The sequence below is a fragment of the Yersinia rochesterensis genome (genome assembly GCF_003600645.1).
Classification (GTDB): Bacteria; Pseudomonadota; Gammaproteobacteria; order Enterobacterales; family Enterobacteriaceae; genus Yersinia; species Yersinia rochesterensis.
Genome location: NZ_CP032482.1, coordinates 3,571,573 through 3,629,243 on the forward strand (window position 1 = coordinate 3,571,573; position 57,671 = coordinate 3,629,243).

Below are 57,671 nucleotides of genomic sequence, written 5' to 3' on the forward strand. Positions count from 1 at the left end.
GGATAAGCTGGCGCGCAATAACGTCTGAGGTGCCCGGCCAAAGAAAAGGTTGAAGCCAATAATCAATAACATCGGGGAAACAGCCATTAGCCAAGCATACAACAGCCCCCGCGTTGCCACTTCCCCCATGGGAATATTGCTCAGCAACGTCATCACAAAAGCAATCACCAGCGCAATAATACTGCCGACCGGGCCGAGTTTGCTGGCCGAGCCGAGATAGAGAAACAAAAATGAGCTGACAATCAAAGCCGCCATGCGCAATGGTGCAGCTTCCAACGTGAAGTGGATAAGTAGGAATACCAAACCGACGACCAGCGATACCAATATGGTGATAGCAATAGCCATCACCATGCTCTCTACACCATCCGGTTTCATCACGAAAATAATGAGATAACAGCTGAGCGCGGATTCTGGAATGCCGTAGACCATAGCAACCAGAGTCATCAATGCACAAAGCGCAGCAACGCGCCAGGCCATCGCCACCCGCCCGGGGAAATAGGCTAAATCAGCTTTTGCCTGGCGGATGATGCCGCCAAGGGTACCGTCAGCAACCGTCGTCATTACGCACGATAACCACGGCAGTTGCCCCAACTCGCATCAGGTCCTCCGGCGGTTTTTCCAGACTGATTCTCACTGGGAAACGCTGGACAACACGCACCCAATTTAATGACTTCGGCACATAAGGCAGGCCACGCGGGATATTCAACATATCTTCAGAACTCACGCCCCAACCAATCCCCTCGACCCGCCCTTGAATCGCGCGCTGTCTGTCCGCCATCACATACACAGTGGCACAATCTCCCACTTTGATATGCTTCAATTCTGTCTCGCGGAAAAATGCTGAGGCATGCCAATGTTCGGTATTAATGAGAGTAAAAATGGCCTGATCCGGGACAACAAACTCCCCTGTTGAGACAGTCAACCCGACAACCCGGCCATCGTGGGGCGCACGAACTTGTGTATTCGCCAGTTCGCGTTCGGCAATCGCCAATGCTGCTCGTCGTGCCACCACCAGCGCTTCAGAGGCGGCGGTACTGCTCACCAAAGCCTCTGCGGCAAACGATTGTTTTAATGCTTGTTTTAGGCTGACTTCGGCATCATGCTTCGCCGTCGCTGCATCATCGACCTGCTGCGCGGTAACATAGCCTTTCGGGAGCAAAGGTTGCAGACGGGCCAATGTCTGAGTGGCTAATTTGAGATTGGCCTGCGCTCGGACAATTTGTTCATTAGTAATTGCCGCGTTGGATTGCTCAGCGACCACAGTCCGTTGCTGAGTATCGCGGGCGGCCTCCGCCATTTTCAACTCGGCCTGCGCCTGTTCGACTTGTAGCCGATAAAGATCCGGATCAATGGTAAACAACAGGTCGCCCCGCTGAACTTTGCTATTTTCCTCGACATTGATCGAGATAATACGGCCCGGAACCGCGCTGACAACATGCACCACACTGGCTCCCAGCTCTGCATCCTCAGACAACGGATTCAGTGTGGTCTGCCGCACTGACAGCCAGCCGAAAATCACGGCGGCAACAATGATAACGCCAGCAACAATGAGTGCCAGTTGCCGCTTGCGCCCACTCCCCTGTAGTTTATTCATATTTATTATTCATCGCGTAAACAGTAATAGGGAACAGATGAATGCCACAGCCAGCGCCAGGCAGACATACACCAATAGCCGCCAGGGCAGCACGTCATCAATACCAACGCGAATAAATACGACACGAGCAATCACCGCCGTGATTATTCCGATAAAAGCGCAAGCCATCCAGGAGGGGAAATAGGAACCCACCAAGGAAAATGAGGGCGCTGCGGCACCTGAGCAGCCACTCAGGGCGATAGCGGATAACAGAACCCATGGCCCACGCCATAGATTCGGTTTTATGGCACTTAAAAGCCCCTGCTGCTTCCTGAGGGAAGTCATATTATTCATTGAACAACCTCAATTAACTCGCGATATCCCATCAGAAATTTAAGTTTATGACTATAAACAGCGGCTACGAATGGCTTTCCAAAGTGTTTTTGAAAATTTGCCCATCTTTCATAATGACCCGAAATGCTTTCTCTGGTTGAGCGACGAGTTGGATATCATCCAGAGGATTGCCATCGACCAGAATCAGGTCAGCCAGCGCACCATTTTCTACAACGCCCAATTTTCCTGGGTAAGGATTTCTGGGGCCAGAAAAGGCGCAGAGTTCAGCATTAACACTGGTTGCCATTTTGAGGACTTCAATCGGTGAGTACCACCGGGTCAGTTTGGCTAATTGCGCACCTTGCCGGCTTGCCAGTCGGGCATCAAACAGAGTATCAGTGCCCCATGCCGTCTTAATGTTGTATTTTTTCGCCAACATATAAGCAGTATCCGTGCCCGCCACCATTTCAAGTTGTTTGGCCCGTGACGCCGGACTTGGTGTTGGCACCGCATCTTCATCATCAAGGAAAGGTTGCAAGCTCCACCAGATGCCTTTTTCGGCCATTAGCTGCACAGTTTCCTCATCCAACAACTGGCCATGTTCAATACATTTAACCCCACCTTTGATAGCCATAGTAACAGCGCGCGGGGTGTAGGCATGGACGGTCACATAGGTGCCCCAGTTTTCAGCTGCGGTGACTGCAGCTTGGATTTCTGCTACAGAACCCTCAGTCACATCGATGGAGTCATACATGGAGCTGACACCACCACCGGCCATATATTTGAGCTGCGAAGCACCTCGCATGAGTTGTTCTCTGGCGCGCAACAATACTTGATCAGCACCGTCAGCGATCGCCGTCATCCCTACACGTTCGGCGTAACTTAGTGGATCTGAGGGGGTGTGCGGCAATTCACCAAGTAAACGAAAATCGCCATGCCCACCGGTCTGAGTGATGAATGCGCCCGATGGGAAGATTCGCGGGCCAGTGGCGACATGCTCATCAATCGCGCGTTTCAAGCCAAAAACCGGCCCGCCCATATCACGCACAGTGGTAAAACCGCGCATCAAGGTGGCATCAGCTTCAGCAATGGCCAGCGCCTGAATATAATTAAAATCCGCCGTCATGGCGGTCATCATCGACGGGCGAGCCATAATCGCATGCCAGTGAGCATCAATCAGCCCCGGCATCAATACGCCGCCACCACCATCAATAAGCTCCACATCCGGCGAAAGCGGTGTATTCGCAGGTTCAACCGATTTGATTTTGTTGCCTTCGACTAATACTCGTAGCCCGTCTCGCAAGTGGTCTGAAATACCATCAAAAATGCGAACATTAATAAAAGCCACCACACGCACCGCATTGGCAGTTGCATCGCTTTTTTGTGGTTTTGCTCCCGGTACCGCTGCCGCAACAGTGGCCGCGGTGATAGGGGTTGATTGGGTCGCTTTCTGGGAAAATACTGTATTAATACGCACGAATGCCGGGCTATTACAGAGGCAACCTTCGCCATGTGTGTGGGGGAGCTGAATTAATGGCATGTGAGACATAAAGTTCTCCTTAATGAACAGTCCCTCAATAAAAAATCAGAGGGCGCGCTCTCGATCATAGAACAAATTTTCTCATAACAGCTTATTTTTATAAAAAAATTTGACCAGAAATAGTGTTGGAACTCTAATCCTGACCTGATAGCGCCGATAGCTGTATTTTTATTATTTACCGGAATGAGCCGATGGGATCGGCTGTATTTCTCATATTAGGTAAAAATGCAGATGGTATATACTTTTCACTATTATCATTTAGCCTATTAATTCTGATTTTTTTTAGCAAGTATATTATTTGCTCAACTTGCTACCCTAGATCATATCAATCTCTGGCAACCTAGAATTATTTATGGCAATATACGAAACATATATGTTTCGTATAGGTGTTTTATGGGAATTGTTAAAATATCTGATTTGATGCATGAGAATCTTCGCATCGCCAGTAACGCCATGAGCCGCTCAATCAATGCACAAGCCGAGCACTGGCTCAAAATGGGTATGCTTGCCGAGCTTTATCCTCAGTTGAGCTATCACGAACTTGCTCGCGCACTGGTTCAGGTGGAATTACAAGGTGGAGCGGACATTGCCAGAATCATCCAGAGTGAAACCCATAAGCTTAATAAAGAAGAGAATGCACAATGACAGAAGTAAAAATCCACTCACTAGCAGAAATTGAAATGGCGCGTGCCGCCGGCCAAGCTGCTGCAAAAGTGTTGGAAATGATTACACCCTATGTCCTTGCTGGGGTCACAACGGATGAGATTGACCGGTTGTGTCACGATTACATTGTTAACGAACTAAAAGTTATTCCTGCCAATATTGGCTATCACGGCTATACGCGCACAGTTTGCACCTCGGTGAATCATGTGGTCTGCCACGGAATTCCGTCCGATAAAAAACTCAAAAATGGCGATATTGTGAATATTGATGTCGCCATTATTAAAGATGGTTGGTATGGCGACACCAGCAGAATGTACTTTGTCGGTGAGCCTTCCGTGAGAGCTAAACGACTGGTGGATATCACTTATTTATCGATGGTGGCGGGGATTCAGGTAGTACGTCCTGGGGCAACACTCGGAGATATTGGGGCGGCGATTCAACAGGTGGCGGAGGGGGCTGGTTTTTCTGTCGTAAGGGAATATTGTGGTCACGGTGTGGGCCAGGAATATCATACTGCGCCACAAATCCTGCACTACGGGGCACCAGGAGTAGGCATGCCGCTTAAAGCGGGGATGATTTTCACCATCGAGCCGATGATTAATACCGGTAAAGCGGCCACCAGCGTACTGGCGGATGGTTGGACGGTCGTCACCAAAGACCGCTCCCTTTCAGCCCAGTGGGAACACACCATTGCTGTGACGGAAACCGGCTATGACCTGCTGACACCATGGCCAGAGGGCACCGGAGAATACGCCGCAATCTAGTCATCACCTGATTCGTGGCAATCACCTTATTCGTGGTAAACAACTGGCCACGAATAAGGGAAAAATCGCCGCTCAGTACCTTAGCGGTAATAAACCGCAATATGCTGATCTTGCACTTTTTCTATCCTGATTTTTATATCAAAAATTTCTTCCAGGATATCCGGCTGCATTATTTCTTCGGGTGCACCGCGATAGATAACTTCGCCGTCTTTCATCGCAATAATATGGTCAGAATACGCAGAGGCGAAGTTGATATCATGAATGACCAATATGATGGTTTTATTCAATTCATCGGCCGCACGCCGCAATTGCTTCATCATCGCGACACAATGCTTCATATCCAGATTATTTAATGGCTCATCCAACAGGATATATTTCGTATCCTGGCACAGCACCATGGCAACATAGGCGCGTTGCCGTTGCCCACCTGACAGTTCATCAAGATAGCGGTCTTTCAGCGGCATCAAATTGAGGAACTCCATTGCCGCATCAATATGTTGGCGATCATTTTCATTGAGCCGCCCTTTCGAATAGGGGTAACGGCCAAAGCCAACTAAATCCGCAACTGTCAGCCGGCTGGTAAAATGATTTTCCTGCCGTAAGACGGAGAGGATAGTCGCCAACTTATCGCCAGAAGTTGTGGCAACATCCAGCCCATTATATTGGACACGCCCGAGATCTGGCGTCAGTAAACGGCTCATAATCGACAATAACGTCGATTTACCCGCACCATTTGGCCCGATGATTGATGTGACTCCACCAGACGGAATGCTCTCATTTATATTATTGAGTACCGTTGTACTCTGGTATTTTTTATTAATATCAGTTATTTCAATCACACCGGAGCCTTTTTTATTAAAAGATAAATAAACAGCGCGCCACCCACAAACTCAATGACCACGGAAAGCGTTCCCGACATGTTCAATAAACGTTCGAGGATTAATTGCCCACCGACCAACGTAATCACCCCCAGCAGAAAGACCCCCGGCAGCAAATATTGATGCCGGAATGACCCCACCAGTGGATAAGCCAGATTAGCAATGAGCAAACCTAAAAAGGTTAATGGCCCAACCAGTGCCGTCGATATAGCCACCAGCAAGGAAACCAGCAGCAAAATAGCGGTAATTCTTTTCTGGTAGGCAACCCCCAGATTAATCGCGGTATTTCTACCCAACGCAATAATATCGAGGGAATGACGCATACGCCAAATGACAATCGCCACGATAATAATTATCCCAGTAGACAGGGCAATAATTTCCGGCGCAGCTCGCGTAAAGGTGGCAAATACCCTACCCTGCAAAATAGCAAACTCCCCAGGGGAGAGCAGGCGCTGCATCAAGCTGGATAAACTGCGGAACAAAGTGCCACAAACCAACCCGACCAATAATACCTTGTGAAGATTGATCCCGACACCGGTCAGCAACCAGCGATACAGAAATACCGAGAACAGCAGCAACAAGGCCGACTCACAAAGGAATTTCCCTGTTATTCCTAGCACCCTGAACCCATTGGCATCGACAAAAAAGATCAACATCGTTTGAATTAGGATAAACAGCGCTTCAAGCCCCATCACTGACGGCGTCAAAATACGGTTATTAGTCACTGTTTGGAATAATACGGTGGCAATACCGGCAGCAAACGCGACCAATACCATAGTGGCTAAAATAAGGCCGCGATGCACCAGAACATACTGGATATTGCCCCGAAGATTAATTGTCATGAAAATGATAATCGCGGCAAGGGCGATAATACTCAATAACAATAACCGCTTTGCTGGCGAGCTGAATGTTTTACTGTTCTCTTGAGGAAGAGAGCGTGAGGAAGAATACTCATTAGCCTGCATGACGTTTTGTCCTAACGATTAATAATAGGAAAACGAGTGCGCCAATTGCGCCCAGAATAACGCTGGCAGGTATTTCAAATGGGTAACTGACTAACCGACCAATAATGTCACATAACACCACCAGCCCACCGCCACACAACGCCACCCAAGGAATGGTTCGACGCAGATTATCCCCCATCGCCATACTGACAATATTGGGTACAATTAATCCGAGGAAAGGTAGCACGCCAATTACCACCACCACCACGCCACTGACAATGGCAATAATGGACATCCCCATTAGCATAACCCGCTGATAATTCAGGCCAACATTGACGGAAAAATCCCGCCCCATTCCGGCGACAGTAAAACGGTCAGCGATTAAGCAGGCAATCAGCGTTAATGCGCCCACGATCCACAGCAGTTCATAACGGCCCTGCAACACGCCGGAGAAATCACCCGATTCCCAACTGCCCAATGATTGCAACAGATCAAACTCCATTGCCAGGAAGGTTGTCACCGCGCTAAATACCGCCCCCAGCATAATGCCGGTCAGCGGCACCATCAGCGCCGATTTCATTCTCATTCGTGCCAGCAACAGCATAAACAGTGCCGTCCCGCCCATGGCGAATACAGTGGCAACCAACATCTTAACCATTACCGGAGCCGCTGGGCTAAACACCATGACTAATAATAATCCGAGACTAGCCGACTGGGTGGTGCCTGCAATCGAGGGTTCGACAAATCGGTTCTGAGTGAGCATCTGCATAATAAGACCAGCAACACTCATAGCACTGCCGGCTAAAACTAATGCTAGCGTTCGCGGCACGCGACTTATCAAAAAAATATCGCGCATGTCGGGATCTGACCAGACTTCGGCCAATGTGACATTACCAACACCAATAAACAGGCTGCATGTCATTAGGCCCAGTAAAATAACCAGGCCCGCAATAAAACTAAGATTTTTCATTAGTGAGAATTACTGCGCGGAGGCTTGTTTATCCAACACTGAACTGATTTTATCCATCAGTTGCATATAACTCTGCACGCCACCGGCAATATAGAGCGAGGCAGAATCAAGATAAATTACGTGATTATTTTGCCATGCTTTGGTTTTATGAATCAGTGGGTTATCCAGAACCTGTTGTGCTGACTGGTTTTCAGTACGGCCAATAGCATTATCGCGGTCAAGGACAAACAGCCATTCTGGATTGGCATCAAGAATAAATTCGGAGGTTACCACATTGCCATGATTACCGGCTTCAGTGAAACTGGCCGCTGGCGTAAATCCTAACTCATCAAAAATAAAACCAAAACGCGAGCCTGGTGTATAAGCAGACATTTTTCCACCACTGACCATCACTAACATGGCAGACCCAGCGTTAGCTGATTTCTGTTTGATAGCATTAATCTGAGCGGTAAATTTACCCAGCAGGGTTTTCGCTTCTTCTTCTTTACCAAAGATAGAGGCTAATTGCTCCGTACGTTGAGTCAGACTTTGGGTAAAATTCTTAGGATCGATATCCAGTGAGATGGTCGGGGCAAGAGCGCTAAGTTTGTCATAGGTATCTTGAGCACGACCGCCCGCAATAATTAGGTCAGGTTTAGCCTGGCTAAGAGCTTCATAATCCGGTTCAAATAATGTGCCCGCATTCAGATATTCTGCACCCGTGTATTTGGATAAAAAGGCCGGAAGATGGGTGCTGGTCTGGGGTACACCGGCTACTTTGATATTCAGAGCGTCGGCAATATCCAATGTCGAGGGGTTCAATATGATGACTTTTTGCGGATTAAGCGGAACCTGAGTAGTACCTTGTGCGTGCTCGATAGTGATTTTTGATGTTTCTTCAGGGGTCACAGAGGAATTATCACACCCGGTAAGCACAGCAGTCAGTGCCAGTAATGATGAAAATAAAGCTAAACGTAATCGCATTTTCTCTCCTGAAAAGTGGAATGTGGATATCCTTGATTGGGAACGCCAATGATTTGCATTACTAATCTCAGGATAATACCGACATATGCCGATAATTAACAGAAGATAAAAGCCCGCGAATGCGGGCTTGAAAGGAAAATGAGACTTAACGACTAAAACCAATATTGTCATCAATGACGGCATTGGGGCCAATAGGCACTCGGCCTGGTTTGCCCAGTTGCAGTTTATTGAACACAATTTTGTCCCGCCATACTTTACGCAGAAAATCTTCAAACACCTGAATAGTCAATTGCTCACCAGGGCAGCGGCGATAACTGAACCCAAAAGGTGCAAATCCTGCATAGTCACATACAGGTTTTGCTTTGCCGTCTACTACACCAAATACTGTACCAAAACCGCTGTTCGTCACCGCAACATTGCGGCCATCTTTTACCTCCAGTGAGGTGATATCAAACGGGCAACGAGCAAGGCCAATTTGCTGACATTTTTCTTCGGTTATTTCAGCGCTAGTGGGAACTTTAAGATAGCGATCGGGGGAGAAATCGTCAGGATCTTTCCAGTGAACAGGGCTAAAACTGGTGCTGGTATGTGGTGTGCTGATATAACTGTGGCGCTCAAAAGGTAGACCAAATCGTTTGTGAGGCGACTCCCCATAAGCGGAGGTTCGCGCATCTTCAACCGCAGAAATACTGCCGCCATTCGGTGAGATAGTGCGGAATAACTCCATGACAAATAATTCTAATGGTGTGTAAGGTGCACCATTGGCATTATCGAAATCACCACTCATGGTTTTTTTAAATGCTTCTCGTACTGTCGGATCGCCTTCATTTTCACTCAACCGCGACATAATACCGAATAAGGTATTGCCCCACTGGCTGAAAGCCACAAAGTTATGGAAGCATTCAAACACGATATCTTTCTTACTGAAGTTTTCACCATTACCGGCATTTTTCAACCAATACCACGCCATGGTTTTTTCTGGATTAGCCGTCCGCCCGTTGTTGATGTCATCAACACGTTCATCAATCCATTGTTTGAGGAAATCGAGTTGTTTGCGTACTGTCATGTAGTTTTCATAAACAATCGGCTGTAATGGATCACGGTAGGCTAATACCGTATTGAATGACTCACCAATCTCTCGGACTTGTTTCGGGATGGCATCACCTTTAACCCCTAAATGTAGATCCCAATAAATATCAAAATAGTAATCCAAATAGTGGCGCATAAAGGGTTTGTTGGCGAACTGTGGCTCCATTAATTGATCGAAAAATGCCACCACTTTATCCCCATACATCGGGCGGTACAGATCCGGTGTCACTGCTGTGAAATAGATACGTTTACGAAGATTATGTTCTCCACGTTCCTCTAAACCTTGCAGAAAAACCGTCACCCCTTCAGAGGGCGTGGGTTTCCAATCTTTATAAATCAAGCCCCAAAGGTCATAAGGTAAGGCGTTCTCTTTAGTAAAATTCAGATCGATCATTGGTAGCATCGGCCTTTCACCCTCATAAAAACTAGTCAGGAAGAAAGGGACGACGGCATTTTCTACATAAGCTCTATCAAAATTAGCGGGAATAGTTTCACGAAAACGTGCCAGCGCAGCTGCTATTTTATCTGGCAATGCATGCTCTCCTGTTGCTGCATTACCTGCTGCCACGGCTCCGGCGGTGGATGTCCCAGCAGCTAAGCCTAACGCTGCAGCTCCTTTCAAGAATGTACGTCTTTCCATATCTGCACTCCTCACATTGAAAATAACACATGCCAGTTATTGGTTTTTTAAAGAATATATAAACGACGTTAATATATTTATATTCCACCACTGAATATAGCGACCTAAATCACAGTTGCATTATTTCTGAGTCACAGTTTTGGCTGAGATCTTTATTATTATTTATCATTCCAAACCAATAAAAAGGCAAGATTATTCTTGTATTAAAAATAATAAAAAATGCTAACCACATGAAACATTAATTAAAAATAATTTCTTAGAAGACATTGACTCTAAGATAAGTATCAAAAAATTTAAATTTCAATTCCTTGGGTTCAAACTCGGTGTTTAATTAATTTATCGACATTTTTTGTTGCCATTATTTAAATAAAATTATATTCCACTAAAACTGCATGGCTATTCGGTGTTAAACTCGTTTTTTACCAAAACTGGCGTAGAGTCATCCTGATAGTTTGGGATTCAGGCTGCTGTGAGGGTTTAGCAACAACACGTTCGTAATTCACAATAATATCACCGCCGCCCCAAGCTCTTATGCCGATTCCCGTGCCTAATCTCAAGGTATTGGCCGCATTATCCTGAGCGAGATTATCAATATGAGTTTCACCACCGACATTGTAATAACTATCCAAAGATAGCCATATTTCAGGTGTAATATTACGGCTGGCATGACCTTCAATGATAACTAATGGATCTTGCCCGAGCTTAGAGGCACCCGCGACCTGATAATTATCATTAGTGGTAAATACCGTCGTGGTGATATAGGTCTAAAGCCACGTCCAGCCTTGGTCTGGCGTATAACTATAATTCACTGTCGGCGAGAAAACCCAGCGGTTTGAACTCGGGTTAAGAGCAGAGTGAGCATCATATTCACCCAATGGGGTTCCAAGATAAAAATGAAAACTGGAGAATGTCTCAGGAATAAAAGATCGAAATTGTTCGCGACTCAATGCCGGGCCGCCAAATAAATTTATCTGCCACAACATGCCAATATCAGAGATTCCTCGAGTAGAAGCGCGAAAGTCACCGGAATGGGTTTCAACATAGCGATAAGGGAGCACCAAAGAAAGACCGCCCGTCCTCCCCCAGTAATCCATCGTCCGAGTAAGCATAAAAGATTGAGATAATACATTTGCCCTAACATCAGAGGTAATATCCATACCATCTTCGGGTGTCACCGATGATGAATAACCTGCATTGTAAAATCCAAGCCACGCATCAATAGGTGCATTCAAATAATCTCGAGCAGACCCACAAAGAGCAGTGATGGGGAGAAAAGCCGCGGTAAGATAAACTAATGGGTATAATCTGAGATAAATATACATGATTGCTATTCTCACTTAATCAAGGAGACATTCATACACTCAGCTATTTATACTCTCGGTTAAAGACTAATTTCCAGATAATTCTAATCACAGCAAACACAATAAAAGTGTTTAAACGTTATTTTTATTTTATCCAGACAATAAATCTATCCATTTTAAACGATAAAAACGCGGGCTACCTCTTTGGTATTATTATATTTAACGAGAAAAAATCGATTATCTAGATATAATTACCGGACTGAAGCTCGGCAATTTCTACGTCAATATCTATCCTGGCCAGCGTGATGACATCCGGCCAAAATAAAAGCGGTAAGGGGCACCCAATTTAAGATACTTACCGCTAGTTTTGTTGCGCCCACCCGCAAAAATCGTGTAAATACCGAACAGATATATGACAATTTTGTGAACAATCACTAAAGTAAGGATAATTAATTTGACCTATCTACGCGGGTAGATATACTAAAAGGACGGGTTAATATTAATTTTATCTAATATTTCCTTATCAAGCTCAGTCTCACTTGTTTGACCCCGACGACTGAGTAAAGGCCAATAAACACGCATTGACGCGTGAACATGATGCTTCAACACCAGGGGAACCTTTTTAATGACTTCACTAAATAGCTCGGCGGCAGACAATGCTCCATCAGAGAGCATGGCTGCAGAAGAGCGCTTGGCTACGCCCGAGGGTCGCAAAGACTTTTGGCGCGCAACCTTTTCGTGCTGGCTCGGTACGGCCATGGAGTATGCAGACTTTGCACTTTATGGTTTAGCTGCTGGCATAATATTTGGTGATGTCTTCTTCCCTGAAGCAACACCTGCAATCGCGTTATTGTCCAGCTTTGCCACCTACTCCGTCGGCTTTATTGCCCGTCCTATTGGCGCGCTGCTGTTCGGAAGATTAGGGGATCGCAAAGGCCGGAAAGTGGTCATGATTACCACCATCACCTTGATGGGCGCCTCCACCACCCTGATTGGTCTAATCCCAAGCTACGCCTCTATCGGCTTGTGGGCTCCGGCCTGTCTGGCTTTCTTGCGCTTTATGCAAGGGTTGGGAGCCGGTGCTGAGCTGTCTGGTGGTGCGGTGATGTTGGGGGAATATGCTCCTGCTAAAAGGCGCGGTTTGGTCTCGTCTATTATTGCATTAGGTTCTAACAGCGGCACACTACTGGCGGCACTCGTGTGGTTGCTGGTCTTGCAAATGGATAAGCAAACTCTGCTCGATTGGGGCTGGCGCATTCCATTCCTGTCCAGCATTTTAATCGCCGGTGCTGCACTGTTTATTCGTCGCCACATGCGCGAAACCCCGGTATTTGAACGCCAAAAACTGGTGCTGGAACAACAGCGTCAACAAGCATTGGCACTGGGGCGCGAGCATACGGTTGAAGTGGATAACCGCACTTTCTGGCAGCGCAGTAAATCATTCTGGATTATGGTGGGCTTGCGTATCGGCGAGAACGGCCCGTCTTATCTGGCTCAGGGCTTTATGATTGGTTATGTCGCCAAAGTGCTGATGGTGGATAAATCAGTGCCAACCATGGCGGTGTTCATCGCGTCCTGTCTGGGCTTCCTGATTATTCCACTGGCGGGTTATCTGTCAGACCGCTTTGGCCGCCGCATTACCTATCGCTGGTTCTGTCTGTTATTGATTATCTATGCTTTCCCGGCATTTATGCTGCTGGAAACCCGCGAGCCTATTCTCGTGATAGGGACTATCATTGTTGGTATGGGTTTAGCATCACTGGGTATCTTCGGTGTGCAAGCCGCGTGGGGTGTGGAGCTGTTTGGTGTGACTAACCGCTATACCAAGATGGCAGTCGCAAAAGAATTAGGCTCCATTTTGTCCGGTGGGACTGCGCCATTGATAGCAGCGGCCATGTTGACATTCACCGGCCACTGGTGGCCAATTGCGCTGTACTTCGCCGTAATGGCCGGGATAGGGTTTGTCACCACGTTCTTTGCCCCAGAAACACGTGGGCGTGACCTCAACTTGCCAGAAGATGCGATTTAACCGCGTAAAATAGGTTTCGAAGTTACTGACAAACTTATTAATCATAAGGTGAGTGAAGGGTTACCGCACCCTGGGGCATTCTGGCGACTGGCATCGCTACGGCCCCAACGGCACGTTTCCCCTTCATTTGACTTTGCCAGCAGCCTAATTCCCGATATTGTATTAAGTAAATGAAAGGGTTGTATGGCATCTGTATTCAGATTAAGTAGGTAACTTTGGTTAACCCGCAGTCTCGTCGTATTACACGTTCTGATGTCGCGCGCGAAGCAGGCACTTCTGTCGCGGTAGTCAGTTACGTCATCAATAATGGACCACGGCCAGTCGCCTCGGCCACCAAACAGCGCGTGCTTGATGCGATTCAAAAAACCGGTTACCGCCCCAATGAAATAGCCCGATCACTAGCTCGCGGTACCACTCAAACATATGGTCTGATTGTTCCCAATATTTCTAACCCTTTTATTTCTTCCATGGCCCACGCCCTGCAACGTGAAGCCTTTGCTAACGGGCAAGTGTTGTTATTGGGAGATGCGGGCGATGACCGGCAGCGCGAACGCGAACTGATCAATAATCTGCTACATCGTCAGGTTGATGGCTTGTTGTATACCAGTGTTGACCGCCATCCTTATATTGAATTAATTCAAACCACTGGCACCCCCTTTGTCATGCTCGACCGCGTCGATGCTGCACAACAAATCTGTGCTATTCGTGTGGATGAACGCGCCGCCGCGTTTCAAGCAACACAGCATCTAATTGAACATGGCCATCGCGATATCGCCATTATTTGCGGCCCGCTGGATATGCTCAATACTCAAGATAGGTTGAATGGCTGGCGCGATGCATTGCAACAAGCGGGGTTAAGGGTGCGCAATGAGTGGATTTTCCCGACCACATACACCCGCCCAGGGGGTTATCAGGCCGCACAGCAAATGCTGAAAGGGCCATTGCCGCAGGCGCTATTCACAACTAACGAATTACAGGCTTTTGGTTGTTTGCGGGCCATGTCCGAGCATAATCTGACCGTCCCGAAAGATCTGGCGCTGGTCTGTTTTAACGGCACCATTGAGTCTGAATATAACGTGCCGTCCTTGACAACAGTGCGTCAGCCGTTGGATATCATGGCGAAAACCGCCATCGAGATGCTCAAAAACTGGAGCGGTGAACCCATAGTTCGCGAGTTCGATTTTTCGCTACAGATCGGTGAATCCTGCGGCTGCTCCCATACCCAAAGAAATTGATTTCCCATAATAAAAAGATAAAAAAAATATGCGTTTAATTATTGATTGTGACCCAGGAAATGGCGTGCCCGGCGCCAATGTCGATGATGGTTTAGCATTAGCGCTGGCCATCGCCGCCCCAGAAATAGCGTTGGAATTAGTGACTATCGTGGCGGGGAATACCCCAAGCGAAGTCGGATTTTCTGTTGCCCATGATTTAGTGACCCGTCTGGGGGTGAATATCCCCATCATGCGGGGCGCGTCACAAGCGCTGGTGGAGCCGGCGGCGCTTTGGCGCGACAAGCTGGATAATGGCGCGGCCAGAAATGGATTAACTGCACTTTGGCAACAAACGCCCCTGCCGCCCATGGTGGCCTCCAATGCGCCCTTAGCGGCCCATGCTATCGGCGAATTAATTTGCAATAACCCCGGCGAAATAACCTTGGTGGCCATCGGCCCACTGACAAATATTGCCCATGCCATGCAGCTTTACCCGCAAATGGCGTCATCGGTGGCGGAAATTGCTATCATGGGCGGTGTGTTTAATGTCGAGGGCTATTTTAAAGACACCAATTTTGGTATCGATCCCGAAGCCGCGCATGTGGTACTGACCAGCGGTGCTAACATTACATTGGCACCTTTGGATGTCACTACGCAGACCCAACTGCTGCATCAGGATTTAGATAAGATTGCACAAATTGACTCTGTACTCAGCCGTTATCTGGTAGAAACTTTGCGCCCGTGGATAAGTTACTCAATGCAAACACGGCAACTGCCGGGTTGCTGGGTTCATGATGCCTTGGTCGTCGCCTGGTTGCTGGATAAAAGCATCGTGACCACCACCAGCGACTATGTCGATGTCGCGCTGGAAGGGGCGCTAACCCGCGGGATGACCTTGCGCTTTAGCCCGCAAAATCTGCGTTTGGATGTTGGCATTCCGGCACCACAGGGCAAGCCAGTAAAAATTTTGCAATCCGTTGATAATAAAAAGCTCTTGGATATCATTTACCAATCCTTGAGCAATTTCACCTAATCTGGAGCCACTCACCCCAACTGAGACTGACTATGCTGACATTGCTTCATCTGCTTTCTTCTGTCGCCCTGCTGGTGTGGGGCACACACATCGTCCGCACCGGTATCATGCGAGTTTATGGTGCCGATTTGCGCCGGGTACTGAGCGCCAGCATCCAGAAAAAACCGACGGCGTTTATGGCCGGGATTGGCGTCACCGCACTGGTACAAAGCAGTAATGCGACCGCGTTGCTGGTCATTTCGTTTGTGTCGCAGGGGCTGATTTCATTGTCTCCAGCCCTGGTGATTATGCTAGGGGCTGATGTCGGGACCGCGCTGATGGCGCGGGTGCTCACCTTTGATCTCTCTTGGCTGTCGCCATTGCTGATTTTGGGTGGGGTCATTGTCTTCCTCGGCCAACGTAAAGCGCGCGTGGGCCAGATGGGCCGCGTATGTATTGGCCTCGGGCTGATTATTCTGGCGCTGCAACTGATTGTGACGGCTGCCGGGCCGATTACACAGGCGACCGCAGTTCAGGCCATTTTCTCTTCTCTGACCGGCGATACCATTCTAGCGCTGTTGATTGGCGCGCTGTTCGCCATGATCAGTTATTCCAGTTTGGCTGCCGTGCTACTGACCGCGACACTCGCCGCTACCGGCTTAGTGCCACTGAACATCGCGCTCTGCATTGTAATTGGTTCAAATCTCGGCAGCGGGTTGCTGGCCCTGATCAGCAGCCGTGGGCAGAATGCCGTCTCTCGCCAAGTGGTGCTGGGGAGCCTGCTATTTAAAGTTATCGGCTGTATCTTAATTGTCCCTTGGGTCAATATGTTAGGGAAATGGCTGTTCGGGCGCAGTTTACCCGCCGCCGAAGTGGTCATTTACTTCCACGTTTTCTATAACCTGCTGCGCTGTTTGTTGATGCTGCCATTTGTTGGCGTGATGGCACGAATTTGCAGCCGGTTGATCAGTGATGACCCCAATATTCCCCAGCCTTCAGCGCCACGCTATCTCGATATTACCGCTATCGACACCCCGTCACTGGCCTTAGCCAACGCCGTGCGAGAAACCCTGCGCATGGGTGACGTGCTGGAGCAAATGCTATTTCGCTTTAAAGAAGTGTTGGAGGGGAATAAACAGCAAAAACATGAAGTCAGCTTGTTGGAAGATGAAGTCGACATGCTGTATAGCGCGATAAAACTGTATTTAGCCCAAATTCAACAAGATGAATTAGGCGAGATTGACTCACGCCGCTGGGCGGAAATCATTGATACCGCAGTTAATCTCCAGCAGGCGGGCGATATTATTGGCCGCATGACTTCAGATGTCGCCGCTAAGTCGCTCAATGCACGTAAGCCGTTTTCAGCCGAAGGGTTTGAGGAATTAAATACCTTACATGCCCGATTGGTCACCAACCTCGATTTGGGCATGTCGGTATTTTTATCCCGAGATATCAATAATGCCAAGCGCCTGCGCCGTGCCAAGCATCGTTTCCGTTTGCTGAACCGCCGATACTCCCACGCCCACGTCGAGCGTTTGCATCAACAAAACGTTCTGAGCATTGAAACCAGCAGTCTGCATATGGGGCTATTGGGGGATATGAAGCGCTTGAACTCATTATTCTGCTCAACCGCTTATCATGTGCTGGAAGTGCCGGAAGAGGCGCTGGACTAAGCCGTAAAATGGAGGGCGCGATCATATCGCCCCTCCCCTATGGGCTGTTTAGCCGCAGCTTATTTTTTCGCCGCAGATAAGCAGATAGTCCGGGTCAACTCATACGATTTTACAAAGGAGCTGATTGGCAGAAATTCAAACGGCGAATGGAAATTATGCGCGCCTGTGAAATAGTTAGGTGTTAACAGCCCTTTGCTGGATAACGCCGCACCATCCGTTCCGCCCCGCATCGGGATCACATTAGGCTCAATTCCCAACTGCGCCATGGAAGAGAAAATAAGCTCGATAGCTTGCTTATCTTCACCAATGGAATTGCTGATATTGCTGTAAACATCGGTCACTGAATAGCTTAACTTGGCGCGTGGATAACGGGCAGAGATCTTTGCCACCGCCTCGCCAATTGCGGCTTTACGGGCCGCAAATGAAGTATTATCAAAATCACGGATCGCCATTTTCAGTTTGGCATGGTTGGGGTTAGCCACCATATCGGTAAACCAGACATAGCCCTCGCGCCCTTCGGTGTGTTCTGGCGTCTGTTGTGGATCAAATTCGCTGATAATGTCATAAGCGACACGGATAGGATTGATCAGCACATTCTTGGCTGACATGGGATGCGCCGTCACACCAATAATATCAATCTCCGCCGAGGCCGCATTGAAGTTCTCATACACCACTTCGCCCAGTTCGCAGCAATCGATGGTGTAAGCAAAATCAACATCAAACCGCGCCAGATCCAGCGCCTTGGCACCGCGCAAACCAATCTCTTCATCTGGCACAAATGCCACGATAATATCGCCGTGCTTATCATCCGCGCTCAAGTTTTCCAGCAGTGTCATCACCACCGTTACCGCCGCTTTATTATCCGCCCCCAACACACTGGTGCCATCACTGAAAATAATCTCTTCATCTTGATAACGTAGAATTTCCGGGTGTTCCGCCGTGCGCAGATAGATGCCCTGTTCTGGGTTCAAGCACAAATCACTACCGGTAAAGCGCAAGCGCTGCGGATGAATATCGGCTGACAAACCAACATCAACGGTATCAATGTGAGTGATAAAACCAATGCGTGGCGCTGTAGGCTGGTTGCCCGGTTTACGGGCGGTTACCGTCGCATGTTCATCAATAATGATATCTTCCAGCCCCAACTGCCGTAATTCATCGGCCAACATTTGCGCCATCTTATGCTGCCCCGCCGTGCTCGGCAGCGTGTCAGAGGCGGAGTCACTTTGGCTACTGACGGACAGATAGCGGAAAAATCGTTGAGTGAGTTGTTCTGAGAGTGCGATTGTCATTTCTTATTCCTTATTCATTTTATTTTTAGACAGTTAGTGGGTCGCTGGGTAGGTATAGCCGCTCTGGAACCCCAACGGAATCCCCAATCCCCAGAACAAATACAGCATCAGGGTTAACACAATTGTCAGCCCAAGAGTATAAGGCAGCATCATGGCGCAGAGTGTTCCGACTCCGGTTTTAGAGCAATACTGGCGGCAATACATGATGATTAACGGATAGAAAGCAAACATCGGTGTCGAGATATTGACAGTGGAACTGACGCGGAAACTGGCCTGCGTCAGTTCCGGCGAAATCCCCACAGCCATTAACATCGGCACTAATACCGGTGCCAGAATTGACCATTTAGACGATGCAGAGGTAATGATAATATCCAGCGCGCAAGACAGTAGAATCACCCCCAGAATAGTGAATCCAGCGGGCATTGCCAGGGTACGCAAGAAATCAGCCCCCGAGATTGCAAGCAATGTGCCGATATTGGAATGGCTGAATGAGTATAGGAACTGGGCGCAGAAGAAACTGAAGACTAAAAATGAGACCAACGAGCGAGTGATGTTTTCCATGCTGTTGGTGACATCTTTAGTGCTTTTAAAGGTACCCGCGCTGAAGCCGTAAATCAGGCCAGGAATGGCGAACATGAAGAACAGTAATGGGACAATGGCTTGCATGATAGGCGCATCAGGGCGGGTTAAACTTCCCTCTGGTGAGCGCAATAAAGAGTTCTCCGGGTACAATGCCGCCGCCAGCCCCACCAGCATCAATAACATAGTCAACCCCGCTTTCTTAAATGCTTTGCTCTCGCGCGGAGTCACTTTTTGCAGTTTATCATTGTTATGTAGCACACTGAGATCGTCATTCAGGGGCATCGATTTAATTAAACGCGGCTCAACAATTTTCTCAGTAATAAACCAGCACACCAGAATCACCGCAAAGGTGCTGCCAAAGCTGAGGAAATAGTTACATAACACATTGACGTTATAACTCGGGTCAATAATATTTGCCGCGCCCTGAGTAAAACCCTGCATGATAGGGTCAATAATCGATGGGGTGTAACTGGCCGAGAATCCACCCGCCAACCCGGCAAAAGCCGCGGCAATTCCAGCCAGCGGATGTCGACCACTGGCATAAAACATCATGGCCGATACCGGCATTAAAATCACATAAGCCGAATCAGATGCAACATGGCTGACTACACCAATAAAAATGACCGCCGGTGTCAAAATGCGCTGTGGCGTCACATTAAGCATCTTTTTCAACATGACCTGAATAAAGCCACTGCCCTCGGCAATACCAATACCCAGTGTTGCGACAATAGTAATGGCCAATGGTGGGAAGTTAATAAAGTTTTTGACCATGGTGGTAATAAAGGTCACCAGCTCAACTGGTGCCAGCATATTGGTCACTTTGATCTGAGAGCCGGTCAGAGGATGATAATAATCGAAATTAATAAATGACAATCCAAAAGAAAGCGCCCAGCACACACCTAATGCATAAATAAATAGCATGGTGATATCCGGCATAGCATTACCGATGCGCTCAATGGTATTAAGTATTCCGGTTTGCCGGTTTTCCTGCGGTTCTACTGATGACATATCCTGTCCTTTCCCTTTAAAGAGGCCATAGCCAAAACGGACAGAAAACACACGTGACTTCCTGTCGCGATAGAGTGATTGCGTGGTGTGGGAGAAGATAAAACCAAGTATTAACGGGGTGAAAGACGAATAAACCCTGAAAATGAAAAACAAAAACTAACATCATGAAAAGTATAATATTTTTATATTTGGTTTTTTATAACAAAAATCATAACGCGTCAATTTAATTTCATTTTTTATTTAATTAAATATCATATTAAATGCTATAGAAATGATAATCAGCTAAATTTAGTATCGATAAATAACGAAAAGAAAGACCAATAATCCAATGAAATAACAAATTAAAAAATATAAAACAAAAAATAATTCGCCACCGATTCCTTCATTATTAATATTTACCGACACACTTTTAACCACAAAAAACGGCACATACCCATTGATATGTGCCGTTAGTTATTGATAACTATTAATTACCGTTAGAAATTATATTTAACCCCTAACGTGATGCTGCTATCACTGTAACCATTATTACCCAGTTGCTGGCCAACATTCCCCCACAGGTTCAGCTTTTTATTTATCTGGCCTTCAACACCCAATTTCAATTCGGCAATATTAGCGGCTCCCGCTTGTTTTACAGTGATGCCATCCAATGTAGTACCGAAATCTTTAGTATTGTGGATCCAATTGGCTTCAACGTAAGGTTTAAACGCGGGTTCTTTCGCCTTGTTGGCGGACTGAATCGGGCTAATGAAAGCTTTCGCGCCTAAACGGGTTTGAATATTATTATTCCCCTCGCCAGTGACCAAGGTGCCATTGGTTTCGGTATGAGAATCTGCTTTTACGCCCATCCACACCACCTGAGCTTTCGGCTGGATAAAGAAGTTGCTATAAGCACTTTCCCCCACTTTGAAGATATAACCACTCTCAACCGCAGCGGTAAAACCTTTAGAATCATATTTCTCAGTGGTGAGATCCTGCCCATCAACCTGATTAGTAAACCAGCTGTATTGCAGCCATGAATCAACGTATGCACCGGTATTTTCCTGGCTATTAGCAAACCAAGTGCCATACATCCCGACACTGTAACCATCAACCGAGCCATTGGAGCGATAGCCCGTCATCTGCGCCACGCTAGAACTGCTGCTATTGGCATAACCCGCCATCACACCGACACGCCACAAATCTTGCGCGTTACGGCTCCATTGCGCCACATCTCCACCGAGCTGCATGACATAGCGGTTATCTTGAGTTTTCAACTCACCACTGTCATCACGGGAGCGATTATGAGTGCCTTCATTGCGTAACCACAGGCTGGTGGTTTTCTCTTCACCAGTGAAGACATCGGTGTACAGTGTTTCGCCCGCACGGTCGGCCAAAGTGGTGACAAACATCGTGTTCGCCGCCGCCAGGTTTGCGGTGTAGCTGGCTGGCTCTGGACGGCGCTCATCGACTTCAGTACGCAAATACCAGTCGCCATCTGTTGGCGAGCTAATGCTGCCCTGATACAAGAAATACTCATATGCGCCAGCAACCGCACGGCCATTAAGGGTAAATTGCCCCGCCGAATCACCGCCGACATTGATAATTTTGATGCCGTCAGACGTCCGCCCACCATTACCGCCAATGTTATTCACCGTGACATAACTCTGCCCTGCGGTATTACCGGTAATCAATAACCGGTCACTGCTTGACGAATCCCCCGCCAGAACGGTATTGAAGACCACTGTGCCATTATTACCGGTATAATTACCGTCAATGGTAAATGTTCCAAAATCACCGCCGGTTAAAGCATTCGGCATAATCAGACTGCCGTTGCTTTCAACATTCCCGGTCACCTTGCCGTAGCCACCTAATGAACCGGTGGTGGTAATCAGCACATTGCTGGTCAGATTGGCGATAGTCGAGGCCAACGAGACTGATAATGAACGCGCTAACGGTGATTCTTCCACATAAAGCGCCGATATCACCGGTAAACTGCCCAATTGCAGCAATCCATTCTCAATGGTGGTCAGGCCAGCACTGACCGTGCTTCCCTCAATTTTAACCGTTCCGCTACCACGTTTAATCAGCGCACCACTCCCACTGATGGCGTTAGTCAGCTCCCAGACTGACGCCGTATCCAGAATCAATTCACCACTGTTGGCAATTCGGCTATTCCCGAGATTTTGGGCGCTATTCGCCGTCAAAATAGCCCCGGAATCCGTGGTAAATAGACCCGAATAGCCGCTGTTATCTCCCGCCAGTCGGATATTGGCATTGTTCGTCAGTTGGGTGTTACCGCTGGCTCCGGTCAGATTGTTCGACAATACGCCGGTGGTATTATCCAGGTTAAGAACCCCGTTATTATTAATCGCCCCGCTTCCCAGACCTTGGGCCTGATACAGATGCGCCGTGGCACCGCTGGCAATATCCGTGCTAGCGGTAAAGCCGCTATTCCCTTGAGTGACACTGAGTGTACCGCCGCTCAGAGCCAGCTCTCCTGCACCGCTAAGCGCACCATCCACTTGGCCGCCGTTTGTTACGGCTAATTTGCCATTATTGAAATTCAGGGTGCTGCCGGTTTCCGTGGTTAATTGGCCCACTGTTTGCTGAGTCCCATTGAGATCCACGGCGGTGGCATTGCTCATCGCCAACTGCGAGGTTTGCCCCAGCGCAGAGTTTGCATCCAGACGTAAACTCCCTGAACGCACCCACGTGGCCCCAGTGTAATTATTGGTCGCATTCGATAACGAGGCGATGCTGCCTTCATTTGCGGAAACAAACGCCAAATCACCACTGCCGCTAATCTGGGTAGACAAATCGTTAGATTGTTTACCATTGTTAGCCAGCGTTGCCGTCAAGATCAAAGCATCATTGCCAGTGCTCTGTAGCTCCAATGCTGTCAGCCCATAATTAACATACAAGCCGTCATAACTATTACCGGTTGTCAGACCGTAATTAAATGAGCCAACCGCCGCGGCACTGCCCACACCAGGGTTATAAAGATTCTGATAGAAAACAGCACTTATGGGGCCACCATTCTGATCAGTGAGTGTTAATTCATGCCCGGAACCGGTAGCAGCCCCGGTGCCCAACTTAACAATTATCTCACCTTCGTCCAGCGCCATCACTGGCAAACCATCAAGGCTAGGCGCAAGGCCAGCAGGTAAATTGACCCGAACATTTCCCCCACCGGTGGTATTGATACTATTCGCCGCGAAAGTTCCTTCCGAGGAGATGACACCGGCGTTATCCACCACGTTATTGAACAGTATCGTACCGCCGTTCAGCGCCAGTCCGCCGATATTTTGGACACCATCGGCCACAGAAGTCATATTGCCGCTGGACAGTTTTAGCGTGGCATTCGTCAGGGCCGATGTGTTCATGCCATTAAGATCAAAAGTGGAGTTCGTCAGGTTCACTGTGCCGCTGAATGCCCCGCCCACCGAGGTGCCGAAGTCAAATGCCGTGCTGGCCAGATTCTTCGCCACATTCAGGGTGCCGTTGCCGGTCAGGCCGTGGTCAAACAACGCGATGTCAGTCAGGTTCAACGTGGCATTGGCGATATCCACCGCCACCGCATTATCGACCGCATTACTGCTGGTCAGCGTGGCATTTGAGCCGCCGGTCACCTGCAATATCCCGCTGCCCGTCACCGTATTGGCAAAGGTGCCGTTAAAGCCACTCAGCGCCAGAATATCCTGCGCCCCCGCCAGAGCGATGTTGGCCGCCGCGCCCAGATTATTCGTTGAGCCGACAGTTAGTTTACTGTTCCCCGCCACAGCATACTGGCCGAGGAAGTTGCTGTTATTGCCGGTCAGACTGGTGTTCGCGCCGGTGGTGACGTCCACCACAGAACCGGCAACCCCGCTGAGCGCATTGGCGATGGTGCCGCTAACGCCATTTAGCACCAGATGCGAGGTGGCGGTGTCCAGCCCAACTGTGGCCGTTGACGCCCCGAGATTACTGGCCTGTGTCACTGTCAGTTCACCCGCAGCACCGATATGATGTGCGCCACTGAAGCTGTTCGTGCCGGTCAAAGTCACTGCGGCGTTGGTATTGATATCACCATTGCCGCTCAGCACATTCGCCAGCGCCGCATTGGCCCCGTTCAGGTTCAAATCGCCCAGCACGTTAACCGCGCTGCTGCCCAGTGTGCCCGCGCCGCTCAGGGTGGCGGAAGCACCGCTGGCAATATTGGTTTGCCCCGCCAGACCGCTGTTGGCGGCACTGAGGGCTAAATCGCCGCCATTGATATTCAGGGTGCCGGAGCCGGTCAAACCGCCGGTTGCGGTGGAAGCCCCGCCGGCACTCAGGTTCAATGTACCGCCCGCGATATTCAGAATATTGCTGTTGGTCAACAGGCCGCTGCTGAGCGCCCCGCCAGTGCCTAATGTGACCGTCCCGGCGTTGGTCAGTGCGCCCACCGTCTGGCTGTGGCCGTTAATATTGGTGCTGGCCCCGCTGAGCACATCCAGCAATGAGGTGCGCCCAAAAGCATTGTTAGCCCCCAGAATCAGCGAACCCGCATTGACTGTGGTCGCCCCGCTGTAGGTATTGGTGCTATTCGCCAGTGTCAGCGCGCCATTGCTGGCATCTACCTGCAAACCGCCGTTGCCCGACAGCGCCGCATTCAATACCCGATTCGCCGTCGCTCCGCTCTCCGTGACCAGTAATAAGGCATCATTGCCGCCGGTTAACAATTCCAGCGCTTTGAGGGAGTAATTGACGTACAAACCCGTGCCGCTGCTACCGTCACTGCTGGTCAGGCCATAGTTATGAGTGGCATTGGCGACCGTCACCCCGCCCTGCTCGATGGTGGACAGCACCGCCTGACCACCGGATGTCACCGACGTGCCGTTGATCACCAAATCCAGATCGTTGACATTACCGGTGACGTTATTGCCGTTGATCAGCTCCAGCATGATGTCGCCCCGATCTTGCGCGAGGATCGACAAGTTGGGTGCGATGACCGGGTTGGTGTTCTCCCAGTTGCTCGTGCCGGTGACACTGACCGTGCCGCTGTTCAGCGCCAGTTCGGTCACGTTGACCACTCCATTGGCCTGTGACTGCGGGGCGGCACCGTCAAAAATCAGGGTGCCGCCATTCAGATTCAGCCCATGCACTGTGCGGTCGGTGGAACCCACGGTGGTGACGTTGTTAGCCGACAGTTTCAGCGTGGCATTCGCCAGCGCTGCTGTGTTGTCCGCTGTTAAGGCAAAAGTGGAGTTCGTCAGGTTCACTGTGCCGCTGAATGCCCCGCCCACCGAGGTGCCGAAGTCAAATGCCGTGCTGGCCAGATTCTTCGCCACATTCAGGGTGCCGTTGCCGGTCAGGCCGTGGTCAAACAGCGCGATATCAGTCAGGTTCAACGTGGCATTGGCGATATCCACCGCCACCGCATTATCGACCGCATTACTGCTGGTCAGCGTGGCATTTGAGCCGCCGGTCACCTGCAATATCCCGCTGCCCGTCACCGTATTGGCAAAGGTGCCGTTAAAGCCACTCAGCGCCAGAATATCCTGCGCCCCCGCCAGAGCGATGTTGGCCGCCGCGCCCAGATTATTCGTTGAGCCGACAGTTAGTTTACTGTTCCCCGCCACAGCATACTGGCCGAGGAAGTTGCTGTTATTGCCGGTCAGACTGGTGTTCGCGCCGGTGGTGACGTCCACCACAGAACCGGCAACCCCGCTGAGCGCATTGGCGATGGTGCCGCTAACGCCATTTAGCACCAGATGCGAGGTGGCGGTGTCCAGCCCAACTGTGGCCGTTGACGCCCCGAGATTACTGGCCTGTGTCACTGTCAGTTCACCCGCAGCACCGATATGATGTGCGCCACTGAAGCTGTTCGTGCCGGTCAAAGTCACTGCGGCGTTGGTATTGATATCACCATTGCCGCTCAGCACATTCGCCAGCGCCGCATTGGCCCCGTTCAGGTTCAAATCGCCCAGCACGTTAACCGCGCTGCTGCCCAGTGTGCCCGCGCCGCTCAGGGTGGCGGAAGCACCGCTGGCAATATTGGTTTGCCCCGCCAGACCGCTGTTGGCGGCACTGAGGGCTAAATCGCCGCCATTGATATTCAGGGTGCCGGAGCCGGTCAAACCGCCGGTTGCGGTGGAAGCCCCGCCGGCACTCAGGTTCAATGTACCGCCCGCGATATTCAGAATATTGCTGTTGGTCAACAGGCCGCTGCTGAGCGCCCCGCCAGTGCCTAATGTGACCGTCCCGGCGTTGGTCAGTGCGCCCACCGTCTGGCTGTGGCCGTTAATATTGGCAGAGGTACCCGCCACCGTGTTCAGCGCCGAAGTCTGGCCCAGCGCATCATTACTGCCCAGAGTCAAAATACCGCCATTGACTGAGGTGCTGCCGGTATAATTATTGGTCGCGTTAGTCAGCGTCGTTGCGCTGTTATCAGCACCAATAATCAAATTACCCGCGCCAGTCAATTGTGCCACCAAGGTGTTATCAGCATTGACCGCACCTTGCGATGTCAGGGTTAAACTTTCACCGGCAAGTAAATTCAGTTGAGTTAGTGCGGAGGTCACACTTAAACCACCGCTGCCCGACAGCGCATAATTATACAGTGCCTCAGCAACCGTATTGCCTCCCTGAATAATATTTTCAGTGGTGCCATTACCCAGAGTGCCGCCGACAATATTCTGTAATGTCAGTCGCGCCAATTCAGTCGTTGACAACACATTGGTACTGTTAATTAATTGGGCTGAATTGCCGGTATCCTGATCGAGTAAATTCCCACCGGTGGTGAGAGCCGGATCAACTCGGATGATACTGTCATCCGTCACCGCCAGCGTATCCGTGGTGATTAAACTGCCGCTGCCAAATGCAGCGGTTGCACCGTTAAGAGTAAAATTACCGATCGTCTGATTACTGTTATCCACGGCAACCGTGGTGCCAACAGAGGCAATAAATGAAGCATTGTTCAATGCCGCAGTATTATTGCCACTCAGGGCAAAAATACTGTTTTGCATATCTACCGTACCGGCAAATGCGCTGCCGGTATTCACACCAAAATTGAACGTGTTATTGGCAGTATCGATATTCAGGGTGCCGTTGCCGGTCAGGCCGTGGTCAAACAGCGCGATGTCAGTCAGGTTCAACGTGGCATTGGTGATATCCACCGCCACCGCATTATCGACCGCATTACTGCTGGTCAGCGTGGCATTTGAGCCGCCGGTCACCTGCAATATCCCGCTGCCCGTCACTGCATTGGCAAAGGTGCCGCTAAAACCACTCAGTGCCAGAGTGTCCTGCGCGCCCGCCAAGGTGACGTTGGAAATCGCCCCCAGATTATTCGTTGAGCTGACAGTCAGTTTGCTGTTCCCCGCCAGAGCATACTGGCCAAGGAACCCGCTGTTATTGCCGGTCAGACTGGTGTTCGCGCCGGTGGTGACGTCCACCACAGAACCGGCAACGCCGCTGAGGACATTGGCGACCGTGCCATTGACCCCGTTCAGCACCAGATGCGAGGTGGCGGTATCCAGCCCGATGGTGGCAGTCGAGGCCCCCAGATTACTGGCCTGCGTCACTGTCAGCGCGCCGGTGGCACCGATATGATGCCCGCCACTGAAAGTATTGGTGCCGGTCAGGGTCACTGCGGCGTTAGTGTTGATATTGCCATTGCCGCTCAGCACATTCGCCAGCGCCGCATTGGCCCCGTTCAGGTTCAAATCGCCCAGCACGTTAACCGCGCTGCTGCCCAGTGTGCCCGCGCCGCTCAAGGTGGCGGAAGCACCGCTGGCAATATTGGTTTGCCCCGCCAGACCGCTGTTGGCGGCACTGAGGGCTAAATCGCCGCCATTGATATTCAGGGTGCCGGAGCCGGTCAAACCGCCGGTTGCGGTGGAAGCCCCGCCGGCACTCAGGTTCAATGTACCGCCCGCGATATTCAGAATATTGCTGTTGGTCAACAGGCCGCTGCTGAGCGCCCCGCCAGTGCCTAATGTGACCGTCCCGGCGTTGGTCAGTGCGCCCACCGTCTGGCTGTGGCCGTTAATATTGGCAGAGGTACCCGCCACCGTGTTCAGCGCCGAAGTCTGGCCCAGCGCATCATTACTGCCCAGAGTCAAAATACCGCCATTGACTGAGGTGCTGCCGGTATAATTATTGGTCGCGTTAGTCAGCGTCGTTGCGCTGTTATCAGCACCAATAATCAAATTACCCGCGCCAGTCAATTGTGCCACCAAGGTGTTATCAGCATTGACCGCACCTTGCGATGTCAGGGTTAAACTTTCACCGGCAAGCAAATTCAGTTGAGTTAGTGCGGAGGTCACACTTAAACCACCGCTGCCCGACAGCGCATAATTATACAGTGCCTCAGCAACCGTATTGCCTCCCTGAATAATATTTTCAGTGGTGCCATTACCCAGAGTGCCGCCGACAATATTTTGTAATGTCAGTCGCGCCAATTCAGTCGTTGACAACACATTGGTACTGTTAATTAATTGGGCTGAATTGCCGGTATCCTGATCGAGTAAATTCCCACCGGTGGTGAGAGCCGGATCAACTCGGATGATACTGTCATCCGTCACCGCCAGCGTATCCGTGGTGATTAAACTGCCGCTGCCAAATGCAGCGGTTGCACCGTTAAGAGTAAAATTACCGATCGTCTGATTACTGTTATCCACGGCAACCGTGGTGCCAACAGAGGCAATAAATGAAGCATTGTTCAATGCCGCAGTATTATTGCCACTCAGGGCAAAAATACTGTTTTGCATATCTACCGTACCGGCAAATGCGCTGCCGGTATTCACACCAAAATTGAACGTGTTATTGGCAGTATCGATATTCAGGGTGCCGTTGCCGGTCAGGCCGTGGTCAAACAGCGCGATGTCAGTCAGGTTCAACGTGGCATTGGTGATATCCACCGCCACCGCATTATCGACCGCATTACTGCTGGTCAGCGTGGCATTTGAGCCGCCGGTCACCTGCAATATCCCGCTGCCCGTCACTGCATTGGCAAAGGTGCCGCTAAAACCACTCAGTGCCAGAGTGTCCTGCGCGCCCGCCAAGGTGACGTTGGAAATCGCCCCCAGATTATTCGTTGAGCTGACAGTCAGTTTGCTGTTCCCCGCCAGAGCATACTGGCCAAGGAACCCGCTGTTATTGCCGGTCAGACTGGTGTTCGCGCCGGTGGTGACGTCCACCACAGAACCGGCAACGCCGCTGAGGACATTGGCGACCGTGCCATTGACCCCGTTCAGCACCAGATGCGAGGTGGCGGTATCCAGCCCGATGGTGGCAGTCGAGGCCCCCAGATTACTGGCCTGCGTCACTGTCAGCGCGCCGGTGGCACCGATATGATGCCCGCCACTGAAAGTATTGGTACCGGTCAAAGTCACTGCGGCGTTGGTGTTGATATCTCCTGTGCCACTCAGCACATTAGCCAGCGCCGCATTAGCCCCGTTCAGATTTAAATCGCCCAGCACGTTAATGGCGCTGCTGCCCAGTGTGCCCGCACCACTCAGGGTGGCGGAAGCACCGCTGGCAATATTGGTTTGCCCCGCCAGACCGCTGTTGGCGGCACTGAGGGCTAAATCGCCGCCATTGATATTCAGGGTGCCGGAGCCGGTCAAACCGCCGGTTGCGGTGGAAGCCCCGCCGGCACTCAGGTTCAATGTACCGCCCGCGATATTCAGAATATTGCTGTTGGTCAACAGGCCGCTGCTGAGCGCCCCGCCAGTGCCTAATGTGACCGTCCCGGCGTTGGTCAGTGCGCCCACCGTCTGGCTGTGGCCGTTAATATTGGCAGAGGTACCCGCCACCGTGTTCAGCGCCGAAGTCTGGCCCAGCGCATCATTACTGCCCAGAGTCAAAATACCGCCATTGACTGAGGTGCTGCCGGTATAATTATTGGTCGCGTTAGTCAGCGTCGTTGCGCTGTTATCAGCACCAATAATCAAATTACCCGCGCCAGTCAATTGTGCCACCAAGGTGTTATCAGCATTGACCGCACCTTGCGATGTCAGGGTTAAACTTTCACCGGCAAGCAAATTCAGTTGAGTTAGTGCGGAGGTCACACTTAAACCACCGCTGCCCGACAGCGCATAATTATACAGTGCCTCAGCAACCGTATTGCCTCCCTGAATAATATTTTCAGTGGTGCCATTACCCAGAGTGCCGCCGACAATATTTTGTAATGTCAGTCGCGCCAATTCAGTCGTTGACAACACATTGGTACTGTTAATTAATTGGGCTGAATTGCCGGTATCCTGATCGAGTAAATTCCCACCGGTGGTGAGAGCCGGATCAACTCGGATGATACTGTCATCCGTCACCGCCAGCGTATCCGTGGTGATTAAACTGCCGCTGCCAAATGCAGCGGTTGCACCGTTAAGAGTAAAATTACCGATCGTCTGATTACTGTTATCCACGGCAACCGTGGTGCCAACAGAGGCAATAAATGAAGCATTGTTCAATGCCGCAGTATTATTGCCACTCAGGGCAAAAATACTGTTTTGCATATCTACCGTACCGGCAAATGCGCTGCCGGTATTCACACCAAAATTGAACGTGTTATTGGCAGTATCGATATTCAGGGTGCCGTTGCCGGTCAGCGCATTATTAGAAACCGCCACCCCATTCAGATTCAGCCTGCCATTCAGCGCAATTTCCGTCGTGCCCAGCTGATTGCTATTGCTGGCGGCGAGAATCCCGCCCTGATCGACCTGCCAATTCCCGACAAAAGCACTTGCCTGGCTTAACGTGACATTAGCACCATTATTGACGATGGCTGAACCATCCCCCCCAGAGACATGGCCTAATGAGGCATTCAGAGTGCCATTGAATGTGCTGCCAAATAGCAGATCACTGGTACTGTCAATATTAATGGCACCGCTACCAATGTTAGTGTCAGATGTCAGAGTAATCAGGCTGTCTGTCAGATTGATATTGGCAAAACCTTGTAAAGAAGTGCCAGTGGCTAAGGTATCTGTTGATGTATTGATATTCAGCGTATTGGTCCCAGTACCAGCATTCAGAGAACCTAAATAGGTACTGCCTAACGTCATCCCATTGATAGTAAAAGTATCATCGCCCACCCCGGTATTAATGGATGAGACTTGAGTACCGTTCTGAATAGTGACGTTATTATTGCCATCCCCCAGATTAATCGCACCAGTGCTTTCTGAAGCACTTCCCAGCACCAAAGTATCGTTACCGGAACCAGTGGTTAATGTTCCGTTCAATATCGCATTATTATTAATTATGTTCGCGGCAGTTCCGCCAAATATCACCCCGCCATTAATGGTTCCGTTGTTATTTAATGTCTTGGCGGTAGTACCTGCAAAATTAATCGCCGTGGCACCCCCTGCATTGATTCTGGCATTCGCACCAATGGTCGTGGCTGTCACGGCACCATCAGTGACGCGTAAACCGGTACCGCCGCTGTTAGTGACATTGACACTCAAATTGGCACTGGAAAGATCAACGCCACCGCCACTGGCGTTGATCCCGGTTCCGGCACCAGAAACATTGATATCTAATGCCGCCGGGCTCCAGCCAGTTAACGCCGTGTTAACCGTCGCAATCCCGGTCCCAGTGCCAGTGACATTAATTTCATTACGACCATTGGCGCTGTCGGCAAACGTCAAACCAGCCAGGCTATCCAGGGCCGTGCCAGTCACGGTGTTGAGGATGACATGGTTTAACGTCAGATTAACTCCCGCCGCTTTTGAGAAGGCGGCACCGGCACCATTCACATTGAGGATCAAATCAGTTAAAACATGGCTATTGGTGGTTCCTGCGAAAGTAAACCCGGTCGCCGCGCCTGTCGTGGTAATTGTTCCCCCGACCATATTCAATAGCGCATTGGCTAGAATATTAACACCCGTCCCACCGCTGGCACTGATTGTCCCGCCAGTATTATCAACACTGACTGTTTTGGCTGTCGTAGCGGAAATAGAAAGCCCGGCGGTAGTGCTGTTGATGGTACCCGCGTTGGTGATATTTACCGACCCACTACCAGAATCAGTGACAGTGATCCCGGTCGCTTTTCTGATAGTACCCTCCGCCTCATTACGAATGACCACATTGCCCGATGAGGCAGCACTGACATTAATCCCCGTGCCGGCGGTGGTGTTTAGCGTGCCATCTGAGATGGTCGCCGCTGAACGGATATAAATCCCCCCCGTCCCTGCCAGAGTTTTGCTGGCAGTGATCCCATCATTGCCAGCGCCAGCGGCAACAACAAGATTTGAACCCGCGGCCAGATTATAGATAACATCTCTCGTTGAGGCTGGGCCATTATAAATATATGCAGTGGCAACAGTACTGGGGGCATTACTGATTACATCACCCGCCAGGTTATTCATGTTAATTACAGCACCAGCGCCAAATAAACCGGTAGCCGTGTTATAAGAGCCAATCTGTACACCATAGTTAGCGAGACCCAACGGATTTTGGCCATCGATAACCAGGCTTAATTTGGCACCATCTTCAATCATATAGTTATACGATGGCACCCCCACGCCAACAATAGCCAGGCCATTAGTCAGCCGCGTGCCAGTAATACTCACATCAGAACCACTGGCAAAAGTGAGCACGCTATTCGCTGCTGAACCATTGCTCCAAAAGACCGCCGGATAGTCAGGGCTGGCTATTGCGGTTAAGTCGAAATGTCCAGTAAATGCGATATTGTTAGCTAATACCAATTGTCGATAAGTGCCGAAATTCAAAGTGACGGGTTGGGTAATATCGCCAAATATCACTCTACCGAAATCATTGGGTGCGGCCGCAGCACCATCAAGCCCCATAGCAACCAATTTGCCATTGGGGACTGAGTTGATCTCATCCAAAGTCACGTCTAACCGAGTGGTAGCATCTTGCACATACACCAATCGGGAAATGGTGCCGCTGGTGGTCGCCAGCGTTGATGTAATATCATTAAAGTTGGTGAGTTTGAATGTTGCATTCTCCGCAGCCCAAGCCACATTATTTGTGCTGCCCGCATACATATTGAAAGCATAACCCGCAAATTTTAAGTCATAACCACCACCATCAATCACCAGATTCTGTCGTGCATTGGTGGTTTGGTTTACTGTCATACCCAAAGAATATGCCGTTGAAAGATCAATGTTCGCGGTTAATAAAATGGTTGTCGCTGCACTTCCCGCCCCGGTATTACTCAACGCAGTCGCTAAACTTGCTGCCGTTCCCACCGCCACGCAACTCGCGCCCATTGCAGTACATTGTGCGGCAGTAATAGCCAATGCAGGTTGAATGCCCAATGCGCCCATCACGGCAACAGCCAAAATAGCTATTTTAGGTTGAATATGGTGATTTAATGTATCGAGGATAAATTGAGAAGTAAAAGAGCGCTGAGTAGTTGTTGATTTTTGTTTTCCTTTAGCGAATTCTCCTACAGCAACCCATATATTCAATGACCTATTCCAAATAACTTTAAAAATTGCATTCATATCTATCCTTAAAAGATTTAAATCTTATTGAAAAGGTATTGACGACAGCGCTCTTTATCCATCAGGCGACAGATAACCAGGTAAATAACCCATTTAATAAGTAAGCGATTTTCGTGTTGAATTTAGGGTGTTTTAGACTCGCGGTAGGCGAATTCACCCGGAAAGCTTTGTTTTATATCATGCTATCTACAAGCCACTGTAAAATTCACATCTAATGGTTTTTTATTCGAATTTAATTATTTATACGGATATTTAAAAGGTAGAACAACATTTACTATATGTAAAAATATATCGCCGCAAACACAACGTCAGGCATAAAAATCTGAAATCTATTAGCATTTAAGTTTTTAAACTCAATTTAATTAAAACATTAGAAATAAAACACCAAAATATCCATGTTATTTAGGTGTATATATTCTATTGATACGAATAAAAAGAAGATTATTCATACGAATAATGGAAACTTCCTACAATATTGAAGGGAATTTTATTACTTAAATTAGCGTAAATTGTTTCATTTTTTTTATGTAAAATCCCACGTCATTTTTTTAAAAATTTAATTAACTTTCACTTTCCCAATGAGTTATATAACTTTAAGATTTTCCCTATCAATAATAAAAAACAATATAATCAGTTTTATTTATCAACCCATTCGGGGGGAATGTATCATTTGGCACTGCGACTGCTCATCATTTTAAAGGAAAATCGTATTGAATAAGAATGCGTAATTTGTGATCTTACACGTAAAAAATACTGACAGATCCAACCAGGGATAACTTTAGCAATGATATTATCGAGTGAAGTGCAATAAATTGTGTGCTGGTTGGATAATGAAAACCAGCCGCTAAGCTGATTTTCATTATTTTAGATAATCTAAGACTCACTCTGATAAGGTTTATTTTTTCAGTCGCAATGTCGTCATGCAAGTTTGGCTTTCAACTTGGGTCGCAAAAGGTGATATCGCCTTAATCCCTTGATAATTCACTTCTATCGTCCCTTCTATATTACGTGGCAACCACACACCAATAAAACCATTCTGATAGCTGGTCAGTTTATCCTGCAAGATAACGTTCCCGGTTTGATCGGTGATTTTCACATCGAAGGTGGTATTCGCCAATTCGCCACGGCAACCAGACAAACTGTGATTAAAACATGGATGGGTTTGGTTGATATAAGGCGCAAATGAGAGATAGAACTTATCACCCACAGGGAAAGAAAACTCCTGCTGCCCATCCGATAATTTCAACTCAGTCCCGGTGACTGAGGCTGAATACGCCAAAGGCCGTTCTTGTTTGGATTGATCAATTGTCTCAATCATTTGCTCAGTAGTTTTTCCTGATATTCCATGCTGAGCCAAAAATTCTGTTTGAGTTGTCGCGGAGGCAAATTGGCTGAAAGTGATGGCGGCAAAAGCAACAATCGCCAAGCGCGTTGCTGAAGCAAATGTTTTATTCATTATGGTGGGTCCTTTTTCGATAAGCGAAATGTATTTTAATAGGATGGGCCATAATCTAAACCCTCCCCTTGGGGGAGGGTCAAAGACAGATTTGAATAGAAAGGTAAACCATTGTATAGAAATGGATTTTTTTGATTTAAATCAAATTAGAACCGTGATATTCCTCTCAAAACGGTTTCATTAATGTCCGGATGCTGAGCAATATCTTCAATATTCTGTTCGATATGATCATGGTGTTGCTGCAACAGCTCTTTGACTTCTGCTTTATCTGAGCTTGAAGTATGACGGGTATATAATAATAGTTGTAAAGCTACGGGATATGTAGGGAAAACCAGAGGATAATCATAACCCTAATGTAATAACGCAAAAAGCGACCACTTAGCCCGATTCTACCACCCATTTCAGGGTGGCAGACTGAGCTAATGATTAATGCTGCGGATCAGTATCTGAAGGGTGTTTGCGCGATTTTGTCCATTCCCGTAACCGCTGAATATGCAGATACAGCGCCGGAATGAAGAAGATCCCTACGGCGGTGGCCATTAACATGCCACCAAACACGGTGATACCAATAATCTGACGGCTCATCGCGCCCGCGCCACTGGCGAAGACCAGCGGCATCACGCCGAGAATAAACGAAATTGCCGTCATCATCACCGCACGGAAACGCTGTTTGGCACCATCTTGTGCCGCCTGAGCAATACTCGCGCCCTCTTCCCGTCGGGCTTTTGAGAATTCGACAATCAATATCGCATTCTTGGCCGCCAACCCTATCAGCAATACCAATCCGATTTGCGCGTACACGTCATTGGCAAAGCCCATCGCTGACAACCCTGCCACCGCACCGCCCACCGCAAATATCACTGACAGAATGACCACCAGCGGGATACTCCAGCTTTCATACTGAGCAACCAAGAACAGGTAAGCGAACACTAACGCAGCCAGATAAATAAACACCACCTGACCGCCAGTTTGCTGCTCCTGCCATGACATCCCGCTCCAGCTATAGCTATAACCTTGCGGTAAATTCTGCGCCAATAGTGCTTCCATCGCCGCCATTGCCTGACCCGAACTGGCACCATCGGCCGCCGAACCACTGATAGCAACTGAAGGGAACTGATTGAAATTACTGATAAAAGGAGCACCAACTGAAGGCGTCAGAGTCACCAGATTGGCCAAACTGACCAATGCGCCGTTATCACTACGCACATTCAAACTATTGATTTGGGCGGTGCGCTGACGGAAATCCATATCATTTTGTAATTGCACTCGGAACATGCGGTTATTTAAGGTGAAATCGCCGGCATTCATTCCCCCAAGAGAGGTCTGCAAGGTCTGGAAAATACGGCTGACCGGCACCTGTAATAATGCCGCACGATCTCGGTCAATACTCAGATTGGTTTCTGGTACCGAAGCACTGAAGGTGGTAAATACACGGCTCAGTTTCGGGTCCTGATTAGCAGCAAAAATGATCCCCTGACTGACCTGTGCCAGTTCTTACGGTGTTTGCCCCAGGAGCGCCTGAATGCGCAAATCGAAGCCCGAAGCACTGCCCAAACCCGCAATCGCCGGTGGATTGACCGCCATGATCATCGCCGACGGAATCGCCGCCAAATTGGCCTGAATGTTCGCCAGAACCTGATTAATATGCGGGCGTTGCCCCCAAGGTTTAAGCATCACAATCGCAAAACCGGCATTGGGTGAGTTATTGCCACTGAGCAAACTAAAACCGGTGATTTTTATCACATCTTCGACAGCATCATTGGCGGCCACCTGCTGATACATCTGGTCCATGACTGTCTGAGTTCGGTTCAGAGAAGCCCCATCCGGCAATTGTAAGCTGACGAAGAAATAGCCCTGATCCTCCTCCGGCCAGAATGAGGTGGGCAGGCGGGTATAGCCCCACCAGGTGGCAAATCCCACCAACAACAGCGCGACAATACTGAATACTGCGCGGCTACTGATTTTCCCCGTCAATGTGACATAACCATCACGGGCGCTGTCCAGCCCATGGTTAATCCCGCCGAACACCCCGGTAGTCGACAATGTCCGGCGCTTAAGTAATACCGCGCACAGTGCCGGGCTTAAGGTTAACGCATTGATACTGGACAAAATAACTGCCGCCGAGAGGGTGACCGCGAACTGCCGATACAGCTCACCGACAATGCCCGGTAAAATCGCAATGGGCACAAATACCGCCATCAGCACCAACGTGGTGGCAATAATCGGCCCGGCAATCTGGCTCATCGCCTTCTTGGTTGCCTCTGCGGGTGTGAGATTCGGGTCAATCGATAATAAGCGCTCGACGTTTTCGACCACCACAATGGCGTCATCCACCACAATGGTCAGCGCCAAAATTATGGCAAAAAGACTGAGGGTATTTGCCGAGTAACCAAAGACATACAGCACCGCAAAGGTGCCCAGCAGCGAAACCGGAATGGTGAGCGCGACAATAAAGGTCGCCCGCATACTTTGTAAAAACAGATACACCACCGCCAGCACCACAATGAGAGTCAAGGTCAGCGAAAGTGCAATTTCATGCAAGGTTGCCGTGACCGGTAAGGTGGAATCGTAGTTAATTTCATAGGTCAGATCCGGCGGGAAAGCCGCTGATAGCCGGGTCATTTCGTCACGCACACCATTGGCCACATCTAATGCATTAGCGCCGGGTACCGGATAGACCACTAAGAATGCCGATTCAGTCTGGTTTTGCGCCGCGCTGACTTGATAATTCTGCGCCCCCAGCGCTACGCGGGCAACATCACCCAGCCGAATCATACCGCCCTGTGGATTGCTACGAATAATGACATTAGCAAATTCCTGTGGGTCGGAAAGCCGCCCCTGCCCACTGATAGTCAGGGTTTGTTGTTGGTCGGGCAATGATGGCGACGAACCTATTTGCCCGGCAGCCGCCTGTACGTTCTGCTGTTGCAATGCTGCGATGATGTCTTGCACGCTAACATTCAGCGACTCCATGCGTTGTGGATTCAACCAAACACGCATGCTGTAATCACGGGCACCGAACACCTGCACATCACCCACACCATTGATACGCGCAATAGCATCACGCAGCTGTATGCTGGTGTAGTTACTCACAAACAGGGCATCATGAGTCTGTTTGGGTGAAAAGACACTCACTCCCAATAGTAGGTTAGAAGCGCGTTTGCGCACTGAAATGCCGTTTTCATTCACTTCAGCCGGGAGCTGGGCGCTCACCTGAGAAATGCGGTTTTGCACCTCAACTGCGGCCATATCCGGATCAGTGCCGCTGGCGAAAGTGATGCTCAGTTGATAGCTGCCGTTATTGCCACTGGTGGATTCCATATACAGCATATTGCTGACACCATTGACCTGAGCTTCCAGCGGGGAGGCAATAGCTTGCGCCACATCGCGGGCACTGGCCCCCGGATAAACCGCACTGACAGAGACAACCGGCGGGGTGATATCCGGATATTGCTCCACCGGAATCACATGCAATGACACCCAGCCAACAATGGTTATCACCAATGCAATAACAATGGCGAATTTGGGGCGACGGATAAAGAAATGTAGCATCGGTCTTTCCCCTTAGTTCGCAGTCAGCGGTGGTGCAACACTGGCGCTCACTGTCATGCCAGGCCGGACATGTTGTAGCCCTGACACAATGACTCGCTCGCCGACTTTCAACCCCTCTTTCACTTCATATTGCTGCTCAAACTGCTCGCCGAGAGTGACAGGCCGCACTTCTACCTGATCTTTATCCGTTACCACCAATACAAAATGGCCCTGCTTATTCTGTTGCAATGCTGCAATCGGAATGGCCGCGACGGCTTTTGCTGTTTCGGCGGCCAGCGACACATTCACCACCCCGCCGGGCAGTAATAAATGCCGTGGGTTGTCAAAACGAGTTCGAATAGTCACAGTGCCGGTCTGTTTATCAATTTGATTATCAATAGATTCAAAGACGCCGCTTTCCGGATATTGCTTGCCATTCGCCAGTTGAATGCGAGGAGTAAAATGCTTAAATGCCAGTGCGCTGTTTTCACTCGCAGATCCGCCACTTGCTGCGGATAATTGATAGGTGGCGGTGATGTAATCTCTTTCATTAACAGCAATAGCTACCCGAATAGGGTCGAGCTGCACAATACTGACCAGCGTACCACTGGCCGGGTTAATCAAACTGCCAACGTTAAAGCGGCTGTGACCAATTTGGCCGGTGATCGGGGCATAAATGCGAGTAAAACCGAGTTGTAATTGCTGAATTTGTAGGTTTGCTTGCGCCTGAGCCACCGCCGCCCGGCTGATATCCCGCTGCGCCTGTGCTTCATCGACTTCCGCCTGACTTACCGAGCGATTATTCCCCAAGCGCTGCAAGCGAGTGAGAGTCACCTGCGCATGGTTAGCGCTGGCGGTTGCGCTATCTAATTGCGCCTGTGCTTGAGTGACGGATGCTTGATGTAAGACCGGATCAATTTCATACAATAAATCCCCCTGCTTAACCATCTGCCCTTCGGTAAACAATCTGGCGGCAATAAACCCTTCTGTGCGGGTTGTTACATCCACGGCCTGAATGGCTTCCACCCGGCCGAGAAACTGCAACGCAGTATTTGGGGTAGCAGAGACCACTACCGCGACAGTCACCGCCGGTAAAGGTGCTGCTGCCACGGCGCTATGTGTGCTGATACCCAGCATTAACACAAAAGCATATATGGGTAGAGAAGATAGCCGAGCACATAGGATTCGCTGCGCGTTAACCATTATCGCGTTGCGAACCAAATTCAGTGTAGACATGGTCATTTATTCCTTACTCTCGGCGGGCAATTAGTGTGGGTACGGGGTAAATAAACTTAGCGTGATTAATAATAATCTTAAGTCACTTTAACGTCTTGCGGCAAAAATTCATATTGCAGACTAAAACCTGAATAACAATCATTCTGGCGCTGTACAAACAATCCTCCCAGCGCTCAGCGAAACACTTGAGACTCATTGTCCATGAAGGATAGATAGTCAGTTTGGTTTTATTTCTATTCTTTTTTAATGAAAAAACCGCAGAAAAACATCATATTATTCTAAGCTAAAATAATAACTCGGCGGAGTTATACTAGTTTATATTATCTCAGCACTTTCACTTTCTGCTGATTAGACAGATATTCTCTCAGCGCACCCAGTCTATTTCTTTGTGAGGGAAGATGACAAATAGGGGTTGCCCATGGATGACCCGAGTAATTAAGTGCAGCCAACACTGCTGCAATTTGAAAGATGATGGGTATAAGGGAATTCACTATGACAAACTCCACCCCACCAGAAGCGGGGGCCAGAGGGGAAAATGTTTTCTTTGCCAAACGGGCTTTGCGGACTATGGTTTTGCTGGTTGGGGCAATCATTATTATTGCCGCCACGGGCATTATCTATCTTGCTGCACAATTAAATGAACAAGCCGAGTCCAATAGCCGTTTTCTGCTGGAAAAAGCATGGGAATCGCGCCAAAAATCGATCAAAACCAGAATAAAAGATAATGCTTATTGGGGCGATGCCTATGAACACTTACATGTCACCGTCGATCCTGACTGGGCCTTTGTTAGCCAAAATCTGGGGCCATCACTTTATAAAGACTTTGGCTATGAAGGTGTTTTTGTCATTGATGGACAGGGGAAAACCCGTTATTCCGTCATCAATGGGCAGTTGGTGAATATCCGTCTACAAGACTGGCTCGATGAAGATATTACGCCGTTTATTGATTCGGTACGCCGTCAGGCCGAAAAACCAGAGGCCGCCACGAAAATCGTCAATGTGGCCGGGGTACCAGCCATTGTTGCTGCAGCGATATTAACTACCGGCAATGACCCACGGATTAAACCTGTGGCTGGCCCTCCGTCTGTTCTGGTCTTTATTAATATACTGACCCAAACCGAATTGAATATTTTGGGGGAAAATTATGGTATTCACCAACTTCGCACCGCCCGGGATAAAAAAGATGCGGCGTCCAGTCCCTCCCTTCAGTTATCGTCAACACAATTACCTTCAAATCAATCATCATCAAAAGAATTAGCGGCAAATGACAACAGTGTAGTGACGCTGCACTGGAACCAAAATATGCCCGGCGCGCAACTACTCAATATCTTACTGCCATTACTGGCGCTGATTGCTCTTATTCTCTGGCTGAGTGGCTGGTGGATTCTGCGGCGCGCGCTGTCGGAAGCGCACATTGCCGATGAAAATAAAGTGGCATTAATTGCCAGCGAAGAGCGCTTTCGTCATATGGCGGAAGCCGCCACCGATTGGCTATGGGAAACAGATGCCAACCTGCGCATCACCTATCTCTCCCAGCGATTTTTCACTATTACCGGGCTTAGTGTCGAGCGCTGGCTGGGTCGTAATCTCGACTCATTGCTCAATTGTGACCATATTCCGCTGCGATCCTGGCTGCAATACACGCATTTAACAGAGTCCCGCAATGAACTGCAATGCACCTATTTCTCCGCCAAAGGTGATAAGCGTATTTGCCGCGTTTATGCCAAACCCATCATCAAAAATGATGAAAACATTGGTTTTCGTGGCACCGTCTCTGACATCACCCAAGAGATAGAAGCACAGGAGAGAATTCAGCATCTTTCTCTGCATGACTCGCTGACCGGTTTACCCAACCGTATGAGAATGAAAGAATTTCTGGAAAGTAAGCTGCGTAATTTAACCGCTGCACCGCATCCGTTGGTGATCCTCAATGTCGATTTGGATAAATTCAAGCCGGTTAACGATACCTTTGGCCATATTGCGGGTGACCAGGTGCTTCATCAGGTCTCTGAACGGCTGAGAAGTTGTTTGCGCGATCAGGATTTAGTCGCTCGCCAAGGGGGGGATGAATTCATTCTAATTATTACCGGGCTGTCTTCAATCAAAGAAATTGAAGACCTCTGCACACGCGTTATTGACCGCATTGAAAGCCCATATGTCATTAATAATCAGGATATTTTTATCAGTGCCAGTATTGGTATTGCACTGGCACCACAGGACTCCATGCAAGCCGAGGAGCTGTTGCGCTTTGCCGACATTGCCATGTATGAAGCCAAAAATAGTGGCCGCAACAGCTGGAGTTTTTATTCCAGTGAAATGAATGACCGCCTAATGCAACGCAGCGAATTAGAGCGTTTCTTGCGCCAGGCGATTAAACACAATGAATTCAACCTTTATTATCAGCCGCGTTATCGCATTGCAGGGACAAAACTTACCGGTGCCGAGGCGCTAGTGCGCTGGAATCACCCGGTGCTGGGGCTACTGATGCCAGATCAATTTATTGCTCTGGCAGAAGAAACCGGCCTGATCAGCGCCATCAGCGACTGGACGATGCTTCAAGCCTGTCAGGATGCAGCTACATGGCCCGCCTCACTCATTATTTCAGTCAATATTTCTGCCATTGAATTCCGCAACCAACACCTGATCGAGCGAGTGCGACAAGTTTTGCGGCAGACCGGGTTACCGAGCCATCGACTGGAACTGGAAATCACTGAGCGGATAATGATTGAAGATGCGGATGGTGCCTTTAAAACCATGACCGCATTGAAAGCCCTCGGCGTGCGTTTATCGATGGATGATTTTGGTACTGGATATTCTTCACTGAATTATCTGCGCCGTTTCCCATTCGATGGTCTGAAAATTGATAAAAGTTTTATTGATGAATTAACGCAGTCCCATGAAGGGCAGTCAATTGTGGAGGGCATTATTAACCTCGGCCACGCGCTGTCTATGACAGTGACCGCCGAGGGGGTTGAAACCACGGAACAACTTGAGCATCTGCAAGCATTAACCTGTGATGAAGCTCAAGGTTATCTTCTAGGTAAGCCAATGAAATTAAATGAATTATTAAATATTACGCATCAGGCCGATTACGATAAATAAAACATCAAGAAAAGCGGCTCAGTCTCTGGATGAATGACTCATAGAGGCTGAGCCGCAGCAGTTTTACTGAGTGGGTTGGCTTTTCAGTTTGAAATTAACAATATCGTAGACCAATCCATCTATTGTACTTTTTACTTGTTCCGCAGAAATTGGTACGCCGCTATTACTGATATCCTTACCATAAGCTTTGCGCACTACAACAATAACGGGTTTTCCGGTATTGGAATCAATAACCTGTAATTCCAAATAAAGCGCAGTATGCTGAGTGCGGTTACCGGTCGCCGCCATGGTTCCAGCAACAACAGCAGCTATGGGTATCATTTCATAAACTTCAAGATCTTTATCTTCAGCAGAAACCGCCGTAATGGCTCCCCGTACAATCAAGATATTCCGTTTCTTCGGTGAATTGACGAGCGGTAATTGCTGGCTAACAGCTTCTTTAAGTCTTTTATTCGCGTAAGCTAATATTTCATCTAATGTTTTCTGACTTACTCGCTGAGTTGGACTCGACTTTGGATAATAGATCAATGGCGTGTAATAAATGCCAGTATATTTTTCAACATTAAAATCTGGGGAAACCCAACGCAATACTTTCTGGCCACTGGCAGACTCAGACTCTTGTAACTTACTGTAATCAACAAGAAAACCAGAATACTGCGCACTAGTTGTAACCTTTGAGGAGCATCCTGCCACTAATATCCCGACGGCAAACAGCGCCGCTATCTTATAACTGTTCAGAATAACCATTGTATTTTCCTATATGTTAATTAAGGAACTAAAAAACAGAAATGTAGAAAAATGCCGGGAAAGCAAAAGAATGAGAATGTTCTCCATTTAAATATTAAACCATGGCAAAACATTTGCAGGATATAAATTAAAAAATTAAAATCCCCCGTAGAGGCCCATAATTAAATTTAATCTGGGAATAAAACCCTAACAGAAAAGAAAACTAATCGGATAAAAATTAAGACACCAAAGTATCCAGTTGATAAAGGCCATCCAGGAATGCGGAAACAAAACTCCCCGGCTACTGGACAAACCGTTGCAGCTCTGGCACAGCGCAGTCCGCCGATAATCAACCGCGCGCGGCTGCAATCACGGCCTGCCCCAGCGCCAAACCACCATCACCGGCGGGCAGGCGCTGGGGCATCAATAGCTGGAAGTCGTGCAATTGCTCGCAGAGTAATTCGCGCAGCAGCCGGTTATGCAGCACACCACCGGAAAAGGCAATAGTGTCAATGCCATAATGCCGTGCCGTCTGTCGGGCTAACTGGGCAAAACCCTGTGCGAGAGCAAAGTGAAAAGCATAAGCGCGCTCAGCCGGTGAAGCATCAAAAGCCAACCATTGCCGCCAGAAAGTAGCTAAATCCAATTGATTGTCGAGCAGTGGCATAGTGACGGGCGGATCAGTTTGAACGGCTTGAGAGGTTCGGGAACTTTGCCATGCCAGCGCTTCCAGCAAGCAAGCGGCTTCCCCCTCCCAACTTAAGGTCGATGGCTCAATATTCAGTGCGGCGGCCACAGCATCAAATAGCCGCCCCGTCGACGAGGCCAATGGCGCATTAATGCCGCGCGTAATCGCCCGTGCCAGTACCTCCCCCTGCGGTTTGGGGATAGCCGCCGCGGCGGGCAGGTTTTGCCAGTCCGGCACAAAGCGCTGAAACTGCGCCAGTAAATTGCGCCACGGTTGGCAAGAGGCCAGATCCCCGCCGGGTAAGGCCACCGCAGGCAAACCGCCAACATATTCACAATTCACATAATCGACCAGAAAACATTCGCCGCCCCATAATTTCCCCTCCGCGCCATATCCCAGCCCATCCAGCGCCAGGCCAATCACCGCCCCAGCTTGACGCGGCCAGCCATGCTCCGCCAAACAAGCCGCCAAATGAGCATGATGATGTAAAACTTCTGTGCAGGGGATATTTTGCTGCGCGGCCCACTCTTTGCCGAACTGGTGGCTGATATAACCGGGGTGCGCATCCACCACCACCGCCTGCGGGATAAAATGATAAATATCGCAAAATAGCGCTAATAACTGTTGCTGCTGCTGCGCAATATCGCGGTCTGCCAGATCGCCCAGATGCTGGCTCAGCACCGCATTACTGTCTCGCAGCAAGCAAAAGGTGTTTTTCATGTCGGCCCCGAGCGCCAGAATGGCCGGTTGCCGACTAAACCCCGGCGGCAATTCGAAAGCATCTGGCACATAGCCCCGGGCGCGGCGCAGCATTTCAGCCCCTTGCTGAGTCAGACGCACCAATGAGTCGTCGGCGCGCTGCACAATTTCCCTGTCATGCAATAGCCAGTGATCGGCAATCTCACTCAGGGCGCTTAGAGCTTGTTGATTACTTAGGGCGGGCGGTTTGCCGCTGCCATTACCGGAGGTCATGACCAACGGGCGCACCACCTGTTGCAGCAGCAAATGTTGCAGTGGATTGGCGGGCAGCATAATGCCGATGTCGGGTAATTCTGGTGCGATCGCCGCACAAAGTGGGCTTTCCGGCTGCTTCGCTACTAAAACGATGGGGGCCGCTGGGCTGCGTAGCAAACTAAGTAATGCATCATTATCAGTCTGTTGCACACAGGTTTGCAGCCAGTCGATGCCAGGTAACATCACCGCCAACGGCTTGGAAGGCCGCTGTTTGCGCTCACGCAAGCGAGCTACTGCGGCGGCATTGGTGGCGTCCACTGCGAGGTGGAATCCGCCCAGACCTTTGACAGCCACAATTTCGCCAGCCAACAGTGCAGCGGCGGCCTGCTCTAGTGCGGTGAAGCCATGGGCCACAGCCTTCCCGTCAGCTTTCGTCAACCACAGTTGTGGGCCACAGTCCGCACAGGCATTGGGCTGGGCATGAAAACGACGGTCTGCGGGGTGGTCATATTCGGCCTGACAAGCCGCGCACAGCGGAAACTTACCCATGGCGGTATAGGGCCGGTCGTAAGGCATGCGGTGGATAATGGTAAAGCGCGGGCCGCAATGGGTGCAGTTGATAAAAGGATAACGGTAGCGGCGGTTGGCAGGATTATTCATTTCACTCAGGCAAGCATCACAGGTCGCGGCATCCGGTACGATTTGGGTATCCATCTGCCCGGCCCCGCTGTGGTGAATCACGAAATCCAGCGGCGCTTGCGCCCAGTGGTATGGCGTGGTGACGATGCTGTCAATATGCGCCAATGGCGGGCAATCTTGCGGCAATGCTTGTAAAAAGTCCGCCACCGCCGGAGCTTGCCATAAGTGAACCGTCACCCCCGCGCTGTCGTTACTGACATCACCGGACAACCCAAAACGATGGGCAAGTTGCCAGATATAAGGGCGAAAACCCACCCCCTGCACTTTGCCCTTTATCCGCAGACTGAGGCCGTTTATCTCCACAAAAACTCCTTCACGGGGCTGCCAGCAGCCTGTTTTATAGCTTGGAGATCGCGGGGCGACTGCACCGATGGGCGCTCCGGCGACTTACGTCGCTACGACCCATTCGGCACATTTCCCCGCTTATCAACTTGTTAATCGCCTGTCACTTCAAGGACAAATGGGCTCCCAAAAGTCATTGGAGTTGCAGGTAGGCAGCAAGTAAGCAAATCCCGATGAGCTGACACAAGTCAGTGATTCGGGTGAGCGAACGCAGCTAACACCCCTGCGGCTTCAAGGACAAATGGGCCCCCAAAAGTCATTGGAGTTGCAGGTAGGCAGCAAGTAAGCAAATCCCGATGAGCTGACACAAGTCAGTGATTCGGGTGAGCGAACGCAGCTAACACCCCTGCGGCTTCAAGGACAAATGGGCCCCCAAAAGTCATTGGAGTTGCAGGTAGGCAGCAAGTAAGCAAATCCCGATGAGCTGACACAAGTCAGTGATTCGGGTGAGCGAACGCAGCTAACACCCCTGCGGCTTCAAGGACAAATGGGCCCCCAAAAGTCATTGGAGTTGCAGGTAGGCAGCAAGTAAGCAAATCCCGATGAGCTGACACAAGTCAGTGATTCGGGTGAGCGAACGCAGCTAACACCCCTGCGGCTTCAAGGACAAATGGGCCCCCAAAAGTCATTGGAGTTGCAGGTAGGCAGCAAGTAAGCAAATCCCGATGAGCTGACACAAGTCAGTGATTCGGGTGAGCGAACGCAGCTAACACCCCTGCGGCTTCAAGGACAAATGGGCCCCCAAAAGTCATTGGAGTTGCAGGTAGGCAGCAAGTAAGCAAATCCCGATGAGCTGACACAAGTCAGTGATTCGGGTGAGCGAACGCAGCTAACACCCCTGCGGCTTCAAGGACAAATGGGCCCCCAAAAGTCATTGGAGTTGCAGGTAGGCAGCAAGTAAGCAAATCCCGATGAGCTGACACAAGTCAGTGATTCGGGTGAGCGAACGCAGCTAACACCCCTGCGGCTTCAAGGACAAATGGGCCCCCAAAAGTCATTGGAGTTGCAGGTAGGCAGCAAGTAAGCAAATCCCGATGAGCTGACACAAGTCAGTGATTCGGGTGAGCGAACGCAGCTAACACCCCTGCGGCTTCAAGGACAAATGGGCCCCCAAAAGTCATTGGAGTTGCAGGTAGGCAGCAAGTAAGCAAATCCCGATGAGCTGACACAAGTCAGTGATTCGGGTGAGCGAACGCAGCTAACACCCCTGCGGCTTCAAGGACAAATGGGCCCCCAAAAGTCATTGGAGTTGCAGGTAGGCAGCAAGTAAGCAAATCCCGATGAGCTGACACAAGTCAGTGATTCGGGTGAGCGAACGCAGCTAACACCCCTGCGGCTTCAAGGACAAATGGGCCCCCAAAAGTCATTGGAGTTGCAGGTAGGCAGCAAGTAAGCAAATCCCGATGAGCTGACACAAGTCAGTGATTCGGGTGAGCGAACGCAGCTAACACCCCTGCGGCTTCAAGGACAAATGGGCCCCCAAAAGTCATTGGAGTTGCAGGTAGGCAGCAAGTAAGCAAATCCCGATGAGCTGACACAAGTCAGTGATTCGGGTGAGCGAACGCAGCTAACACCCCTGCGGCTTCAAGGACAAATGGGCCCCCAAAAGTCATTGGAGTTGCAGGTAGGCAGCAAGTAAGCAAATCCCGATGAGCTGACACAAGTCAGTGATTCGGGTGAGCGAACGCAGCTAACACCCCTGCGGCTTCAAGGACAAATGGGCCCCCAAAAGTCATTGGAGTTGCAGGTAGGCAGCAAGTAAGCAAATCCCGATGAGCTGACACAAGTCAGTGATTCGGGTGAGCGAACGCAGCTAACACCCCTGCGGCTTCAAGGACAAATGGGCCCCCAAAAGTCATTGGAGTTGCAGGTAGGCAGCAAGTAAGCAAATCCCGATGAGCTGACACAAGTCAGTGATTCGGGTGAGCGAACGCAGCTAACACCCCTGCGGCTTCAAGGACAAATGGGCCCCCAAAAGTCATTGGAGTTGCAGGTAGGCAGCAAGTAAGCAAATCCCGATGAGCTGACACAAGTCAGTGATTCGGGTGAGCGAACGCAGCTAACACCCCTGCGGCTTCAAGGACAAATGGGCCCCCAAAAGTCATTGGAGTTGCAGGTAGGCAGCAAGTAAGCAAATCCCGATGAGCTGACACAAGTCAGTGATTCGGGTGAGCGAACGCAGCTAACACCCCTGCGGCTTCAAGGACAAATGGGATCAGCAGATTCGGGGCAGCGGCTCGTCAAGAGGCAAATCCAATCGCCGCGAGACCCCAAATGCACCGCATAACCGCACTTGTTTATTCTCCGTCACCTGTCCGATAACCGCGGCATCCTGGCCCAGTGGGTGGCGATGTAATTCAGTTAAAACAGCGGCTTGTGCTGCGGGAGAGACCACCAGCACCAGTTTGCCTTCATTAGCAAAGTTGAGCGCATCCAGCCCCAGTAATTCGCAAATACCGCGCACCGCGGGTTTCAGTGGCAAATCTGCTTCGTTGATTTCCATGCCGCAACCACTGGCGGCGGCAAATTCGTGCAAAATTGCCGTCACTCCACCACGGGTAGCATCGCGTAGCGCCCGCACACCGCTAATATGGCGCAGGGGGGCAATCAAGGGGGCTAGCAGGGCGCAATCACTGACTAACTCGGCCTCCAGACCCAAACCTTCACGTAAATTTAAAATAGTCGCGCCGTGATCGCCCAAGGTACCGCTGACAATGATCCGATCACCCGCACGGATCATCGCGGTTCCCCATTGGATATCCGCCGGGATCACCCCGATGCCGGTGGTATTGATGAAGATCTTATCCGCCGTACCGCGCTGCACCACTTTGGTATCACCGGTCACTATCTGAATTCCTGCCTGCTGCGCCGTGGCCGCCATTGAGTGCACAATGCGCTCCAAATCAACCATCGGCAGCCCTTCTTCCAGAATAAAACCACACGAAAGATAACGCGGCGTTGCGCCACTGACCGCCACATCATTCGCCGTGCCGCACACCGCCAATTTGCCGATGTCGCCGCCGGGGAAGAAAATAGGATCAATCACATAGCTGTCGGTTGATATCGCCAGCCGATCGCCCTGTGCTGTCAGATCTGCCAGCGCAATGCGCGCCTGATCTTCCCGCTCATTCAGTGCCGGATTAGAAAACGCCGCCAAAAACAGGGATTCGATCAAGCTCTGCATTGCCCGCCCACCACTGCCGTGTGCCAGGGTAATTTCTTGTTTATTCATTAGGTTGTGATCCATTGAAAACAATACCCAAAGTCATTGGAGTTGCAGGTAGGCAGCAAGCGAACGCATCCCGATGAGCTTACACAAGTAAGTGATTCGGGTAAGTGAACGCCGCTAACACCCCTGCGGCTTCAAGTACGAAAGGCTATTTATATTGATGGTAGGCGGCGCAAGCTCCTTCGGAGGAAACCATCAGCGCGCCGAATGCATTATCTGGCGTGCATTCGCCACCAAACAGAGGGCATTGATCCGGTTTACAACGCCCGGTCAGCACATCGCCGCAACGGGATCGCGGATCATCCGCCACTCGCTGTTGCTGCGGGGTGAAACGCCGCTCCGCATCAAACGCCTGATAAGCCGGGCTAAGTTGCACTCCAGAATCGGCTATTTCACCCAACCCGCGCCACTCACTGCGCTCTTTGGTTACAAATACCTCGGCCAGCGCTTGTTGCGCTAGCAGGTTGCCGTTGTCGGGTACAATGCGCCGATATTGATTTTCCACCGCACAACGCCCACTGACCCTCTGCTCCAGCAGCATCACCAACCCTTGTAAAATATCCAGCGGTTCAAAGCCGGTGACCACCAGCGGCTTATTGAATTGGCTGCAAATAAAACCGTACGGCGTGGTGCCAATCACCATGCTGACATGGCCGGGCGCGAGGAAACCGTCAATGCGCACATCCGGCTGTTGTAGCAGGCTGCGCAAGGTAGGAATGATGGTGATGTGCTGGCAGAATACGGTGAAATTGGTTAGGCCCAGCCGTTTGGCTTGTTGCAACGTTAGGGCAGTGGCGGGCATGGTGGTTTCAAAACCGAGGCCGAAAAACACCACTTCGCGATCCGGATGCTGCTGCGCGAGAGTCAGGGCATCCAGTGGCGAGTAAACCACCCGAATATCGGCACCGCGCCGCTTGGCATCCAACATTGAGCCATTGCGCCCCGGCACCCGCATGGCGTCGCCGTAAGTACAGAAAATCACCGCTGGATGGGCGGCAATCTCCAGACAACTGTCAATGCGGCCCATCGGCAACACGCACACCGGGCAACCCGGCCCATGGACAAACTCCAGCCCCTCCGGTAGCAATTGATCCAAACCGAATTTGAAGATCGCATGCGTGTGACCGCCGCACACTTCCATAATTTGTAGCGGCAAACGCTGTTGATCCACAAGTTGCGGCAGTAAGTTTTCGATCCGTTGCAATAATGCGCTGACCAGCGCCGGATCACGGAATTCATCAACGTAGCGCATCATTGGCCCCACTGGCGATATCATCCAAATCCAGCCCAACCGCCTGCATATGCGCTAATGCCGCCAGTGTTTGCTGGGCTTCATCTTCATCAAGCAAGCTCATGGCGAACCCGACATGCACCAATACCCATTGGCCGAGCAAGTCAGCCGGTGATGTGTCGCACACCAACGCGATATTGATTTCGCGTTTTACGCCGCTCACTTCTACCCATGCCAGTTGGTGGATATCTTCTCCCACCGCCACTATTTTGCCGGGTACGCCTAAGCACATCGCTGCGCCTCCAGCCATTCCAGCCACAAATCCATCCCCTCGCCGCTGCTGGCCGACAGCGCAATGACCTGAATTTCAGGATTCACCTGACGGGCATAATGAATGCACTGTTCGATATCAAAATCCAGGTACGGCAGCAGGTCGATTTTATTGATAATCATTAGGGTGGAGGCGGCAAACATATGAGGGTATTTCAGCGGTTTATCTTCACCTTCCGTCACCGAAAGCACCGCCACTTTATGACGTTCGCCAAGATCAAAGCTGGCGGGACACACTAAATTCCCAACGTTTTCAATGAATAGCAGGCTGTCATTGCTCAGATTCAAGCGGTGCGCGGCATCATGAACCATCTGCGCATCCAGATGGCAGCCTTTGCCGGTATTGACCTGAATCGCTGGCACACCGGTGGCGCGAATACGTTCGGCATCATGAGTAGTTTGCTGATCACCTTCAATCACCGCGCAGGGCACTTGCCCGGCCAGCAGTTGCAGGGTGGTGGTTAACAAGGTGGTTTTGCCAGAGCCGGGGCTGGAAACCAAATTCAGCGCCAAAATATGTTGCTCGACAAAATGCTCACGATTATGACTGGCTAACTGATTGTTTTTGCTCAGGACGTCCAGCTCGATTTGCAACAAGCGGCGCTGCCCCATGCCCGGTGCATGGCTACCGGCTTCACCCTGCCCATAATGCAGCCCCAGCTTGTCAGCATGAACTTGCGGCGTGAAGGGCTCTGCGGCGGGCGCGTCAGTGTCTGACGGTTCCGTGGCCACCATCGGCTCCGGCGCTTTACCGTGATAGTGATGGTGAACATCACCCTGATGGTAATAATAATGGTGATGAACAATCACCGGCTGTGTCCCCTTGGCAACATATTTGTGTTTATGTTTATGCTGAATCTTTTGCGTCGGGGCCGCTGTTTTGTGATGCTCATGCTGGTGCTGATCATGGTGACCGTCATGATGATGGTGATGACCGTCATGGTGGTCGTGGTGGTGATCATCATGTTGATGATTGTCGTCGCCCTCGATCTTTCTCTCGCCGCTGGCGCAACCACAAGTCGTACACATAGGAATTCACTCCTTCAGGATTATTCCACTTCTATCTGTTTTACCTGCAAATTGCTGCCACTCTCTACTTGCAGAGCATGACTGCCACAATGCGGGCACCCGGCATCATGCCGGTCAATGGCAACACTCTTGCTGCACTCCCAGCACCAGGCCACTGCGGGTAGGTAGCTGAGATGCAATTGACAATTTTCTGCCAGTGTCTGCCGGCTGGCGGCATCAAAGCTAAAGCGCAAAGCGCTTTCCTCAATACAGGAAAGCGCGCCAATTTCCAGCCAGACCGCGGTTATCCGTGAGGCGCTGTTAAGCCGCGCCTGTTTTTCAATTAGCTCCAGCGTACTGAGACACAAACTGATTTCATGCATGCTGATTCTTTATTTGGCTAACTTTGTTAAACAAGGCCCGCCGCCGGGGATTAGCGGGCGCATCAGCATTCACCACCGGCAGTGAAAGCGCCATGCGCGCACTCTGCTCCGTCAACAGCAATGCCCGTTCGGCACTGAGCGCGGTGTCCAGTGGCGACATCAATGAGCGGCTTAGATACTGCCCGCAACCGGCAATTTCGCTGACGGTAAAACCCATTGCGCCGCAAGGTAATGCCAGCACCAGCCGCTCACCCACTGCGCGGCGTTTCCAACTCTGCTGCGGCCCCGGCAATACCACCAAACTCAGCATCCACGGGGTCAATAACGCGCCAATCCATTGCTGCTCAAATAACTGGAATCCACAAGCCCGCAGCGGAATATGGTCACGATAAAATGGCAAGCCGCGCATTTCATCGGCCGCCACTTGGCCGAATACCTGTTCCAGCAATGCAGCTGGGTTTTGTTCATGGCCCGCAATGACATCAGACATGACTTTCTTCTCGCGCTTTGAGGGTAATCCCGCTGCTGCGTAATGCTGCCAGAATCTGTTCCAGCGCCGGTTCAATGGCCCGAGTGACCGTCGGGGTCAGACCAATATTCGGAGCCAATGATTCGGGCACCACCCCCACCAAGGTCAGCTGGCGCGGGAACTCATCAGTCAATTGCAGCGCCATCAGCACATCACATAGCCCTAACTGATGTGGCGATACTTTGCGGCTAAACATCGCCGGTATTTCTTTATCGCGCAATACCGCGACACTGCCCGGTGGCTGCCCAGTCAGCACCGCATCGGCCACAATCAAATGCTCACGATTGGCCATAGCTTCCATCAATTCCAGACCGGCGGTTCCGCCATCCAGCACCTCAACCCCCGGCGGGATGTGAAAGCGCTGCTCCAGCGCTTCGACAATTCGCACACCGACAGCTTCATCGCTGAGTAATAAATTACCTATACCTAATACCAAAATCCCCATCACAGCACCTTGACTTTGGTCACTTCGTTGCCCGTTGTATCAACAATATGTACTGCACAAGACATACACGGGTCGAATGAGTGAATGGTCCGCACCACTTCAAGTGGTTTGGCAGGATCAGCAACCGGTGTTCCCACCAGCGCTTGCTCGTAAGGCCCCGGTTCATCATTATAATTGCGCGGCCCGGCGTTCCATGTCGATGGCACCACCGCCTGATAGTTAGCGATTTTGCCATCCTTGATAACCACCCAGTGCGACAACATGCCGCGCGGGGCTTCTTCAAAGCCGACACCACGGATCTCGCCGGTTAGCGGAATATCCGGCTTGATAAAGGTTTCGACGTCACCGGTGCCGATATTAGTGACCAACGCAGTCCATTGTTGGGCCAAGGTTTCATGCAGCACACAGCAATGCACCGCACGGCCAATAATACGCCCCAGAGTGGATGGTAACTGTTCGGGAGTAATGGCCTGCCCGCTCAGTTTTTGGTAAGCCGCGCCGATATCACTGAAATGCTGTTTAGTCGGAGCGTGTCCGGCGGCCAAGCCGCACATTAACCACGCCAGCGGCCCCACTTCCACGGTTTTGCCATAGAAAGTCGGCGCTTTTACCCACGAATATTTGCCATCTTCCTGCCAGCCGGTGTAATTGGGGTTGGTTTTGCCCTCCCACGGGGCCAGCGGCTCGTCGTCCTGATACCAAGCATGCTTGCCGCTCTCGGCAATGCCTTTGATCAAGTAAGGATCGTTGTGATTAGCAATCGGGCGGAAGCTGCCGTTTTCCAGATAGCCGCCCGGCAGCAGGAAGGTTTCCCCTTTGCGGTCAGTCGGCAACTCCGGCACGCTGAGGTAGTCATCCGCCCCTTTGCCCAGATTGAGCCAACCCGGATAGTGGGCGGCGATCACCGCGGTATCGACCTTATAAACCTGCTCAATAAAGCTGCCCAGCCGGTCAATAAAGGATTTCACCAACATTAGGCGCTCCAGATTGAGCACACTGGGCATATCCAGATTGATTGGGTTGGCAACCCCCCCCACAGCAAGGTTCTGAATATGCGGCGTTTTTCCGCCGAGCACCGCCACAATGCGGTTGGCATCGCGCTGGCATTCCAGTGCTTGCAGATAATGCGCCACCGCAATCAGATTGACCTCTGGCGGCAATGCCATCGCCGGATGGCCCCAGTAGCCATTAGCAAAAATACCTAACTGCCCGCTGGCGACCAAATCTTTGATTTTCTGCTGCACACGGGTGAATTCTTCCGCGCTGTTCAACGGCCAACTGGACAAGCCACTCAGCATGGCTGCCGCCTTTTGTGGTGAGGCTTGCAGCGCCGAGGTCACATCCACCCAATCCAACGCAGATAGTTGATAAAAATGAACAATATGGTCATGAATACTGTGCGCGGCCAGAATCAAATTGCGGATATGCTGAGCATTAACCGGCACTTCCATCCCTAATGCATTTTCCACCGCCCGTACCGAAGCAATGGCGTGAATAGTGGTGCATACGCCGCAAATGCGCTGCACAATCATCCAGGCATCGCGCGGATCATTACCTTGTAAAATTTCTTCCATGCCACGCCACATGGTGCCGGAGGACCAGGCTTTAATGACCTTGCCGTCCTCAATTTCGCAGTCGATCCGCAGGTGCCCCTCAATGCGGGTGACGGGATCAATGGTGATGCGTTGGCTCATGCTTTACCTCTGTCTGATTATTCTTATGTAACTGGCCGTGAGCAGGAAGCACCGGCAACAGCCGAATCAATAAAATGTAGGCGCAGACCTCAATGGCGACGAAGCCGATGGAGATCAGGATTTCACTGGTGGTGGGGAAGTAGTTGTAGCCGCCGCCGGGGTTAAAGGCCAACAACGAGTAATTAAGCCGCCATAGCGCCCCGCCGCCGATCATGCACAGCGCGCCGATAAACAGTAATCGGCTGTCTTCTCTGGCCCGCCGAATACGGAAAATCAGTAGCGGCAAAGCCATCAGGACAATTTCAGCCCAGAAAGCAATGGCATAGCGGTCAAAGTGCCACAGATATTCTGTCTTATGGCGCACGATAACTTCACCGAGACGCAGTAGAATAAACAGCAGCAAGAACACGTCGATAATGGTGGTTAATCGCGTGAACAATGGCGCTTCATTTGCCCCGCGCCCGCGCAGTCCGGCCTGTACCAAAGAGCCTTCGAAAATAACAATCGAGAAACCCAAAATGGCGGCGGTTAGCAGGGAGAACAGCGGCAACATTTCATAACTTTGCCACAGCGGATGAATCTTAGCCCCGGCGGCTATCATCAATGAACCCATGGAAGACTGGTGCATGGTCGGCAGCAACGCACCGAGCGCGATGACAAAAAACATCACTTTGTTCAGCCGCTTAAGTGAGATTTTCCAGCCCAGCCGCTCAAACAGCGCCGGGGCAAACTCTACCGCCATCACGCCGATGTAAATGGTCATACAGACGGCGGTTTCGAATAGCACCGAGTTGACATTGAAATGGCCGGGAATAAAGAAGTAAGGCAAGTTCCAATAGCGGCCCACGTCGATGGTGATGGAAAGGCCACCGAGCGCGTAACCAAACAAACTGGCGAGCAGCGCCGGGCGCACCAGCGGGTGATATTCCCCCCGATTGAACACATAAACTGCCCACGCCAATGCCCAGCCACCACAGGCCAACCCGGTGCCGACCAGTAAGTCGAAAGCAATCCAGATGCCCCATGGGAAGCCGCCATTCAAATCACTGACTGACCCCAGCCCGAGTACCAAACGTTTGACAATCAACAGCGCGCACAGCACCACAAAAGGCGCTAACAGCATCACCGGCCAACTGACCAGCCGCCCACCCAATGGGCTGGATTTATGCATCGTCATCTTGGCCGTCCTTTTTATCGTGCGGGTCAGTATCATGGTCTTTGCGCTCATCGCGGGTATTGCGATGCACCAAAGCAGTGACACCGGCCAACACCGCCAGTGGCAAGATCATGCCCTTGTACAGGGTGTGCTGGACATGCTCAGAGCGCGCGCCGGTCGCCAAGTCTGCCAACGGCGGCAAATCCAGTTTCTCGGCCGGAATCCCCGTCAGCACCAATACCTGGGTGCCGCCGCCCTCTTTCTCACCGTAAACATGGTGGTCATAATGAGCGACCGGATGTTCGTAGGTGTCATTGGCGCTGAGTGTTTGCCGTGGGAAAAGGGTGTTTTCGCCCGGTTTGAGAGTCAGCCGACGTTGTGCTTCTGACAGCAATTCTTCACGAGTGCCGAAGATCACCGCACCGGTCGGGCACACCTCGACACAGCCGGGTAAGCCGCCTTTATCCAGCCGCTCGACACCTTTCTGATTGCATAATTCACATTTATGAATCTTGCCAAAGGGATTGTGATAATCGTATTTCGGCACATTGAACGGGCACCCGACCATGCAGTAGCGGCAGCCAGTGCAGACATCCGGGTTATAGTGAACAATGCCGGTTTTGGCATCTTTGCGCAGCGCACTGACCGGACAAACAGAAACACAATTCGGATCAACACAATGCATGCATTGCTTTTTGATATAGGCGTAGCCGTCTTCCAATTGATCTTTATGAATTCCCGCGCCGCTAGTCCAGACCTGAATAATATTGTTGGTATAGGGGCTGAGTTTGTCATTATCCGCCCAAAGGGCGTCACCGCTGGCATAGCTTTTACCGTGATCAAATAATTCACTATGATTGACCTGCTGGCATTTGCTCACACAGGCCTGACAGCCAACACATAATGTCGAGTCATACAACATGCTCAGCGCACCGGGGATCGGCGGCCGATTTTGCACCTCGGCTTGGGTGCTGGGCGAAAGCCCCGCCAACAGCACACCGCCGGACGCTAATTTGAAAAAGTGACGTCGGTTCACGGCTATTCCTCCCGCG

General features: G+C 50.4%; 36 protein-coding genes and 2 pseudogenes (2 of these 38 only partly in view). 7 read left to right on the top strand and 31 right to left on the bottom strand.

What is annotated here, in order from left to right:
- The 4 genes from DXZ79_RS16645 to DXZ79_RS16660 all read right to left on the bottom strand — a co-directional run.
- A protein-coding gene (locus DXZ79_RS16645; RefSeq protein ID WP_038630693.1) for an FUSC family protein crosses the window boundary here: on the bottom strand, positions 1-561 show its start. It extends 1,359 nt beyond the left edge of the window; 561 of the gene's 1,920 nt are visible here — the first part of the coding sequence; its start codon is at positions 559-561; its stop codon lies off the left edge, out of view.
- Positions 545-1,594, bottom strand: coding sequence for a multidrug transporter subunit MdtN (gene mdtN / locus DXZ79_RS16650; protein ID WP_038630691.1), 1,050 nt, complete (start codon positions 1,592-1,594; stop codon positions 545-547). Before mdtN ends, DXZ79_RS16645 begins: the two co-directional genes overlap by 17 nt.
- Positions 1,595-1,603: 9 nt before the next feature.
- Positions 1,604-1,927 carry a YtcA family lipoprotein gene (locus DXZ79_RS16655; RefSeq protein ID WP_042562477.1) on the bottom strand — a complete coding sequence of 108 codons (324 nt, stop codon included), beginning with the start codon at positions 1,925-1,927 and terminating at the stop codon, positions 1,604-1,606.
- A 64-nt stretch (positions 1,928-1,991) separates the two neighbouring features.
- A complete protein-coding gene (locus DXZ79_RS16660) occupies positions 1,992-3,455 on the bottom strand; it encodes a metal-dependent hydrolase family protein (RefSeq protein ID WP_050292397.1) in 1,464 nt (487 codons plus the stop codon).
- 384 nt (positions 3,456-3,839) lie between these two features.
- Between DXZ79_RS16660 and DXZ79_RS16665 the strand changes: the two genes are divergently transcribed.
- Positions 3,840-4,091 (top strand): ParD-like family protein, encoded by a 252-nt coding sequence (locus DXZ79_RS16665; protein WP_038630687.1) that lies wholly within the window; start codon positions 3,840-3,842, stop codon positions 4,089-4,091.
- The gene (gene map, locus DXZ79_RS16670; protein WP_038630686.1) at positions 4,088-4,873 is read left to right on the top strand and encodes a type I methionyl aminopeptidase; all 786 of its coding nucleotides are present in this window, start codon (positions 4,088-4,090) and stop codon (positions 4,871-4,873) included. Before DXZ79_RS16665 ends, map begins: the two co-directional genes overlap by 4 nt.
- Positions 4,874-4,953: 80 nt before the next feature.
- Here map and DXZ79_RS16675 read toward each other — a convergent pair whose 3' ends face one another.
- From DXZ79_RS16675 to DXZ79_RS21030, 7 genes are all read right to left on the bottom strand, one after another.
- Positions 4,954-5,712: an iron ABC transporter ATP-binding protein gene (locus DXZ79_RS16675; protein WP_050292395.1), complete on the bottom strand. Its 759-nt coding sequence runs from the start codon at positions 5,710-5,712 to the stop codon at positions 4,954-4,956.
- Positions 5,709-6,716, bottom strand: coding sequence for an iron chelate uptake ABC transporter family permease subunit (locus DXZ79_RS16680; RefSeq protein WP_038630680.1), 1,008 nt, complete (start codon positions 6,714-6,716; stop codon positions 5,709-5,711). Before DXZ79_RS16680 ends, DXZ79_RS16675 begins: the two co-directional genes overlap by 4 nt.
- Entirely contained in the window at positions 6,706-7,665 is a 960-nt protein-coding gene (locus DXZ79_RS16685) for an ABC transporter permease (RefSeq protein WP_004392204.1), read from the bottom strand. Before DXZ79_RS16685 ends, DXZ79_RS16680 begins: the two co-directional genes overlap by 11 nt.
- A gap of 9 nt (positions 7,666-7,674) precedes the next feature.
- A complete protein-coding gene (locus DXZ79_RS16690) occupies positions 7,675-8,628 on the bottom strand; it encodes a siderophore ABC transporter substrate-binding protein (RefSeq protein WP_038630676.1) in 954 nt (317 codons plus the stop codon).
- A 145-nt stretch (positions 8,629-8,773) separates the two neighbouring features.
- A complete protein-coding gene (locus tag DXZ79_RS16695) occupies positions 8,774-10,357 on the bottom strand; it encodes a cytochrome P450 family protein (RefSeq protein WP_038630674.1) in 1,584 nt (527 codons plus the stop codon).
- A 419-nt stretch (positions 10,358-10,776) separates the two neighbouring features.
- Positions 10,777-10,986 (bottom strand): hypothetical protein, encoded by a 210-nt coding sequence (locus tag DXZ79_RS21025; protein ID WP_235202965.1) that lies wholly within the window; start codon positions 10,984-10,986, stop codon positions 10,777-10,779.
- Between the two features lie 135 nt (positions 10,987-11,121).
- Complete coding sequence (locus tag DXZ79_RS21030) at positions 11,122-11,679, bottom strand: transporter (protein WP_230852390.1); 558 nt, start codon at positions 11,677-11,679, stop codon at positions 11,122-11,124.
- A 604-nt stretch (positions 11,680-12,283) separates the two neighbouring features.
- Between DXZ79_RS21030 and DXZ79_RS16710 the strand changes: the two genes are divergently transcribed.
- The 4 genes from DXZ79_RS16710 (at position 12,284) to DXZ79_RS16725 (ending at position 17,586) form a co-directional block, all read left to right on the top strand.
- Positions 12,284-13,687: an MFS transporter gene (locus tag DXZ79_RS16710; RefSeq protein ID WP_038630672.1), complete on the top strand. Its 1,404-nt coding sequence runs from the start codon at positions 12,284-12,286 to the stop codon at positions 13,685-13,687.
- A gap of 239 nt (positions 13,688-13,926) precedes the next feature.
- Complete coding sequence (locus DXZ79_RS16715) at positions 13,927-14,922, top strand: LacI family DNA-binding transcriptional regulator (RefSeq protein ID WP_050292411.1); 996 nt, start codon at positions 13,927-13,929, stop codon at positions 14,920-14,922.
- A gap of 28 nt (positions 14,923-14,950) precedes the next feature.
- The gene (locus DXZ79_RS16720) at positions 14,951-15,934 is read left to right on the top strand and encodes a nucleoside hydrolase (RefSeq protein WP_038630670.1); all 984 of its coding nucleotides are present in this window, start codon (positions 14,951-14,953) and stop codon (positions 15,932-15,934) included.
- 32 nt (positions 15,935-15,966) lie between these two features.
- A complete protein-coding gene (locus DXZ79_RS16725; protein ID WP_038630667.1) occupies positions 15,967-17,586 on the top strand; it encodes a Na/Pi cotransporter family protein in 1,620 nt (539 codons plus the stop codon).
- 59 nt (positions 17,587-17,645) lie between these two features.
- Here the strand turns inward: DXZ79_RS16725 and pepT are convergent, their stop codons facing one another.
- The 7 genes and pseudogenes from pepT to DXZ79_RS16760 form a co-directional block, all read right to left on the bottom strand.
- The gene (gene pepT, locus DXZ79_RS16730; RefSeq protein ID WP_120011466.1) at positions 17,646-18,878 is read right to left on the bottom strand and encodes a peptidase T; all 1,233 of its coding nucleotides are present in this window, start codon (positions 18,876-18,878) and stop codon (positions 17,646-17,648) included.
- A gap of 33 nt (positions 18,879-18,911) precedes the next feature.
- A complete protein-coding gene (locus tag DXZ79_RS16735; RefSeq protein ID WP_120011646.1) occupies positions 18,912-20,468 on the bottom strand; it encodes an AbgT family transporter in 1,557 nt (518 codons plus the stop codon).
- A gap of 476 nt (positions 20,469-20,944) precedes the next feature.
- Positions 20,945-33,880: an autotransporter outer membrane beta-barrel domain-containing protein gene (locus tag DXZ79_RS16740; protein ID WP_120011467.1), complete on the bottom strand. Its 12,936-nt coding sequence runs from the start codon at positions 33,878-33,880 to the stop codon at positions 20,945-20,947.
- A gap of 895 nt (positions 33,881-34,775) precedes the next feature.
- On the bottom strand, positions 34,776-35,336 hold the full coding sequence (gene cueP, locus DXZ79_RS16745) for a copper-binding periplasmic metallochaperone CueP (protein ID WP_038639256.1): 561 nt from the start codon (positions 35,334-35,336) through the stop codon (positions 34,776-34,778).
- A 146-nt stretch (positions 35,337-35,482) separates the two neighbouring features.
- A pseudogene (locus DXZ79_RS21350) lies at positions 35,483-35,614 on the bottom strand (hypothetical protein); the annotation flags it as partial.
- A gap of 148 nt (positions 35,615-35,762) precedes the next feature.
- Positions 35,763-38,888: pseudogene (locus DXZ79_RS16755) on the bottom strand (efflux RND transporter permease subunit).
- A gap of 12 nt (positions 38,889-38,900) precedes the next feature.
- Complete coding sequence (locus DXZ79_RS16760; protein WP_230852387.1) at positions 38,901-40,070, bottom strand: efflux RND transporter periplasmic adaptor subunit; 1,170 nt, start codon at positions 40,068-40,070, stop codon at positions 38,901-38,903.
- A 525-nt stretch (positions 40,071-40,595) separates the two neighbouring features.
- On the opposite strand from DXZ79_RS16760, the gene DXZ79_RS16765 reads away from it, so the two are divergent.
- Complete coding sequence (locus DXZ79_RS16765; protein ID WP_162928756.1) at positions 40,596-43,205, top strand: bifunctional diguanylate cyclase/phosphodiesterase; 2,610 nt, start codon at positions 40,596-40,598, stop codon at positions 43,203-43,205.
- A gap of 63 nt (positions 43,206-43,268) precedes the next feature.
- Here DXZ79_RS16765 and DXZ79_RS16770 read toward each other — a convergent pair whose 3' ends face one another.
- From DXZ79_RS16770 to hybO, 13 genes are all read right to left on the bottom strand, one after another.
- Positions 43,269-43,952 carry a DUF3313 domain-containing protein gene (locus DXZ79_RS16770; RefSeq protein ID WP_038639243.1) on the bottom strand — a complete coding sequence of 228 codons (684 nt, stop codon included), beginning with the start codon at positions 43,950-43,952 and terminating at the stop codon, positions 43,269-43,271.
- Positions 43,953-44,280: 328 nt separating this feature from the next.
- Positions 44,281-46,575, bottom strand: a complete 2,295-nt coding sequence (hypF, locus tag DXZ79_RS16775) for a carbamoyltransferase HypF (RefSeq protein WP_038639240.1) — start codon at positions 46,573-46,575, stop codon at positions 44,281-44,283.
- Positions 46,576-48,829: 2,254 nt separating this feature from the next.
- A complete protein-coding gene (hypE, locus tag DXZ79_RS16780) occupies positions 48,830-49,846 on the bottom strand; it encodes a hydrogenase expression/formation protein HypE (protein WP_120011468.1) in 1,017 nt (338 codons plus the stop codon).
- 145 nt (positions 49,847-49,991) lie between these two features.
- Positions 49,992-51,095 carry a hydrogenase formation protein HypD gene (hypD, locus tag DXZ79_RS16785; RefSeq protein WP_120011469.1) on the bottom strand — a complete coding sequence of 368 codons (1,104 nt, stop codon included), beginning with the start codon at positions 51,093-51,095 and terminating at the stop codon, positions 49,992-49,994.
- The gene (hybG, locus tag DXZ79_RS16790; protein WP_038639232.1) at positions 51,082-51,366 is read right to left on the bottom strand and encodes a hydrogenase maturation factor HybG; all 285 of its coding nucleotides are present in this window, start codon (positions 51,364-51,366) and stop codon (positions 51,082-51,084) included. The genes hypD and hybG overlap by 14 nt, the downstream gene beginning before the upstream one ends.
- Positions 51,357-52,433, bottom strand: coding sequence for a hydrogenase nickel incorporation protein HypB (hypB, locus tag DXZ79_RS16795; RefSeq protein ID WP_038639229.1), 1,077 nt, complete (start codon positions 52,431-52,433; stop codon positions 51,357-51,359). Before hypB ends, hybG begins: the two co-directional genes overlap by 10 nt.
- Before the next feature lie 20 nt (positions 52,434-52,453).
- Positions 52,454-52,795 (bottom strand): hydrogenase maturation nickel metallochaperone HypA, encoded by a 342-nt coding sequence (gene hypA, locus DXZ79_RS16800; protein WP_038639226.1) that lies wholly within the window; start codon positions 52,793-52,795, stop codon positions 52,454-52,456.
- Positions 52,788-53,285, bottom strand: a complete 498-nt coding sequence (gene hybE, locus DXZ79_RS16805; RefSeq protein ID WP_120011470.1) for a hydrogenase-2 assembly chaperone — start codon at positions 53,283-53,285, stop codon at positions 52,788-52,790. Before hybE ends, hypA begins: the two co-directional genes overlap by 8 nt.
- On the bottom strand, positions 53,278-53,769 hold the full coding sequence (locus tag DXZ79_RS16810; RefSeq protein WP_038639219.1) for a HyaD/HybD family hydrogenase maturation endopeptidase: 492 nt from the start codon (positions 53,767-53,769) through the stop codon (positions 53,278-53,280). Before DXZ79_RS16810 ends, hybE begins: the two co-directional genes overlap by 8 nt.
- The gene (gene hybC, locus DXZ79_RS16815; protein WP_038639217.1) at positions 53,769-55,463 is read right to left on the bottom strand and encodes a hydrogenase 2 large subunit; all 1,695 of its coding nucleotides are present in this window, start codon (positions 55,461-55,463) and stop codon (positions 53,769-53,771) included. The genes DXZ79_RS16810 and hybC overlap by 1 nt, the downstream gene beginning before the upstream one ends.
- Positions 55,441-56,640: a Ni/Fe-hydrogenase cytochrome b subunit gene (gene hybB / locus DXZ79_RS16820; protein ID WP_038639214.1), complete on the bottom strand. Its 1,200-nt coding sequence runs from the start codon at positions 56,638-56,640 to the stop codon at positions 55,441-55,443. The genes hybC and hybB overlap by 23 nt, the downstream gene beginning before the upstream one ends.
- On the bottom strand, positions 56,627-57,655 hold the full coding sequence (hybA, locus tag DXZ79_RS16825) for a hydrogenase 2 operon protein HybA (protein WP_038639211.1): 1,029 nt from the start codon (positions 57,653-57,655) through the stop codon (positions 56,627-56,629). The genes hybB and hybA overlap by 14 nt, the downstream gene beginning before the upstream one ends.
- A gap of 2 nt (positions 57,656-57,657) precedes the next feature.
- Positions 57,658-57,671, bottom strand: partial view of a hydrogenase 2 small subunit gene (gene hybO, locus DXZ79_RS16830; RefSeq protein ID WP_072089171.1) — the 3' portion only. Its footprint extends 1,120 nt past the window's final position; 14 of the gene's 1,134 nt are visible here — the last part of the coding sequence; its start codon lies off the right edge, out of view; the stop codon is at positions 57,658-57,660.

What these genes read in the sequence shown, in the direction of transcription:
- mdtN (WP_038630691.1), bottom strand. Translation starts at nt 1,594, where the DNA reads ATGAATAAACTACAGGGGAGTGGGCGCAAGCGGCAACTGGCACTCATT.
- DXZ79_RS16655 (WP_042562477.1), bottom strand. Translation starts at nt 1,927, where the DNA reads ATGAATAATATGACTTCCCTCAGGAAGCAGCAGGGGCTTTTAAGTGCC.
- DXZ79_RS16660 (WP_050292397.1), bottom strand. Translation starts at nt 3,455, where the DNA reads ATGTCTCACATGCCATTAATTCAGCTCCCCCACACACATGGCGAAGGT.
- DXZ79_RS16665 (WP_038630687.1), top strand. Translation starts at nt 3,840, where the DNA reads ATGGGAATTGTTAAAATATCTGATTTGATGCATGAGAATCTTCGCATC.
- map (WP_038630686.1), top strand. Translation starts at nt 4,088, where the DNA reads ATGACAGAAGTAAAAATCCACTCACTAGCAGAAATTGAAATGGCGCGT.
- DXZ79_RS16680 (WP_038630680.1), bottom strand. Translation starts at nt 6,716, where the DNA reads ATGCAGGCTAATGAGTATTCTTCCTCACGCTCTCTTCCTCAAGAGAAC.
- DXZ79_RS16685 (WP_004392204.1), bottom strand. Translation starts at nt 7,665, where the DNA reads ATGAAAAATCTTAGTTTTATTGCGGGCCTGGTTATTTTACTGGGCCTA.
- DXZ79_RS16690 (WP_038630676.1), bottom strand. Translation starts at nt 8,628, where the DNA reads ATGCGATTACGTTTAGCTTTATTTTCATCATTACTGGCACTGACTGCT.
- DXZ79_RS16695 (WP_038630674.1), bottom strand. Translation starts at nt 10,357, where the DNA reads ATGGAAAGACGTACATTCTTGAAAGGAGCTGCAGCGTTAGGCTTAGCT.
- DXZ79_RS21030 (WP_230852390.1), bottom strand. Translation starts at nt 11,679, where the DNA reads ATGTATATTTATCTCAGATTATACCCATTAGTTTATCTTACCGCGGCT.
- DXZ79_RS16710 (WP_038630672.1), top strand. Translation starts at nt 12,284, where the DNA reads ATGACTTCACTAAATAGCTCGGCGGCAGACAATGCTCCATCAGAGAGC.
- DXZ79_RS16720 (WP_038630670.1), top strand. Translation starts at nt 14,951, where the DNA reads ATGCGTTTAATTATTGATTGTGACCCAGGAAATGGCGTGCCCGGCGCC.
- DXZ79_RS16725 (WP_038630667.1), top strand. Translation starts at nt 15,967, where the DNA reads ATGCTGACATTGCTTCATCTGCTTTCTTCTGTCGCCCTGCTGGTGTGG.
- pepT (WP_120011466.1), bottom strand. Translation starts at nt 18,878, where the DNA reads ATGACAATCGCACTCTCAGAACAACTCACTCAACGATTTTTCCGCTAT.
- DXZ79_RS16735 (WP_120011646.1), bottom strand. Translation starts at nt 20,468, where the DNA reads ATGTCATCAGTAGAACCGCAGGAAAACCGGCAAACCGGAATACTTAAT.
- DXZ79_RS16740 (WP_120011467.1), bottom strand. Translation starts at nt 33,880, where the DNA reads ATGAATGCAATTTTTAAAGTTATTTGGAATAGGTCATTGAATATATGG.
- cueP (WP_038639256.1), bottom strand. Translation starts at nt 35,336, where the DNA reads ATGAATAAAACATTTGCTTCAGCAACGCGCTTGGCGATTGTTGCTTTT.
- DXZ79_RS16760 (WP_230852387.1), bottom strand. Translation starts at nt 40,070, where the DNA reads ATGGTTAACGCGCAGCGAATCCTATGTGCTCGGCTATCTTCTCTACCC.
- DXZ79_RS16765 (WP_162928756.1), top strand. Translation starts at nt 40,596, where the DNA reads ATGACAAACTCCACCCCACCAGAAGCGGGGGCCAGAGGGGAAAATGTT.
- DXZ79_RS16770 (WP_038639243.1), bottom strand. Translation starts at nt 43,952, where the DNA reads ATGGTTATTCTGAACAGTTATAAGATAGCGGCGCTGTTTGCCGTCGGG.
- hypE (WP_120011468.1), bottom strand. Translation starts at nt 49,846, where the DNA reads ATGAATAAACAAGAAATTACCCTGGCACACGGCAGTGGTGGGCGGGCA.
- hypD (WP_120011469.1), bottom strand. Translation starts at nt 51,095, where the DNA reads ATGCGCTACGTTGATGAATTCCGTGATCCGGCGCTGGTCAGCGCATTA.
- hybG (WP_038639232.1), bottom strand. Translation starts at nt 51,366, where the DNA reads ATGTGCTTAGGCGTACCCGGCAAAATAGTGGCGGTGGGAGAAGATATC.
- hypB (WP_038639229.1), bottom strand. Translation starts at nt 52,433, where the DNA reads ATGTGTACGACTTGTGGTTGCGCCAGCGGCGAGAGAAAGATCGAGGGC.
- hypA (WP_038639226.1), bottom strand. Translation starts at nt 52,795, where the DNA reads ATGCATGAAATCAGTTTGTGTCTCAGTACGCTGGAGCTAATTGAAAAA.
- hybE (WP_120011470.1), bottom strand. Translation starts at nt 53,285, where the DNA reads ATGTCTGATGTCATTGCGGGCCATGAACAAAACCCAGCTGCATTGCTG.
- DXZ79_RS16810 (WP_038639219.1), bottom strand. Translation starts at nt 53,769, where the DNA reads ATGGGGATTTTGGTATTAGGTATAGGTAATTTATTACTCAGCGATGAA.
- hybC (WP_038639217.1), bottom strand. Translation starts at nt 55,463, where the DNA reads ATGAGCCAACGCATCACCATTGATCCCGTCACCCGCATTGAGGGGCAC.
- hybB (WP_038639214.1), bottom strand. Translation starts at nt 56,640, where the DNA reads ATGACGATGCATAAATCCAGCCCATTGGGTGGGCGGCTGGTCAGTTGG.